Raw genomic sequence first — 57,671 nt, 5'->3', positions numbered from 1 at the left:
ATTGAATTGAAAATCAGCGAAGCTAAAATTGGCAGAACCAAATATTTCACATTACGAATAACAGTTCTGTGAAGGTATACCAACGAAGCACTAGTAAAAAAGTAACAATAAAAAACAGAAAAAAACTGTCACTTTTGTCACTTTTTAGTAACTGCTTAAATTTTATTCGTTCCAATTTTCAGAGATGTTTTAGAGATGCTTATTTACATACGCTTCGCTCCTGTGACCGTTGGTTGAGTTGAGAGAAAGGAAAAAGCAGCCGAAAACAGCCTAAAAATGAACGAAGAAAAAGGTATAATAAAATATTCGTATAAAATTTAAACAGTTACTTAGTAAAAATAAACCGAATGCGAAAAATAATCCACATAGATATGGATGCCTTTTATGCATCCATCGAGCAGCGCGACACCCCGGAATACAGGGGTAAGCCCCTTGCTGTGGGATATGCGGGGCCGCGTGGCGTGGTTGCGGCAGCCAGTTACGAGGCGCGGCGTTACGGTGTGCGTTCGGCTATGGCCTCCAAGACCGCCCTGCGCAAATGTCCCCACCTGATATTTGTTCCCGCGCGGTTCGATGTTTATAAGTCCGTATCGCGGCAGATAATGGATATATTCCACGAATACACCGATTTGGTGGAGCCGCTCTCCCTCGATGAGGCTTTCCTCGATGTGACCGAGAACCATAAGCAAATAGCTTCGGCTACCGAAATAGCGCGGGAGATAAAACAAAAAATATACGAAACCACCCACCTGACGGCTTCGGCGGGCGTGTCTTTCAACAAGTTTCTGGCAAAGATAGCTTCCGACCAGAACAAGCCCAACGGGCTGTTTGTAGTAAAGCCCAAAGTCGCCGAGCATTTTGTGGAAACGCTGGCTGTAGAACAGTTTTTCGGGGTGGGCAAGGTCACGGCAAAACTCATGCACCAGTTAGGGATAAAGACAGGCTGGGACTTGAAGCAACGCTCCGAAAATGAACTGGTCTCCGTCTTTGGCAAGGCGGGACATATATACTACCAGAACGCCCGTGCCATAGACGACCGCCCCGTAGAATCGAAGCGGATAAGGAAGTCCGTCAGTTCAGAAACCACCTTCGACAGGGATATTGACAATTTGGACGAACTGGCTTTCGAACTCGATATAGTTGCCCGTGAAGCCTTCGATTATATAGATAAGAAAAAATTCAGGGGCAGGACTGTCACTCTGAAGATCAAATATGCTGACTTTAAGATGATTACCCGCAGCAGAACCTTTGCGGAAGCCGTTTCCGACTACGAAACATTCTACAAGGCGGGGTTCGAACTCCTGCAGCTTGTCGACTTGTCTCCCAAAGTGCGGCTGATTGGCCTCGGACTGAAAAACAGTGACGATGAAACAGGGTGGTACGATGCCGTTCAGTTACGGATTAATTTTGACGAAGATGGAGGATAAAGCCCCTCCAACCTCCCAAAAGGGAAGGCTACTCCCCCCCTTCGGGGGATTTAGGCGACCGGTAGCCGATATTCTTATCAAAATACTTTCACATATTCAGATAAGTACTTACTTTTGCAATGATGAAACCGAAAAAGAAAGGAACGCACAGCAACCGTACCAAACATCTTCTCTTTTCGCTGAATGAAGAGGAGTATGCCCTTATAGCTTCGTATATAAAGAAGTATAAGATAGCTAACCGTTCCCGTTGGTGCCGCGAGACTATCATTGCCCATGTACTCAAAAGCCTAGACCAGGACTATCCTACCCTGTTTGGCGAAAACGAGATGCGCCGATGAACCCATCTATACTCAACGACGAATACTATATGCGTCAGGCTTTGAATGAAGCCCGTCAGGCATTCGACAAGGGCGAAGTCCCTATCGGGGCAGTCATCGTTTGCCAGGGGCGTATTATAGCACGGGCGCATAACCTTACCGAAACCCTTAACGATGTGACGGCACATGCCGAAATGCAGGCTATTACCGCAGCCGAAAATGTGCTTGGAGGGAAATACCTGACCGGCTGCACCCTGTATGTTACAGTAGAGCCATGCCCTATGTGTGCGGGAGGCTTATTGTGGTCGCAGGTAGCGCAGATAGTTTACGGAGCCGGAGACATTAAAAAAGGCTACTCCACATTTTCGCCCTCTATCCTGCATCCTAAAACCACCGTAGTATCAGGCGTTCTGGAAGAAGAATGCGCTACCCTTATGAAGGACTTTTTCAGGCAAAAAAGATAAGATTGAGTACCGCTTTTCCTGAAAAGAATCGTTTTTAACAATTATTTAGATTTTCTCGTGCAACGATAGGGTTAAAATGGTATCTACTAATTGTAAAAAGAAAGTAAACAATTAAATTCAAGTAAAAACTTTAGTCGTGAAAAAGTCGACGAAACTATTTTCAATGCAGATTCTCTGCTTTGTTCTGGCAATAGGATTTACTTCTTGCTCCGATGATGGTTACTCCCTTGACAAGTATTGGAGGTCGATGGTAACAGTAAACAAAGTAGGAGAGAATACATACGATTTTACTTTAGATAGCGGAGAGAAACTTTGGGTTGCAGCGCCGGTGGGCATAAATCTGAAGCCTAAATATGACAGAGCTATTATAAACTATACTATATTATCCGATAAATTTGATGGTTACGATCATGCTGTTAAGCTGAACGGGTTTACCGATGTGCTGACAAAGGAAATTGCTTATATAGCGCCCGATGATGAGGTACAACAAGATAGTATAGGATACGATCCGATCAAGGTATATTCGATATGGGCAAGTGGAGGGTATATGAATATCTATTTCAGCTTTAATACCGGCGAAACCAAGGCTCATTTGATAAATATGGTATCTGCCAGACCCGATCTCTCAACATTAGATGATGTCGTAAAACTGGAATTCAGGCACAACAGGAACGGAGACCCCGAACACTATGGTGTAAATGGTTATGTGTCGTTCGACCTTACTCCCTATCTGACATCAGGACGCGATAAAGTAACATTCGATATAGAATGGACAGACTTTAGCGGAGATACAAAGATAAAAACAATAGAGTATAAGTACGGCGAAGCCGGAACAGCGGGAAGTACTGCACTCAATGAAAAAGATAATTCGACTAACCTGAATATTTATTAATATTCTTTTTGATTTCCTTTCTGAAAAAGAGAGCTCGGGAGAGTTCTCTTTTTCTACTTTATGCAGGGTATGTCTTTGATAAATAAATTTTTGAACACTTTCCTTTTTTTTCCGGATTATACCACTGTTTATTCTTCAAAAAGATGTATTTTTGTTCAGATCAGATTTTTATAAATGGATAACATTAAACTTAAAGAGCAGGTCAAAAACGAATTCACTGATTATCTGAATTTGAATAAGCATCGTAAGACCCCTGAAAGATACGCAATACTAGAGCACATTTATTCTACCAAAGGGCATTTTGATATGGATTCCCTTTACAAAGCGATGAAGCAGTCTAGTTTCAGGGTAAGCCGCGCGACGCTATACAATACGATAGAACTATTGCTTGATTGCGGACTGGTGGTAAAGCATCAGTTTGGAGCTAATGTGTCCCAGTATGAACGCGCTTTCGGCAATGAAAATCACGATCATCTTATTTGCCTGAGTTGTGGCGAGGTCAAAGAGCATAAGAACGGAAACCTCTTTACTCCGGCGCAGCAGAAAAAGCTGCAACGATTCAAAATCAGCTATTACAGCATGTATATTTATGGTATCTGCAACAAGTGCATGCGGTCTAAAAATGCAGAGGAAAAGAAGAATAAAGCGAAAGTAACAGAAAATAAGAGTACCCGTATTAATAAGAAAAAATGAAATGTCGGTACTGCGAATGTCTGGTAATGTTATTGGCAGGGATATTTCATGCGACTTAAAAAATGACAAATAGATAAAACATGAAAGTAGATGTATTGCTCGGCTTACAGTGGGGCGACGAAGGAAAGGGAAAAATAGTAGATGTGTTGACACCTGATTATGAAATCGTAGCCCGTTTTCAGGGAGGCCCCAATGCTGGTCATACACTTGAGTTTGAAGGCAAGAAATATGTCCTTCGTTCCGTTCCCTCCGGTATATTCCAAGGTAATAAACTGAATGTGATAGGCAATGGCGTTGTCCTCGACCCCGCTTTGTTTAAAGGAGAGATAGAAGCGTTGGAACAATCGGGGCACGACCTGAAATCGAGATTGTATATATCAAAAAAAGCGCATCTCATCATGCCTACCCACCGCCTGCTCGACGCCTGCTATGAAGCAGCCAAAGGAGACTCTAAGATAGGTACCACCGGCAAAGGCATAGGCCCTACATATACTGATAAGATAAGCCGCAACGGGCTTAGGGTGGGGGATATACTCCACAACTTCGAAGAGAAGTACAATACGGCTAAAGCCAAACATCTGAGGATACTCAATCAATATAACTTTGATACGAGCGCGTTGGCAGGTATCGAAAAAGAGTGGTTCGACGGTATTGCCAAACTGAAAGAGTTTACATTTATCGATAGCGAACACTTCATCAACAACGCGGTGGGTACAGGCAAGAAAGTACTGGCGGAAGGAGCGCAGGGAACAATGCTGGATATAGACTTCGGTTCGTACCCGTTTGTGACCTCATCGAACACCATTACCGCCGGAGCATGTACAGGGCTTGGTATAGCGCCACGCAATGTAGGCGAAGTATACGGCATCTTCAAGGCATACTGCACACGAGTAGGCAGCGGCCCGTTCCCTACCGAACTGTTTGACGAAACGGGAGACCAGTTGCGCAAACTCGGATTCGAGTTCGGCTCCGTTACAGGACGTCCGCGCCGTTGTGGCTGGATAGATTTAGTCGCCTTGCGCTATGCCATTATGGTAGACGGCGTAAGCCAGCTCATCATGATGAAAAGCGATGTGCTCGATTCATTTGAAACAATAAAAGCCTGTGTGGCTTACGAGATAGAAGGGAAGACAGTATCTGAATTTCCTTTCGAGGTAGATGACCGCATCAAACCTGTGTATGTGGAAATGAAAGGCTGGCAGGCCGACATGACAAAGATGCTGAAAGAAGACCAGTTCCCGAAAGAATTTACGGATTATATCTCATTTCTGGAAAAAGAACTCGGAGTGCCTATCAGCATCGTTTCACTAGGGCCCGACAGGGCGCAAACGATTATAAGGAAATAACATATTGTGTAGGGGCGAATAAACTTTCGCCCACCAAACCCGGCAATACATCCCTGCGGTTAAACTGAAAAATAAGTCAAATTTAATTAAGAAATGTGAGTGAGGTCTCAGTATATTACATGACATAAACCCTATTGGCATATTTTTTGTTTATTTACTTATAAATTAGAATTTAAAATCATTAAAAAAGAATAGACTATGCCTATAGGTTGGATATTATTAATACTGATAGCGATAGCTAGTTTTGTTGTTCAGCAGATGTTGAAGAGCAGATTTAACAAGTATTCCAAAATTCCGTTATCCAGCGGGATGACTGGTCGTGATGTAGCCGAAAAGATGCTGCATGACAATGGTATATATGACGTAAAAGTAGTTTCTACGGGCGGTATGCTTACCGACCATTATAACCCTTCTAATAAGACAGTAAACCTGAGCGAAGGAGTATATGCCAGCAATAGTGTAGCGGCGGCGGCAGTAGCTGCCCACGAGTGCGGACATGCCGTACAGCATGCTTATGAATACGGGCCGTTGAAAATGCGTTCGGCGCTGGTGCCTGTGGTAAGCTTTGCTTCCAATATTGTTACATGGGTTATACTTGCAGGTATATTTATGATTAATGTTTTCCCGGCGTTGATATGGGTAGGTATAGCTTTATTTGCGATGACTACCGTATTCAGTTTTATTACCCTGCCGGTGGAGATAAATGCCAGTAGCCGCGCATTGGTTTGGCTGAATACGGCAGGTATAACAAATACCGGCAACCATGCTATGGCAAAGGACGCTCTCAAATGGGCTGCTTATACCTATGTGATAGCTGCTATCGGCTCTTTGGCAACATTGATTTACTATATAATGATTGCATTAGGACGACGCAATTGATGGAATATAAAGGAAATAGAAAAAAGAGTGGTCACACCGGCTACTCTTTTTTTGTAATAAACTGAAATGTTAATAATCAGGATTTTTTATCTTTGCACCTTTACAGGTGTATTCAAAGATTTAGGGTTTAAATGTTTAAAAACTTGGCACTTCCAATCTTTAAATGTTGAACTTTAAACCTTAAATATGACTGGCACAACAATAACACATAAATGAAACCAATGTTTTTTATAATAGTCTTTGTCGTTTATATTCTAGCTAATTATTATGTATTCAGGCATTTCTGGATTGCGATGCCACCCTCTGCCGCAGGCAAGGTAATACTCGTATCGTTTGCTGTCATAGCAGTCACTTCCTTTTTTATTTCTTTCCTTGTAGGCGATTCGCTCCCTATTGGCCTCACATCCTTCTTGTATAAAGTAGGTACGGCATGGCTTTTCATCATGTTGTATTTCTTTATTGTGATGGCGGCGAAAGATCTGTTCGGACTGACAAACAAACTGTTGCATTTTATGCCGAGCGACGCCATTACCCGCTACACCAAAGACAATTGGGCGGGATTGGGTTTGATGGTCGGCTTTATAGCTTTGCTGATGATTTGCGGTTATCTCAAATACCAGTGGAAAGTAAGGGTTGAATTGCCCATTCAGATTTATAAAACCTTTGGTGATACTATTGCACCCAGGTCGTTGCGCATTGTGGCTATAAGCGACCTGCATCTGGGGTATAGCATTGGCGAAAAGGAGTTTGAAAAATGGGTAGGCCTGATAAATGCCGAGAATCCCGACATTGTACTTATAGCAGGCGATATTATAGATAACAGCGTCCGTCCGTTAAACGAAGGCCGCTATGCGGAGGTATTCCACAAGATAAAAGCCCCGATGGGTATTTATGCCTGTATAGGAAACCATGAATATATAAGCGGATTCAAGGAAAGCGAGGCTTTTATGGAGAAAGCCGGCGTAAAGGTGCTGCGGGATTCGGTGGCGCTGGTCGACAGTTGTTTTTATGTTGTCGGACGCGACGACAGGTCGAATCCTTCACGTAAACCGTTGCAGGAGTTAGTTGCGGGACTGGATCAGGCAAAACCTGTTATCATGCTCGACCATCAGCCTTACCACCTTGAAGAGGCTGAGGCAAACGGTATAGATATACAAATTTCGGGACATACACATCAGGGACAGGTCTGGCCGATTTCTTTGATAACGAATAAAATATATGAACGCGATCATGGTTTTATAAAGAAAGGCAATGCCAATATCTATGTAAGTTCCGGTATCGGGATATGGGGCGGTAAGTTCCGTATAGGTACACAATCCGAATATGTTGTAATAGATGTAAATAAGTAGCCCCCTAAATCCCCCAAGGGGGACTTTAGCAAAGCCCCGAAAGTATATGAAAGAATGAACAAAATGAATATGAACCAATAATAATACCCTCTCTGCTCCCCCTCCCTTTTGGGGAGGGCCGGGGTGGGGTGCCTTTATATGAGAGTCTTCTTTAATGCCATAATCGTTCAGATATTCCTCAGTGCTTATATCTACTGGAGGGGCTGGCAGGCATTGCCTGACAAGAACCTTATTAAAGTTCCGTACACAGCTATTTACATAGCAGAACTGATAATCTATTTTATCGGATTCTTCACATCCAAGTACCTTCCTTTCGATGCGCTTCATACCTTTGCCTGGGTTGGAACCACATGGATGCTCTTTACCATCTATATGACGGTACTCCTCTTGTTATATGACTTAATAAAATATATAAACAAGAAGAAAAAAATATTTTCACTCGATTTTGCATCCAGAAAGCCCAGACTTATTTATTTTTGTGCATCTTTGCTTATCGTCATCGCTACGATGGGGTACGGTAGTTACAGGTTCTGGAATCCGGTAGTCACCGAGATGAACCTGACGGTAGAAAAACATTCTCCACATGTGAAAGACCTCCGTATAGTTGTAGCTACAGACATACACGCGGGCTACCTTATCGACAAGAAGATTATTTCCATGTATGTGGATAAGATAATGGAGCAGAAGCCCGATTTGATACTGCTGGTAGGCGATATAATAGACTATGACGCCAAATCCCTGTACGAGCAACAGATGGAAACCGAATTTCTGCGATTGAAAGCTCCTTATGGCGTATATGTTTCCACAGGCAATCATGAGTACATCGAACTGGGAGAGGCGGAAGACGAGAAGATACTATGGCTGAGCCAAAAGGCGGGAATGACAGTACTTAGGGATACAACGGTATTGATCGCGGACTCTTTCTATCTGGTAGGGCGCGAAGACGACAAGTGCAAAACGCGGAAAAAACTACCCGAAATAATGCAGGGTGTGAATAAGGACTATCCCGTTATCGTAATGAACCATGAACCGCATGTTTTGCAGGAAGAGGTAGACGCAGGTGCCGACATAGCCGTGTACGGACATACGCACAATGGGCAGTTTTTTCCGGTGAATACCATTATGGCGGTAAGCTCGATGATATATAACACGGGATTGGTACCCGAAAGCATGAAAGTCAGGTCTATGTACGAACTGCCTTTCGGATATAAGAAGAAAGAGAATACACATATATATGTGTCATCCGGCCTGGGGCTGGCAGGGCCTCAATACAGGATTGGCACAATATCGGAGATAGTCGTATTGAATGTAAAATTTAAGGCCTCCCCAACCCCTCCATAGGAGGGGCTATAACCTCCCCTTTGGGGAGGCAAGGAAGGACTGGTATAACTACTATATGCTAAAGTCACTATACATAAAGAATTACGCGCTAATAGACAGCCTCGAAATAGACTTCGAACAGGGCTTTTCTGTTATAACCGGCGAAACAGGAGCCGGTAAATCCATTATTCTGGGTGCATTATCGCTCATACTCGGGCAGCGTGCCGATATCAAGGCTATCAAGCAAGGAGAAAGCAAATGCGTGATAGAAGGAGCTTTTGACGTTTCGGCCTATGACCTTAAAGCCTTCTGTGAAGAGAAGGGCATAGAGTACGACCCCGGCAACTATATCCTCCGTCGCGAAATCCTGTCTTCGGGTAAGTCGAGGGCTTTTATCAATGATTCCCCCGTGTCGTTGACCGATCTGAAAGAACTGGGCAGCCAGTTGATCGACATACACTCACAGCATCAAAACCTGTTGTTGTCCGATACCCGTTTCCAGATGCAGGTAGTGGATGCTTTGGCGGGAAATAAAGAGTTGCTGAAAAAATATCAACAGGCATTCCATTTCTACAAGCAGGCTGAAAAGGCATTGGATGAATTGAAGGAGTCTGTGAAGAAAAGCAAGGAAGAAGAAGACTACCTGCGTTTCCAGATCGAATCACTGAGAGAGACGGCTTTGCAGGACGGGGAGCAGGAAGAACTGGAAGAAGAACAGGAAACCCTTACCCATGCCGAAGATATTAAATCCGCGTTATTCAGGATACATAGCCTACTGTCGGATGACGACAGCGGTATCGTGTCGGAGCTTAAAGAGAGCCTGAACACGGCGCAGCAACTGGCTAAGGTTTATTCAAAATCAGATGAGATTTCGGAGCGTTTACAGACGGCTTACATCGACATGAAAGACCTCGCTTCCGAAATGGACAAGCTGGCCAATGATGTGGAGTTCAACCCCGAACGCCTGGCTTTTATCGAGTCGCGTCTCGATATAATTTATACCTTACAGAAAAAGTACCATGTAGAGACTATTGCCGACCTGTTGGCTTTGTATGAGGAGTTTAAGCGAAAGATAGAAAGTATAGAGTCTTCTGACGAACAGGTTGTACTGCTAGAGAAGGAAGTGCGCGAAAAACACGAAAAAATGCTGGCTTTGGCTCAGCAGCTGAGTGATAAGCGGTTGGCTATAACCGGTAGTTTCGAGAAGGAACTGACCGACAGGGTTGCCTATCTGGGTATGCCCAATATCCGCTTCAAGTGTGATATTATAGCCGGAGAGCATCCGAATATATATGGCATGGACAGTGTGTTGTTCCAGTTCTCGGCAAATAAGAATGTGCCTTTACAACCCGTGGCTGATATTGCTTCCGGCGGCGAAATCTCGCGTCTGATGCTTTGTCTCAAGTCGATGATCGCGGGCGCTACGGCATTGCCTTCCATCATATTCGATGAAATAGATACGGGAGTTTCGGGCGAGATAGCCGATAAGATGGGCGAAGTGATGCGCGAGTTTGGCAAGAGTATGCAGGTAATAGCCATTACCCATTTGCCACAAATAGCGGCGAAGGGCAAAGTGCATTACAAGGTGTATAAGTCGGATGACGAAGCGGCTACTACTACTCATCTCATTCAGTTGTCGGATGCCCAACGGCTTGACGAAATAGCCCGGATGCTGAGCGGCTCTACTGTAACGGATGCCGCTGTGCAGAATGCGAGGGTAATGCTGGGACTATAGTAATGAGAATAAATATTTTTTATATAAGTATACTCGTTTTTTTGTTTCTTTCATGTTTGAAGTGTAATGCGCAGTATGAAAGAGAATTGTGGACGAATAGCGAGGGTGGCCCGATAATAGGGCGCATTAGTGCCGAAACATTCTATTTTGCCGGGAATGGGGAATTTTATTATGGCAATGAGAAAAATTCTAATACAAAGTCTGTTTATATTACAGAGAACGGGGAATTGCATGATGCTCCATATATTTATAGTTATTCAGGAAAAAAATACACATATAATTCTTCATCGAGAGAGATTCTCTTATATGTAGACCTGATAAATACTACAGATAGTATCTTTGTGAAAAAAATACCTATAGATGATATATACAAGGGGCAATGGAGTAGGCAGGTAAGTGATAATACGTTTGTAATGCTATCTAATCCGGTAATTTTTAGGCAGACCGTTATGTCTGTTGAGGCAGGGAGTACAGAATATGACCCTTTCGATGTGATAGATAAATCCAATATAGAGAAACCGGATCAGGAAAAAATATTGGAGGTTATAAGAGGTGCAAAGTATTTCGGAGCAATAGAACCGGATAAAGACAAATGGATATCTGAGGCTGATTTTACATTGAGGATAGCCGGAGAAGACGAAAGTGTTGCATGGCTCTATATCCAAAAAGAGAACCGGCAGATTTATGTAATAACCAGAGGATGGATAAGCGATTATTCACAATTTTATGAAATGAGTGAAGTCGATTTTGCAAGGCTTATAGAAATTGCAGAAAAATATAAAAACAGTGCTTTTGCAGGCTTCTGGTCTGTGCGTTGTGAAGCAAAGAAAGATAATTAAAAAAATGATACCTTTCCTTAACCTGAAACGCGAAAACGAGCGATATGCTTCCGAAACAAAGGAGGCGGTATCCCGTGTTGTCGATTCGGGCTGGTATATCAGAGGACGCGAGAATAATTACTTTGAAGCAGATTTTGCATCTTACTGTGGTGTAGGATATTGTGTCGGGGTGGGCAACGGGCTTGATGCTCTCCGCCTTATACTGATGGGGTATATGCAGTTAGGTAAAATAAAGGAAGGTGATGAAGTAATCCTTCCTGCCAATACATTTATTGCTACGGCTCTGGCCGTTACCCAGTCCGGACTGACACCTGTGCCGGCCGACTGTGACATAGGTTCATATAATATCGACCCTGTTTCAGTAAAGGAAAAGATAACAGGCAAAACCAGAGCCGTGATTGCCGTCCACCTCTACGGGCAAGTGGCCGCTATGGACGAACTCAGGGAGATAACGGACCAACACAGTCTTCTGTTGATTGAAGACGCTGCTCAGGCGCATGGCGCGATATACAACGGGCGGAGAGCCGGAAGTGTTGGCGATGCGGCGGCATTTAGCTTCTATCCTGTAAAGAATCTTGGTTCGCTGGGCGATGCCGGGGCAGTTACTACTAATGATGAGGAATTGGCAGGCATCATAAGGGCTTTGTCGAACTATGGATCGGACGAAAAATATATACACAAATATAAAGGATTGAATTCCCGTCTTGATGAACTACAGGCGGCCATACTTTCCGTCAAGCTGGGATATATTGATGAAGATAATGCCCTGCGCCGCGAGATAGCCCGGTTCTATATGGAAAACATAAAGAATGATTTTTTTATCCTGCCGGAAGTAAAGGGCTGGGATAGCCATGTGTTCCATCTGTTCGTTATCCGTTGCCAAGAGCGCGCCAGGGTTCAGCAATATCTTTCCGATAACGGTATACAAACGCAGATACATTATCCGCATGCTATACACCGGCAGCAGGCTTATGCCGAACTGAGCCACTTGAGCCTGCCTGTCGCCGAACAATTGCAGGATGAGGTGTTGAGCCTTCCGCTCTATCCGTCTTTGACGAAAGAAGAACTGAATAAGATTGTTGACACATTAAATAACTATGGGACTATTTAAATTTTTTCCGTAAAAAGAAAGGAACGGTTACTTAGAGTCTGTTTTTTATGTGTCGCAAACCGTTCATAAAGTATGAAAATAATTGGAATATAAAGGTAAATAATTCAGCGGTTTCTATTTTATCTTTTTCAGTGTGTGAAAAAGATAAAAAAACAGCCACTTTCTTTGTCTTATAAGCCGTTAGAAATAATATTTGTTATATATTTGTAGTTCGAAGTAAATAGTGATATCGAAAAAGAGAATTTCAAGAAAGGAATATTAAAAAACACAAAAGTACTTATAACATAAAAATGAGACTAACCTCCTTGACAGCCATCTCGCCAATAGATGGTCGTTATCGTAATAAAACAGAAAAACTAGCAGATTATTTTTCGGAGTATGCCCTTATTAAGTATCGCGTACAGGTTGAAATAGAATATTTTATTGCGCTTTGCGAATTGCCTCTGCCTCAGTTGAAAAATATAGATAAGTCTGTTTTTCCAAAACTGAAAAATATTGTTGATAATTTTTCGGAAGAAGATGCTTTACGCATAAAAGAAACGGAAAAAGTAACAAACCATGATGTGAAAGCCGTTGAATATTTTATAAAAGAAAAATTCGACGAGTTAGGAGGTTTGGAACAATATAAAGAGTTCATCCATTTTGGACTTACATCCCAGGATATAAACAATACATCTGTTCCTCTTTCTCTGAAAGACGCCCTGAATGATGTATATTACCCACTCCTCGATGAACTGATAGTGAAACTGAGAAATCAGGCGACAGCATGGACTGACGTGGCTATGCTGGCCAAAACGCATGGGCAACCCGCGTCTCCTACACGCTTAGGCAAGGAGATTATGGTTTTTGTGAGCCGCCTCGAAACCCAGTTGCAGTTGCTCAAATCCGTTCCGCTGTCTGCAAAATTTGGAGGAGCAACAGGAAACTATAATGCTCACACTGTAGCATACCCCGAATATGACTGGAAAGCTTTTGGAAACAAGTTCGTTTCCGAAAAGTTAGGCTTGGAAAGAGAAGAATGGACTACGCAAATTTCAAATTATGACAATTTGGCAGCCGTTTTTGACGCGTTGAAACGTATCGATACAATCATGATAGACCTTAATCGTGATTTTTGGCAATACATATCAATGGAATATTTCAAGCAGAAGATAAAAGAAGGGGAAATAGGATCATCGGCAATGCCGCACAAGGTAAACCCTATCGATTTCGAAAATGCGGAAGGAAACTTGGGAATAGCCAATGCCATCCTGGAACATCTGGCATCTAAACTGCCGGTGTCGCGTTTACAGAGGGATTTGACGGACTCTACAGTCCTGCGGAATGTGGGCGTACCTATAGGGCATATTGCGATAGCGATACAAAGTACATTGAAAGGACTAGATAAATTATTGTTGAATAATGACATGTTATTTAAGGATCTGGACAACTGTTGGGCTGTTGTGGCAGAAGGAATACAAACGATATTGCGTCGCGAGGGATACCCTAAACCATACGAGGCCCTGAAAGCACTTACCCGTACCAATAGCGTGATAACGGCAGATTCTATTGCCGGCTTTATCAACGGGCTGGATGTAAGTGAGGCCGTGAAAGACGAACTGAGAAAGATTACACCGCATACTTATACAGGGGTGTAATTTAAATTAACCGATAACCGTGAGGTTATCAAAAAAAATTAAATTATAATTAAACAAAAGGAAAACAATGGTGACAGAAAATGGAAATGATAGAGAAGGCCGGGATGGTTACTCATCATCAGAAAACAATTCAAATGGAGCAGAACCGGCAAAAAAGAAACGTGCGCGTGTAGGTGACCTACGTAAACAGGCGTATGATATCAATACAGATCGTGGAAAAGACAGGAATCCATATAAGACGGGTGGAGACAGGGACAGGCAAGGATCATCTTATCAATCGGAACGTCAGTCAAGACCTTCTTATGACAGGAGCAGCGATGAACGCCGTTCGTATGGAAACCAACGTCAGTCAGGTGGAGGTTACTCCGATAATCGTGGCGGTGGCTATTCCGACAATCGTGGCGGCTATTCAGGTAACCGTGGCGGCGGTAACAGCTATGGCAGTGGCAACCGTAGTGGCGGTAACAGTTATGGAGGTAACAGTTATGGAGGCGGTAACCGTAGCGGCGGCAACAGTTATGGAGGCGGCAACCGCGGTGGCAATAGCTATGGCAGCGGCGGCAACCGTGGCGGTAATAGCTATGGTGGCGGTGGACGCAACTTTGGCAATAATGACCGCAGGCCATCCATCAACCGTGGTGGAAGCAGAGGAGCCGAAGGTATCAAGCGACTGGTTAAGCCTGTAAAGTATAAAGAAAATATAGACCCGAACACTCCGTTGCGATTGAATAAGTATCTGGCTAATGCGGGAGTATGTTCCCGTCGTGAGGCAGACGCCTTTATCACAGCCGGTGTAGTGAAGGTAAACGGAGAGGTTGTCGATCAATTGGGGGCTAAGGTTACCCGTGGCGATTTAGTTACATTCCACGACCAACCCGTACGTCTCGAAAGTAAAGTCTATGTCCTTCTGAACAAGCCAAAGAATTGTGTGACGACATCCGACGACCCCCAAAACCGCCTTACGGTAATGGATCTGGTTAAGAATGCCTGCCCCGAGCGCATCTATCCGGTAGGCCGTCTCGACAGGAATACGACAGGGGTGTTGCTGCTGACAAACGATGGCGATTTGGCGTCGAAACTGATGCATCCTAAATTTAAGAAGAAAAAAATCTATCAGGTAACACTTGACCGTGATGTAGCCATCGAAGATATGCAGGCTATAGCTGATGGTATAGAACTGGATGACGGAGAGATACATGCCGACTCTATAGCGTATCAGTCAGAAGACACATTGAACGTTGTAGGTATCGAAATACACTCGGGACGTAACCGTATAGTACGCCGTATATTTGAAAAACTGGGCTATCAGGTAATAAAGCTCGACCGTGTATACTTTGCCGGACTTACTAAAAAGAATATACCAAGAAGTAAGTGGCGTTATCTGACAGAAAAAGAGGTAAACATGCTTCGTATGGGAGCCTTTGAATAAATAATATATAAGCGTGAGGATTACCTTACGCTTATTTTTTATAATTAAATATATTTCATGGCTAAAAATAAAAGTAACGGAATAAAGATTCGCTGAGAAGCGTTACTTTTATTACTTTTGTATGCTCTTATTATACACTTACAAAAATGGAAAGTATTCGTAGAACAAAAATTGTAGATTTGCTCCGGAAGAAGAAAGAATTTGGAGCGACTGTAGATGTTAAAGGATGGGTAAGGACTATCCGTGGTAATAAATATGTGAGCTTTATTCACCTTAATGATGGGTCTACAATTCATAATCTTCAGATTGTTGCCGATGTCGAAAAATTTGGAGAAGCATTCTTCAAGCCGGTTACAACCGGAGCTTGTATCCATGTTGTAGGCACATTGGTAGAATCGCAGGGAAAAGGTCAGACGATGGAAATACAAGCCGATACGATAGAAATATACGGAACGGCAGATCCTGAAACCTATCCGTTGCAGAAAAAAGGACACTCGTTGGAGTTTTTGAGGGAAATCGCCTATCTGCGCCCGCGGACAAATACCTTTGGCGCGATATTCCGTATACGTCATCACATGTCTTATGCTATTCATAAGTACTTCAACGATAACGGCTTTTTCTATTTCCATACACCTATCGTAACAGCCTCTGATGCAGAAGGTGCGGGTTCGATGTTTCAGGTAACCACTCTTGACTTTAATAATACGCCCCGTAACGATAAAGGGCAGGTTGACTACTCCGAAGACTTCTTCGGCCGTCAGACCAACCTGACTGTTTCGGGTCAGCTTGAAGGCGAACTGGGAGCAATGTCCCTTGGCGCTATTTATACCTTCGGGCCTACTTTCCGAGCCGAAAACTCAAATACGCCGCGCCACCTTGCCGAGTTTTGGATGATAGAGCCGGAAGTAGCCTTCTATGATATCAATGATAACATGGATCTGGCAGAAGATTTCCTGAAGTATCTGATAAAATATGCACTGGAACATTGCAAAGATGATATCGACTTCCTTAGCGAGCACTTTGATAAAGAATTGGTAGAACGCCTCAATTTCGTTATTGCAAACGATTTTGTACGCCTTACTTATACCGAGGGTGTAGAGATATTGGAAAAGAGCGGACAGAAATTTGAGTTCCCTGTCTACTGGGGAGCAGACCTTCAGTCAGAGCACGAACGTTATCTGGTAGAGAAACACTTCAAACGCCCTGTTATCCTGACCGATTATCCGAAGGAGATCAAATCCTTCTATATGAAGCAGAACGAAGACGGCAAAACCGTTCGTGGCATGGATGTCCTTTTCCCTAAGATTGGCGAAATAATAGGAGGTTCGGAGCGTGAAGCAGATTATGATAAGCTGGTTAACCGCACCAAGGAACTGGGAATGAACACCGACCCTATCTGGTGGTATATGGAAACCCGTAAATTCGGGACAGCCCCACATGCAGGGTTCGGATTAGGATTCGAACGCCTTATCCTCTTTATCACAGGTATGGCCAATATCCGAGATGTGATACCGTTCCCCCGCACACCGAATAACGCGGAGTTTTGATATTGGAATTAATATAATAAGAAAGAGCAGTAACAATCAATTTACTGCTCTTTTTACTTTAAGAGTTTCGCCGTATCATCCGGTATTTGTCAGCCTGAATTCTATACCATTACTGTCATCAATAACAGATTCTTTCTATTCTTTATAGTTCAATAGAGTTTATATTCAATAAGATTATATATGGTTTATTCTCTGTTATTTAATTGCCTCCTGCTTTAGCTGGAGGATAATAGTCTAATCAGATAATGGCTTTAGCCAAAATGTTTTGACTAAAGTCGTTTTCTATCTGTATTATTATGAGGGTGTGTCATAAGTAAAAACAGTCTATTAAATTGTTACTCTCTTTGTCATTCTGAATGCAATGAAGAATCCCGACCCTCCGGATACGGGATGTTTCACTCCGTTCAACATGACAAAATGAAAGTGAAAATTACTTATGACACACCCTCCAACTAAAACTCCTAAAAATATGCATCTTACTCTTTTATTGAATATATACTCTAATATTAGTAATTATTCTTCCAAAACTTTATCTTTGATATTGAAAAAGCCTGAATTATGAAGATAAAAGAAATCCTGCATGCAATAGAGCAAATTGCCCCTATCCCTTTACAGGAAGGGTTCGACAATAGTGGTATACAAATAGGGGACATCCATCAGGAAGCCAAAGGAGCGGTTGTCTGTATAGATGTTACAGAAGCCGTAATAGACGAAGCTATAGCCCTTGGCTGCAATCTGGTTATCTCGCATCACCCGCTTGCCTTCCGTAGCTTCAGGTCGCTGACCGGGAAAAACTATATAGAACGTTGTATGATAAAAGCATGCAAGCATGATATAGTCGTATACGCCGCACACACCAACTTGGATAACGCGGCCGAAGGCATCAACCGTTACCTTGCCGATATGCTCAACCTGCAACATGTACGCATATTAGATCCGCAAAAAGATAAACTCCTGAAACTAGTCACATTTGTGCCCCACTCACACGCCGAGCTTGTACGCAATACGTTGTTTAACGCCGGAGCAGGTTCTATAGGCAATTATGATTCCTGTAGCTATAATATAACAGGTACAGGTACATTCAGGGCGGGAGAAGAGGCAAAGCCATACTGTGGCGAAACAGGTGAACTCCATACCGAACCCGAAACCCGTATAGAAATGATACTTCCTGTTTACAGGCAGTCCGAAATACAGCGGGCGCTGATATCTGTGCACCCGTATGAAGAACCAGCCTATGATTTCTACACATTGCAGAATGTATGGGAAAAAGCCGGCAGTGGTATCGTAGGTACCTTGCCCGAAGAAATGGATGAAGAAGACTTCCTGTACCAGATAAAAGATACTTTCCACCTCAACACATTGCAGCACTCGCAGCTGAGGGGGAAGGCTGTGCGTGATGTGGCCATATGTAGTGGCAGCGGAGCGTTCCTTATACCCAAGGCAATATCGTACAGCGCGGATGTATTCATAACGGGGGAAGCAAAGTATAACGACTTCTATGATGTGGAAGACAAGATATTACTCGCAGTGGTAGGCCATTACGAATCTGAAATATTCACAAAGAATATATTCTTTGATATTATTTCAAAAAAATATCCTACCTTTGTAGTATATATGTCAGGGTTTGACGCGAATCCTGTCAAGTATTTGTAATCAGGCGGCGATATACTCCCGTTTATTACGGATGATGTAGTAAGAAGATAATAAACTGTCTGATTACTGCATTTTTTTATGATAATAATTCATTAATAAATACCCCTATGGCTAAAAAAATCGAAAAAGAAATTACGGTAGAGGATAAGCTGAAAACGCTTTACGCCCTGCAACAGAAGCTATCTGAAATAGATAATATCAAGATCCTTCGCGGAGAGCTACCTCTCGAAGTAGCAGACCTTGAAGACGAAATTATCGGCCTTGAAACACGTATCAAAAAATACGAAACTGAATTGAAGGAAGCTGATACAGCTGTTTCGCACCAGAAGCAAAAAGCAAAAGACAGCGAACTTAAAATCTCCAAATATAAAGAGCAACTTGATAATGTACGTAACAACCGCGAGTTTGACCACCTGAGTAAGGAAATCGAATTCGAGACTTTAGAAATAGAGCTTTCCGAGAAACGTACGCGTGAGTTTACTCAGGAATCTAAAAATCTTACCGAGCAAATAAGTAAAAGCAAAACTTTCCTTGGAGAGCGTTCTGCCGACCTCGCTCAGAAGAAAGAAGAGCTTGAGGGTATCGTCTCCGAAACCAAGCAGCAGGAAGAACAGCTTCGCGAAGAAGTAAAAGATATAGAGGCGGAAGTAGAGCCTCGTCTTTTAACCGCGTTCAAGAGAATCCGTAAAAGTGCGCGTAATGGTTTGGCAGTTGTGTGTATCGAGCGTGGCGCATGTGGAGGTTGCTTCAATAAGATACCGCCACAAAAGCAAATGGATATCAAAATAGGTAAGAAAATTATTGTATGCGAATATTGCGGGCGTATCATGATAGACCCTGAATTGATAGCCGCAGAAAAATAAGGAACAGTTACTTAGTAACTATTTAAATTTTATTCGTTCAAATTTTTAGAGATGTTTTAGAGATGCTTTTTTTCTTCCTCGAAACGATAATAGCGGGCTATTTACATACGCTTCGCTCCTGTGACCGTTGGTTGAGTTGAGAGAAAGGAAAAAACAGCCGAAAACAGCCTAAAAATGAACGAAGAAAAAGGTATAATAAAATGTTCGTATAAAATTTAAACAGTTACTTTAATTTAATTGTATAATAATCGGAAAGGTTAAAATAATCTTTCCGGTTATTTTTTTTGCTTATTTCATAAACTTTATCTATAATACTTTGTTTTAATTTTTTATCCATACAAAAATCAAATTGGAAAACTTTTTCTTAAACAGTAAAATTTAAAATCCTGTATATTAAATAATTACATTTTGAAATGGAAAACTTTTGTTTTTGTTAATAAATAAAACTTATAACGTTTGTTTCATCCTTATATTATGACTAATATTGCATCGGGAAAACAAAATGCTACTCACACAAGATAGAATTTTCTAAAAAAGATAAAATATAGATAGATGGCACAGAAGGCTTACACTTTTGATGAGGCATATAATGCAGCATTAGGTTATTTTGACGGCGATGAACTTGCCGCTAAAGTATGGGTAAACAAATACGCATTGAAAGATGCGACCGGCAATATTTACGAATTGTCGCCGGAAGACATGCATTGGCGTCTGGCTAATGAAATAGCCCGCATCGAAGCAAAGTATAAGAACGGACTTACGAACAAAGACCTGTATGGTCTGTTCGATCATTTCAAATATATTGTACCACAAGGTAGCCCGATGACCGGCATTGGCAACAATTACCAGATAGCCTCATTGTCAAACTGTTTTGTGATCGGGATGGATGGCCCGTCCGATTCATACGGGGCTATTATACGTGTCGACGAAGAGCAGGTGCAGCTAATGAAACGCCGAGGCGGTGTAGGGCACGACTTATCACACATCCGCCCGAAGGGGTCTCCTGTAAAAAATTCAGCCCTTACATCTACAGGATTGGTGCCGTTCATGGAAAGATATTCCAACTCTACACGGGAAGTCGCTCAGGACGGACGCCGTGGCGCATTGATGCTGAGTGTATCTATCAAACACCCTGATTCAGAGTCCTTTATCGATGCCAAAATGATAGAGGGAAAAGTAACGGGAGCCAATGTGTCGGTGCGGATTGACGATGCGTTTATGCAAGCTGTGGTAGACGGCACACAATATACACAACAGTACCCGATAGATTCTAAAAATCCGACAACCATAAGAGATACCGATGCCACTGGGTTATGGAAGAAAATCGTTCATAATGCATGGAAATCAGCCGAACCGGGCGTATTATTCTGGGATACCATCATCAGGGAATCTGTTCCGGACTGTTACGCAGACCTCGGCTTTAAAACGATTTCGACAAATCCTTGCGGCGAAATTCCGCTTTGTCCTTACGACAGTTGCCGCCTGCTGGCAATCAACCTGTATTCGTATGTCGTTAATCCGTTCAGAAAGGATGCTTACTTCGACTTCGAACTGTTCAAGAAACATGTAGGGCTTGCCCAACGCATCATGGACGATATTATCGACCTTGAAACAGAAAAGATTGATAAAATCCTGAAAAAAATAGAAGACGACCCCGAAACAGAAGAGGTAAAATGGCCGGAAAGGCATCTTTGGGAAAAAATACGTAAAAAAACATTGCAGGGACGCCGTACAGGAGTAGGCATAACAGCCGAAGGGGATATGATCGCCGCTATGGGCTTCCGTTACGGAACGGAGGAAGCTACGGCCTTCGCCGAAGAAGTACACCGCACACTGGCTATTGCCGCATACCGCTCGTCGGTTGAGCTGGCAAAAGAACGCGGCGCATTTGAAATATTCGATATTAATCGCGAGAAAAACAATCCGTTTATCAATCGTCTGGCAGAGGCTGACCCTCAGCTATATAAAGATATGGAAAAATACGGACGCCGTAATATCGCCTGTCTTACCGTAGCCCCTACAGGCACCACCAGCCTGATGACGCAGTCTACATCGGGTATAGAACCTGTATTCCTGCCTGTTTACAAACGCCGCCGCAAGGTTAATCCTAACGACAAGGATGTACGTGTGGATTTCATAGACGAAAATGGCGATTCGTGGGAAGAATATGTTGTATTCCACCACAAATTCGTAACATGGATGGAAAGCAAAGGATACCCTACAGCCAAAAGATATACTAACGAGGAAGTGGAAAAGATGGTGGCCGAATCACCATACTTCAAGGCTACATCGAATGATGTGGACTGGTTGCAAAAGGTGAAAATGCAGGGACGTATACAGAAATGGGTAGACCACTCCATCAGCGTTACCATCAACCTGCCTGCCGATGTATCCGAAGATCTGGTAAACCAGCTATATATAGAAGCATGGAAGAGCGGCTGCAAAGGATGCACCGTTTACCGTGACGGCTCGCGCGCGGGTGTACTCATTGCCAACGACAGCGACAAGAAGAAGGAGGAAGAAGACTGCGGGGACTGCTACGAACGTCCGCAAATAGTGATGGAACGTCCACGCGAATTGATGGCTGATGTTATCAAATTCCAGAACAACAAAGAAAAATGGATCGCCTTTATCGGCTTATTGGACGGGCGCCCGTACGAAATTTTCACAGGTTTGTCCGATGACGATGAGGGACTCGTCTTACCGAAGAATGTAAACCACGGAGTCATTATCAAGACGATGAATGATGAAGGGCAACGTTCATACGACTTCCAGTTCAAGAATAAAAGAGGGTATAAGACTACAATCGAAGGCCTGAATGGAAAATTCAATCCGGAGTTCTGGAATTACGCCAAGCTTATATCAGGAGTGCTTCGTTACGGTATGCCTATCGACCAGGTTGTAAAACTGGTACAGGGGCTGGAACTGAACAGCGAAACGATCAATACATGGAAAAACGGTGTTGAGCGTGCCCTCAAAAAGTACCTGCCTAACGAAACCGAAGCTAAAGGACAAAAATGCCCTGTATGCGGACTCGAAACACTGATATATCAGGAAGGCTGTATGAAGTGTACAAACTGTGGCGCTTCTAAGTGCGGATAAAAGTAATCTCATATAATTAAATCAAAAGCAGCAAGAATTATAACTTGCTGCTTTTATTTTTTATCGTAATTTTGCATTGATTAAATTACTTCATTGATGGATATTCAGTCGGATGCTTTTGAGAGAGGGATTTCTTTTATACGCAAAACGTATGATAAGTTTGATGCATTCCTCAATGCATCTGCAGGCTCAAAAGTGGGAAGGCCTATTTGCTGGACTATTGTGCTGCTTGTATGTTTTTCAGCTATATTCCTGCTGAATATATTTACCCCTGTTATTTCCGACGATTTTGCTTATCTGTATATTTACGGCGAAGAAGGGCGCATATCCTCCCTTGGCGACATCATACATTCGCAGGTCAACCACTACTATTTATGGGGAGGGCGAAGCGTGGTACATTTTATCGCGCAGGCATTGCTGATGCTGCCGTCCTGTATTGCCGACCTGCTGAATTCGCTGGCTTATCTTGGATATGTGTTCCTTATCTATTTGCATATAAAGGGCAAAAGGGAAAGCAGTATTTCATTGTTTATCCTGATAAATATGGCTATATGGTTCCTGCAGCCTGTTTTTGGAGATACTATCCTGTGGATAACCGGTTCGGCTAACTACCTGTGGGGCACATGCCTTATCTTACTCTTTTTGTTGCCATATCGCCTGTATGAAGCTAAACATACCAATACTCCGTTTCGGGTTGTGGCCTCAATATGCATTCTCTTTTTAGGCATATTGGCCGGATGGACAAATGAGAATACCGCGGCGGCAATGATCCTGGGCGGAATATTATATATCGTCTATTTTCGTTCCCGTAAATGGCAGGTGCCCGTTTGGGCAGTTTGCGGGCTAGTTGGCGCTATTGCCGGATTTGCCGTCATGATACTGGCTCCCGGCAATTATATGAGGGCAGGCGATTCGGTATCGCTTAATTTGTACACTTTGGGGTACCGCCTGTTTACATGGACGCTGACCCTTTTCTATTATAGCGGGCCTCTCCTGCTCGTCAGCCTTGTTATGCTCATTGTATATAACCGTTTTCCGAAAGGAGAAAAGGAAAGCCGCCTGAAACTTGTTTTCATATACGGGATTGCAGCAATGGCCGCAGTGTATGCGATGCTGTTATCACCATCGTTTCCGCGAAGGGCGCTATTCGGTGTCGTTACGTTCCTGATTATAGCGACAGGTATTTGTATCTATCATCTCGATTACAGGAATAGTTTTTTAAGACAGGTCAGATTTTCCGTTATCTCAGTAGCTTTAATCAGCTTCGTATTCACTTTTTATTTAAGCATAAAAGATCTCAGAAACTATGGGGATATAGTAGCCCAACGTGAAGCAATAATAGAGGAAGCAAAGTCGAAAGGTTTGGATTCCTGTGTGTTTGAGCAATACAACGGGAGCGCATATATACATGGCGAAGACCCGTATTCGGAAGTATTGATGTCTCGTTATTATGGAATAAAAATCAGGTTGAAGAACTGACCGGATCAGAAGAAGTCAATGCCCATCAGCGTTCCGGTAATAATACCCGCAACCCCAAGGCCAATCAGCAGCACACCAATTATCTTATTAAATATCTGAAGCCCTCTCGGATTGAAACGGGTGCGTAGTTTGTTCACAATGTACGTCACAAGCAACCACCACAATATGGCGCCTATACCTATAAATAAGATGGTAATAAGGTCGTACCCGAAAGGTTTGTCGGCGTCAATCACATTAAAACGGGCAAAAAGGGCTATATAGAGGAAGAGCGTAGCTATATTGGATATGGTAAGGATAAGGGAAGAAACGAATACTTTCCAGAATGACATTGAGTTTTCTTTCAGCTTTGTTATATTCTTCGAGGGGTTCTTGTTGTAAACAACGTATCCGAATACAATAAGGACGATACTGCCTACAACCTTTAGCGGACCTTCGTGCTGTTGAATAAATTCAGTACTAAAGCCCAATCCTAAGGCCGCGATAATAGCTAATAATGCTATCAGCATATCGCCTACTGCAGCCCCAAGTCCTGTAAACAGTCCGTGTCTTTTTCCTTCGTTCAGGGTTCGCTGTATGCACAACATACCCACCGGCCCCATAGGTGCGGAAGATAAAAAACCAATAAACAATCCATTTATAATGATAGATACCATTAACTCTTTTTTAGCGGGAACACCTGTTTTTCAACATGGTATAGCTATAGAAGTATAAACTTAGATAGACAGAAACATCCCTCATCTGCACAAAGATAGTATCAAAATCCCGAAACTGGGTATATTATTAGCTAAAACAAAGGGAACCATTAAATATTTTTAATCTAATTGCTCTTTTTTGTTAATTATATCAATTAGCATTCTCCGAGTTTGTTCTATTACTGGTTGGCATGAATTATTCGAAACAGAATTATAGATAAATATAATACGTTGATTGTTGATATAGAATAAATTTATACTACATAGTATTATGGTAAATGTCTGGTCTCCAATTCTTATACATAACTATAAATATAATAATAGAATGTATTTAACATACTTAATTATAAAAATTGTAACTTAGCATAGTTTTGAATTTAACTTTTCAGGCATTTGCTTGTTAATTATATAAAATCACAAACAATAATATATCATAATATGAAAATTGGATTTGTAGGATTAGGAAAGATGGGCGGCAAAATGGTTGAACGCCTTTTGAATCACGGACATGAAGTCGTAGTATATAACCTTACCCAGAAAGAGGTGGACGAGGCGGCAGCCAAAGGAGCTATCGCTGCATCAAGCTTGAGTGACTTAGTAAGTAAACTGGAAGGCCGCAAGCTGGTATGGCTGATGGTGCCTGCCGGCAAACCGGTGGAAGCAAACATCGCCGAACTGCTCACATTACTTAATCCGAACGATATAATTGTAGACGGAGGAAACAGCTACTGGCGCGAAACTGTAGAAAGAGGCAAGAAGGTAAAGGAAAAAGGAATCCATTATCTCGACTGCGGTACCAGCGGTGGCGTATGGGGACTTCAGAACGGTTACTGCCTGATGTATGGCGGCGACAAAGAAGCCTGTGACTTTGCTGAGCCAATCTTTAAAAGCCTTGCCCCTGAGAATGGATATATGCGTTGTGGCGAAAGCGGAGCCGGACATATGGTGAAAATGGTGCACAATGGTATCGAATATGGTATGATGCAGGCTTATGCCGAAGGTTTCGAGATAATGAAGAACTCGCCATATGGGGTAGACCTAGAGAAAGTATCGAAAGTATGGATGCAGGGTTCTGTAGTACGTTCATGGCTGCTCGAACTGATTGGCAACGCACTGGAAGGAAATGAAAACCTGGATGGAATAAAAGACTATGTAGCCGATAGCGGGGAAGGCCGCTGGACAGTGCAAACGGCTATGGACTTTGATGTGCCTGCCCATGTGATTACAGCTTCACTCTTTACACGCTTCGAATCGAGACAGGAGTCTTCTTATGCCATGAAACTGCTTGCTGCTATGCGTAACCAGTTTGGCGGACACGAGATCAAGAAAGACTGAGAAACTGTTTAAATTTTATTCGTTCAAATTTTTAGAGATGTTTTAGAGATGTTTTTTTACATACGCTTCGCTCCTGTGACCGTTGGTTGAGTTGAGAGAAAGGAAAAAACAGCCTAAAACAGCCTAAAAATGAACGAAGAAAAAGGTATAATAAAATTTTCGCTAAAATTTAAACAGGCTCATAATGAATGCTAATTTAAAACCTTCCCCTGGGGAGGATTGGAGGGGCAAATGAAATCAAAACCAACTCAAAACCAGGCTCTGATTATTTTCGGGGCCTCTGGTGATCTGACATACAGGAAACTGGTACCCGCTATCTTTGACCTGCATAAGCAAAATTCGCTACCAAAGAATTTTGCAGTGCTGGGAGTTGCGCGTACACAGTTTACAGATGATACCTTCCGTGATAAGATGAAGGACGGTATCAGGCAATTCGCCACAGCAAAAGATGCTTCGGATGAGGAACTAAATGCTTTTTCTCAGAAGCTGCATTATCTTGCAATAAATACGGATGATGGCGAAGAGTACTCCAAACTGAAAGACCGTTTGGAACAACTGGATAGAGAGGCAGGTACGGATGGTAATTATATTTTCTACCTGTCTACACCGCCCTCGCTTTATCCGCTCGTGCCTAAATTTCTGGCAGAACAGGGATTGAATAAGGAAGAGGGAAACTTCAGACGGATTATTATAGAAAAGCCTTTTGGTACCGACCTCAAGTCGGCGGTAGAATTAAATGCTTCACTGCAACAGGATTATGAAGAAGACCAGATATACCGTATCGACCACTATCTGGGTAAGGAAACGGTGCAGAATATGCTGGTAACCCGCTTTGCTAACGGTATTTACGAACCGCTCTGGAACAGGAATTATATCAGTCATGTGGAGATAACTGCTGCTGAAAATATAGGAGTGGAAAATCGTGGAGGCTACTATGACCACTCCGGTGCATTGCGCGATATGGTGCAGAACCATCTGTTGCAGGTAGTAGCTCTGGTGGCGATGGAGCCGCCGATGTCAATCGACTCGGTGTCTATCCGTAATGAGAAGCTGAAAGTATTCCAGGCATTGCGTCCTATGACAAACGATGATCTGTTTAAGAACGTTATTCGCGGACAATATATGGCTGCAAATATTAAAGGCAAGTATGCCAAAGGTTACCGTGAAGAAAAAGATGTAGACCCGGATTCCCGTACAGAAACTTATGTTGCTATGAAGCTCTTCATCGACAACTGGCGCTGGGGCGGCGTGCCGTTTTATGTGCGCACAGGAAAACGCCTGCCTACACGAGTATCAGAGGTGGTTATACATTTCAAGCCTGCTCCGCAGAAGCTATTCCCTGAGAGTGCAGACTTAAGTCAGGAGGAAAACCAGTTGGTTATACGCATACAACCTGATGAAGGCCTCCTGCTGAAAACGAAGATGAAAGTTCCGGGAAGCGGTTATCAGGTAAAAAATGTAAATATGGACTTCCATTATTCCCAGCTACAGGACACCTATCTGCCTGAGGCATACGAACGTTTGCTGCTCGATTGTATGATAGGCGATTCTACGCTATATATCCGAGGCGATGCACTGGAAGCTACATGGAAGTTTGTGCAGCCTTTGCTCGATTTCTGGGAAAAGAATCCTGATGCACCGCTACATGGCTATCCATCCGGATCGTGGGGGCCGAATTGCGCCGACGACCTTATCGAAGGCAAACACCTGACATGGCGGTACCCATGTAAAAACCTATCAGATGATGGCATATATTGTGAACTATGATAAAAGAAGAAATCAACATCTATCCGGATGCTACCGCCCTTAGTGAGGGCTTTACGGCATTCATTCAAAAGTTAATGGATGTATATCCGCGTGTTAACATCGCTTTGTCGGGTGGAACTACACCAAAGGTCGTGTTTGACTATTGGGCAGAAAACTGTAAAGATAAAATAGACTGGAACCGTTTATTCTTCTTCTGGGGCGACGAACGTTGCGTGCCACCCGAAAATGTGATGAATAACTATGGGATGACAAAAGACCATTTGTTCGACAAGGTTCCCGAAATTCCTAAGAATAACATCTACCGTATTCATGGAGAGAATGAACCGGAGGAAGAAGCCGACTGGTATAGCAAGATACTGGAAACTCGTGTCCTGCAACGCCGCAACCTTCCTTGCTTCGAAGTGATTATGCTGGGACTGGGCGATGATGGCCATACCGTTTCTATTTTTCCCGACCAGTTGTCTCTGTGGGATAGTAAAGAAATCTGCGTGATAGGCGAGCACCCCGAAAGTAAGATGAAACGTGTAAGCCTTAGCGGGCAGGTAGTCAACAATGCGCAATACACCGTGTTCCTTGCTACAGGAAAAGGTAAAGCCGAAAAGGTGAGAGACATTATCAAGAACAGAAATCAGTTTCAGGATAAGTATCCTGCCGCAAAGGTAGATCCGAAGAAAGGGTATCTGTATTGGTTCCTGGATGCGGATGCGGCAAGTTTGCTGTGAGTAAGGAAAGAGTATAATAAAAAAGGATGGCTGATGGTCATCCTTTTTTGCTTTTTAACCTCCAATATTTGGTCTGCAATATTTTTTCAGTACTTTCCAAGGCCTGGCAAAAAGAAACACGCTAATGATATAGAGATATGGATGCTTATAAAAATGTCTATTGAACCTTTTATCCATTTTGTACAATATCTCACGTTTTCTTTTCCCTGAATGAATCATTCCTTTTTTCAAAATCTTAGCAAGTATTGAAAAGAATAAGAAAACATCAGTTTGCATGGTTGGAATAAGCCATGAATGCATTATAGGAGCTTCATGCTCTATTTCCCCAATCGATCGTACATATAAGTTACGCCTTAAAGATACCTCAAAGCGGGTTTGCAAAGCCTCCCTTGTTCGAATAGTAGTAAGACTTCCATTTCTAGCTGTAACAATATATAAAATAGTATCTGAACATATTATTTTTTGAGCAAAAACTGCTACTTTTGTACTCCATAATATATCATTACTAAAAAGAACTTCTTCAAACTTTATATTTTCTTTCAGCAGAAAATCTCTTGACACCATTTTACTCCATGGTACAGGATATAGAGATGCGACATCCCTTTCTGTTATATCTCCAGAAAAATATGCATCTAGATAAATATTATAACCGAGTATTCTTTTTTTAGTGACAGGCTCTTTAGAACCAGGTCTAAAGATACAAATATCCATATCTTCATCCTTGTAACTATCTAAAATATCGAGCATGTTAGCAACAAAATAATCGTCCGCGTCGGCAAAAAGTACCCATTTGCCAATAGCTTTTTCCATTCCAATATTTCTGGCATATCCTGCTCCTTTATCTACCTCTTTTGAAAAGACCAATTCTACTGATGCATCATTTAATCCCGGGAACTTCTCAAAATCAACGATTGCTGGGTCGCTATTATCATCCACTACTATAATTTGGACATCCTTGCGACGAGGAATTGAATCTAAACAACGCTGAAGTAGCTGTGGTATATTTAGGTGGGGTATTATGATGCTATAGTTTATCATTATAATGTTTTATGATGTTTTATGATGTTTTATGATGTTTATGTACTGTAATGCGGTTCTTTTTATATATATCCGCTCTGTGTTATTCATACCTATAAATAATGCGCAAAATGTTATGCTGAACACTGCACTTATTACAACTAATATTGTATTTATAAAGGAATCGTCAGGTAGCAAATACTGTATGATTATAGGAGGCCAGATAGATATGAAACCTACAAGTAAAGATGGTCTTATAACTTGAACCAGATATTCCATAATAGAAAAACCTAGATCTCTTTTCATAATGAGCAACCGGGGGATAAATGCTATTATGTAAACGATAATCAATACATAAAAACAAGTTTCAGGAGAATAACCCATGCTAAATAATATATAACAAATAGGCAGCGAAAGTAAGGTAATAATAGCAACCCAACTCTGATAGTTGCGTATCTGTCCCATCGCCATTATCATTTTTGTAATAGGAGGTTCAAAAATTAATAAGACTAGAAAGAGTAAGGTGAGCCGGGTAAAACTGTTCCAGAGAGGAGAAGTTGTTCCTAACCACAATTTAATTAAAGATGGAGTTTCTAAAATAAGGGGCAATGACATAACCCACATCAAAAAAAAAGAAAATTTAGAACTTTTATATGCTAGCAATTTCATTTGTTCTTTTTCATTTGATGCATAAAGTTTTGTTATCTGAGGTGTGATAGCTGCGTAATAGTTTGCAATAAATGATTGGATTACTGAATTTATACGGTCTGAGATTGCTTTGGCCGCATTTGCTATCGGGCCGAAGAAAATATTAAGTAGAATATTTATACCTTGGGTGCGAAGCATTGCTGTTAAGCTGCCCAGAAAGTTCCAACCCGTAAAGGAAAACAACTCTTTAACTGTTGTTTTGTCCCAATAAAAAATAAACCGGCAGCCTTCCAATTTATGTATACAATATATACGAAACATAAAGAATATAAGCAGCTCCTGAAAAAATATAATTAGACCATATATTGAAAGTTTATCGAAAGGAATATACCAAAGCACAACTATAGCAAACAGGCGAAGTATTGATTCAAAAATACTCATCCATGCATAAACTCCCATTCGCTCATGAGAGTTGATAGCACAAATATATGGTATGGTAAAGATTCGTATTGCAAAAGTACAGATTGAATAGAAAAACACCCAGTTTGCAGCATCTAATCTGTTTGCGGGAATAGTCAATTGATAATTAAGCAACCACCATCCAACAGGTATTGCTATAACTGTAACACCTAATACTGCAATTGCATATACAATAAATGTTAAACTAAATAATTGATTGAACCTAATATGATCACCTTTTCCCAAAGCATAAGCCAGATAACGATTTGTGGCTGCATTCATCGAACTTGTAACAAATGAGAATAATGTAATCAGTCCGGCAACAAGGTTGAATATACCATAATCTTCTGTACCTAGCGCCTGTAGAAGCAAGCGAACAGTAAATAGGCCTACAACTATAGTTACTAACAGACGTATATATAACATCCCTGTATTACGGACAATACGTTGACGATCAATTTTCACAATTTCATGAATTAGCTTACATTAAGGTAATAAGTTGATTATCAATACACGTAATTTGGACTCAATAATATAATTTAGATTTCCTCCTTAATCGTTGCAAATATAACAATAAAGCCTTAACATATGAACTTATTGATGATTTTTTCAGAACTAATCACCACTCTCTATTCAAGGGGGAAGCAATTCTTATAAAAATGTGGGTTAATAATATTTAGATGTATCCTTTTACATTGTAGGCCCGGAAGGACTCGAACCTCCACATATCTTCCTAGAATCGATACCACTCTCTCCAATTTTCTGGTAGGAGAAAGCCGCTATGCCATTTGCGTACGGGCCTGTGGGCTAGATGTAAAAGGGCAACAAAATCTCCTATGTTGCCCCTTTGGGTTTAAGAATTATTTAGATAAACTTATGCTGAAGCTAGTCGATATTATGCATAAACCATTTCTGCCATTCCCCCAGAATTTCTATTTAAAGATTTAAAGTTTCATCATTTAAAAATTAATCTAGAAATCTTTAAATTCCAAATCTTTAAATCATTTTTGAGGGGGAAGGAGGAATCGAACCTCCATCTAATATTGGGTTGATTTACCTAAATTCTTAACATCAGGCTAAACTTTAGCTTATTGACTTCGACACTAATGCTTACTATCTAGGATTGGATAAACTTAATGCTGAGCCTCATGCTAAAGTCAAGTATTTTATTTTCCTGTATGCAGGTATTCAAAAAAGCCTTTCGCACTGAATTTCGATTCCACTATCTCTACGTTATTAGCTTCTTTCAGGGCAATAACAACTGCAGTCAGCAATTCGCTGCGGCGGCGCAGTATTTCGGCACGTTCGCGTTGCGATGTTTCTCCCGAGAAGTTCTGTATAGTGTAGTCTCCCAGCTCGATTGGTATTGTTTTCACAGCTACCTGCGGCTTATATGCATCTGCACTTTTCAGGTTGCTCAGGTTCGGGTCTTCGAGTATATAACTCACTTTTTCGGTCGATTTCTTTATACCGCTCTGCAAAGGAGTTTCATATATTTCGCGGTTTATGTACATTTCATTTTCCGATTTCGTCCAGATCTCGCTGTCGGAACGTACTGGCAGATTCGCATACATCTTCTCAAAATCGGCCGATTCCAAAAAACCTTTAAGGCGCAACAGTTCCAGTGAAGAAAGCTCCCCGAAGGATTTGTCACCTACTTTCAGTTCAGCTTTGGCTGTACCTGTGGCATTGGTAGCTTCTATGTTTAATATATCCTGAAGGTATTCTGTGTTATTTTCTACAAACCAGTCCAGTTTTTCCTTTACGGTGGTAACCACTATCTTGTTCTGGCGTTCCGAAGGTTCGTCTATCGTGTCGGGACGTGGAGCATAGGTTTTCTTTATGCCTTTGAAGCTGCCCTGCGAGTCTTTAAAGAATTTCAGGTAATCCTGTATTGCCGCCCTGAACCGGGTGGAGGTAGTATCTACTTTTGCCAGTAGTGTAGGCAACAGATTCTTTTTATCTTTCTTTTCCATATGTAATAGTTTTGAGTGGTTAAATACTCTGTTTTGTTTGTGAATCTAAACGGTTTCTAAAGCCGTAAGCTGCAAAGTTAGCTTTTTTGACGTGAGAAAAGTATCCTTTGGGATTATTTCTGTCCGGCAAAAGCTTTTAGCCTGTCCACATAATCCCTGTTATTAGACAGCCGCGGCACCTTATTCTGTCCACCCAACTTCCCGATTGATTTCAACCATTCGTTGAAAGTGCCTTTCGCCAGGCTTCTTACAATGGGCAGATTTAGCGAAAGGTTGTATGACCGTTTTGCCTCATAGTCCGAGTTTACCTTCTTCAATGCTTCATCCAGTGTCTGAACAAACTTTTCGAGGCTGTGGGGTTCTACGGCAAATTCTATCAGCCATTCGTGAGCGCCATTATTATTATCGCCGAAGTAGACCGGGGCAGCCGTATACTCCGTTATTTGCGCACTTGTAGCCTTACAAGCTTCCGACAAGGCTCTTTCGGCGTTGTCTATGATGATTTCCTCGCCAAAGGCATTGATGAAGTTCTTGGTACGTCCTGTGATATGGAACAGGTAGGGATTTGTGGAGGTGAACTCTATGGTATCGCCTATCATATACCGCCACAGGCCTCCGTTGGTAGAGATTATGATGGCGTAGTTTTGTCCGGTTTCCACTTCATCCAGCGTCAGAGTCTTAGGACTCTCTTTATCCCATTCGCTCATGGGCACAAATTCGTAGTAGATGCAGCTATCCAGCATCAGCAGCATTTCTTTTGAGCCTTCTTCAAACTGTACGCCAAAGAAACCTTCCGATGCGTTATAGGTTTCCCAATACCACATATCCGGCTTTTGTATCAGCTTCTTATACTGTTCCTCGAAAGGGGTGAAGCTGACCCCGCCGTGGAAGAATACTTCCAGGTTAGGCCATATATCGGTCAGCTCGCGTCCGGTATCAGCTTTTATCTTCTTCAGCAGGACAAGCAGCCATGATGGTACACCCATAAATGCGCGGACATCATTCCTGATGGCATAATCAGTCAGTGCCTGCAACTTTGTTTCCCAGTCGGGCAGGAGAGATATACTTTCGGGTGTACGGCTGAACTTTGCCCAGAAATACAGGTTCTTGATAAGGATGGCGGAGATATCTCCCGTGAAGATACCATCGCCTATATTATTTATCTGCTTGCTGCCGCCAAGAACCAGTGTCTTACCAAAGAAGAATCGGGCATCCTTGTTTGCCCTGCCATAAATGGCAAGCATCTGTTCTCCGCATTTGTAATGTCCTTTGGTGAGCGATTCCTGAGTGACCGGTATATACTTACTCTTGTCTTCGGTAGTACCCGACGACATGGCAAACCATTTCACAGGCTTGTTCCAGAGTACGTTTTGTTGCTTGTCTACCAGTATTTTATCCAGATAAGGGCGCAAATCCTCATAATGAAAAATGGGAACTTGTTTCCTGAAATCGTCTTTGTTCCTTATGCCTGAAAAGTTGAATTGTTGTCCGAAAAGTGTTTGCTCACCATTCCTGAGCAGATAGTCGAGTATCTTCTCTTGTGTTTTTATGGGGTGGTTTATAAACCTGTCCACCTCTCTGTACTGGTAGTCCAGATACTTATGAGCGATTCGGGTAATCATCCGATTTTACTTATTTTCCGGAGCTTTTCTTCATCTATGATTTTTATTTTTCGCCCGTCCAGTGTGATAATGTGCTCATCAACAAAGGTTGATAGCGTACGGATGGCGTTCGAGGTCGTCATATTTGACAGGTTCGCAAGATCTTCGCGCGAGAGGTAGATACTGATGGTAGCCCCATCTTCTTCCAGCCCGTAGTTCTCGATAAGGAAGATCAATGATTCGGCCAGTCGTCCGCGGATATGTTTTTGGGTCAGGTTTACAACTCTTTCGTCGGCAATACCCAAATCTGTAGACAGTTCGCGTATGAAGAATAATCCGAGTCCGGAATTGGAGGAAACGATTTCGTTGATAAGATTCATTGGGATGAAACAAATGGTAGAAGGCTCAAAGGCTGATGCCGCCGTCACATAAGGTTGGTTTGCAAAAAAAGCACGGTAACCGAAGTATTGTGTCGGCCGTATCATGCGTATAATCTGACTTCGCCCCCCTACACCGTCTTTATATATTTTTACCTTACCTTTACACAGGCACATCAATTCCATCGGAATTTCCCCTTCCCTGTATATTACTTCATTTTTTTTGAAGTCCATAATCCTTGCATTTGTTGCAATCAGGGATTGTTCTTTGTCTGTTAACAGATTCCATATTTCAGGAATACTTTCCGACAAACTAATAACATTACTACTCTCTGCCACCATACAAACTGATAATGTAAAATATCTATTAGCAAAGTTAAAAAAAAATTATTATAAAACATGTTGCAAAACATATTTTTAACGCATTCCTTCCTTTTTACGAAGAAAAAGTTTCGGATGCTTTCTTATTTTGGGTCAGCCTGCCGAAAAAAGCTTTGTTTTCTTGAGTAACTGTTTAAATTTTATTCGTTCCAATTTTTAGAGATGTTTTAGAGATGCTTATTTACATACGCTTCGCTCCTGTGACCGTTGGTTCTTCCTCGAAACGATAATAACGGGCAAGTAATCCGTATCAGGCACAATGTTGCGCGCCGGTTTAGGCAAGCAGCCTCATTTACGACAAGGGTTACCAATTTTGTACACTACATGGATGGGGTACTGTTCGGATAATCATCTTTTTTCATTACTTTTGCAACTCAATGTAGAGTGATTATAAACTATCATCGAAGAATAACGTTTATAACAGATACAAAAAACAGATTTATGAGTAATTTATTAGAATTGGAGGGTAAAATAGTAAACATGCTGAAAACGGTTTACGACCCTGAAATACCTGTCAATATATACGATCTGGGCCTTATTTACGAAGTGGAGATCGATGATGATAAAAATGCGACAATCACAATGACCCTGACCGCGCCTAATTGTCCGGCAGCCGACTTTATACTCGAAGATGTGAGGTATAAAATCGAGTCGGTACCGGGGGTAAACAATGTGATTGTAAACCTTACATTCGAGCCTCAGTGGAACAAGGATATGCTAAGCGAGGAAGCGAAGCTTGAATTAGGATTCTTATAAAAGGCAGAGGGTGGGGAAGAAGGTTTATTTTTTATCCGATGTACATTTAGGCTCTGCTTACCATAAGAAAACGATGGTAAAGCAGCAGATGATGACATTGCCGTCAGTAAAGATTAAAGACAGTTATTTCCCGCAGCATGAAGTGGAAAGGAAGCTGTGCCGCTGGCTCGACATGGTAAAAGAAGACGCGCAGACTATCTTCCTGTTGGGAGATATCTTCGACTATTGGTTCGAATACAGGAATGTCGTTCCGCGTGGTTTTGTACGTTTTCTGGGGAAAGTAGCCGAGCTGACGGATATGGGTATCGAAGTGCATTTCTTCATCGGGAACCATGATATATGGGTAACGGATTACCTGCAAAAGGAATGTGGTATGATCGTACATACACAGCCGTTGGTCAGGGAGATTTATGGCAAGAAATTCTTTTTGGCACATGGCGATGGGCTGGGTGACGATTCTTTGTCGTTCAAGGTGCTGCGCGCTGTCTTTCATAACAAGATATGCCGGGTGGCCTATGCCGCTATCCATCCCCGCTGGACGGTAGGCTTCGCGCAATGGTGGTCGAACCATAACCGCGAGAATGACGAGATGCCGGACTACTTTGGAGAAGACAAGGAGCATCTGGTACTATATGCTAAAAAACACTTGGGGCTGGCTCCTAACATCAATTTCTTTGTTTTCGGGCATCGTCATATAATGCTCGACCTGATGCTGTCGGCATCGAGCCGTATTGTTATTCTGGGAGATTGGATAAAGTTCTTTTCTTATGGAGTATATGATGGCGACAATTTTTCATTGGAAGTCTTCGAAGATTGAGAAACTGTTTAAATTTTATAGCAAAATTTAAACAGACTCTAAATCAAAAACTGATATCCAGAATACTGCTTTCAGTACCTAATAATATGACTCCGGTCTCATATCTTATGGAACTGCTCGATCTGAGCCGGGAGTCGGCTTATCGCCGGATTAGAGGCTCAAATCTCTGAAAAATATTCGGCTCTGATTACTCAATCGAACGAGATGCTTCAGGTTTCATTCTTCAATGCGCAGCATGAGTATATCAAGAATATGGATAAAGTAATGTATTGACCAATGCATCTTTACTTTATATCAGCCATTTAAAAAATCGATAACCATTTGTGGCATAAATTTTGTTATATATACAAGTAAAGTTACTTAATAATCTGTATTTTTACAGCCCTTTTCATTAAGGGATTATAATTCAATAAAAACAAGGTATTTAAATATGTTTAATAAAAAGAAAGATTTACTCGGACTCGAAGATAATAGCGAACCTGTTATTTCAATCATATCCAATGACTTCGATGACGGGGATTGCTATATAAACGAAAAAGACCTTAAGGAGGAATTAGCCATTCTGCCGCTTCGCAATACGGTAATTTTTCCGGGAACGAGTATGCCTATATCTATCGCCCGGAGAAAATCACTGAAGCTGGTAAAGAGTGTAAGCCGCCTGAGGGGTAAATATGTCGGGCTCGTCTGCCAAAAAGACGCAGAAAATGAAGACCCTGAATTAAGCGACCTGTATTCGATGGGTGTCATTGGCGAGATTATACGGGTTATTGAGTTGCCCGACGACGAAAATATAACTGTCATCTTTCAGGGAAAGAAACGTTTCCGCCTGACAGAATTGACACAAACCGAGCCATTCCTGAAAGGGCGTTACGAAATAAAGGAAGGTGTTCCTGTCCTTAAAAACGATACGGAATACAAGGCCTTGCTGGATTCGATCCGCGACATGATGATTCAGATGTTGCGTATGTATGGCGAACCACCGAAAGAGTTTATACAACGTTTGAAGTCAGATGTCGTATCTTCGGTGCTGGTTAACTATTGCTGTGCAAACCTGCCTGTTTCGGGCTCTGAAAAACAGGCGCTTCTCGAAGTGGACGACGACAAGGAGCGTGCTTATCGCTTACTTGTTATCCTGAACCGCGAAACGCAGATGATGGAGATGAAGCTCAATATACAGATGAAAACCCGTGAAGAGCTGAACCAGCAACAAAAAGAATACTTCCTTCAGCAGCAGATAAAAACCATTCAGGACGAACTTGGCGGAAACCCGCAACAAGCCGACCTGGAGGATTTCAAGCTAAAGGCAGCCAGGAAGAAATGGAGTAAGGATGTGGCGGCTATCTTCGAAAAGGAGATGAGCAAGCTGGAACGCCTGCACCCCCAGTCTCCCGACTACTCTACGCAGTACACCTATATCGAAACAATGCTCGACTTGCCTTGGGGCGAATACACCAAAGATAATTTCAACCTGAAAAATGCGCAAAAAGTATTGGATCAGGATCACTTCGGGCTGGAAAAGGTAAAAGAGCGTATTATCGAGCATCTGGCCGTATTGAAACTCAAAGGCGATCTCAAATCGCCCATTATCTGCCTGTATGGCCCTCCGGGAGTAGGTAAAACATCTTTGGGGAAATCCGTAGCGAAGGCTCTGAACAGGAAATATGTACGTGTTTCTCTGGGTGGATTGCACGACGAATCGGAGATACGCGGACACCGCCGTACCTATATTGGCGCCATGCCCGGACGTATTGTTCAGAATATATTGAAAGCAGGTTCGTCAAATCCCGTATTCGTACTGGATGAGATAGATAAGATAGGGAACGACTTCAAAGGAGATCCTTCTTCCGCCTTGCTGGAAGTATTAGATCCTGAACAAAATTCGACTTTCCACGACAATTACCTGAATATCGATTACGACTTGTCGAAAGTGATGTTCCTTGCTACGGCAAACAACCTCTCTACAATCTCCCAGCCATTGCTGGATCGTATGGAGCTGATAGATGTGAGCGGATACATCATCGAAGAAAAGATAGAGATAGCCCGCCGCCACCTGATACCAAAACAACTGGAGAATCATGGACTGGCGAAGAATGCCATCGAGATACCTAAAAAGACGATAGAGAAAATAGTAGAAAGCTATACCCGTGAATCCGGCGTGCGCGAACTGGATAAGAAGATAGCCAAAATAATGCGTAAAGTAGCACGTAAGGTAGCTTCCGAAGAAGAATACAAAAAAGTAATAGATCCGGAAGACTTGCACGAATACCTCGGCGCTGTGGAATATACCAAAGACCAGTACCAGGGCAATGATTACGCGGGTGTGGTTACGGGACTGGCATGGACTTCGGTTGGCGGCGAAATCCTATTCATCGAAACATCCCTGAGCAAAGGAAAGGGAAGCAAGCTGACCCTGACCGGAAATCTGGGAGAAGTGATGAAAGAGTCGGCCGTACTTGCATTAGAGTACCTTCACTCGCATGGGCAGCAGCTGCTTGGCATAGACGAAAAAATCTTTGAAAACTGGAATGTGCATGTACACGTACCGGAGGGAGCCATACCGAAAGACGGGCCGTCTGCCGGTATAACCATGGTGACCTCGCTGGCCTCGGCATTTACCCAGCGCAAAGTAAGGTCAAACCTGGCTATGACCGGAGAAATAACCCTGCGTGGCAAAGTGTTGCCTGTGGGAGGTATCCGTGAGAAGATACTTGCTGCCAAGCGTGCCGGAATAAAGGAGTTGATTTTATGTAAAGAGAATAAGAAAGATATAGAAGAAATAAAGCCCCTTTACCTGAAAGGCCTTACTTTCCACTATGTGGACGATATCAAACAGGTATTGGACATAGCCCTGCTGAAAGAAAAAGTAAAAGACCCTTTAGACCTCAGTGTTAAAGAAGAAAAAGAGAAAGCGAACTAAGTAACTGCTTTTGCCCTGCGGAATAAATTTTAAACAGGCTCTAATTCAATTCATAGATAACCAAGTGCAAATCATGGCGATTTGCACTTTTTTATTTTAATTTGTATTTTTGCAGCAAAACAAACTCTACTAAATAATGCCAATATGAAACCGATAAGAAGCCTTATTTTATTACTGGTCACAATTCTTGCCTGTAGCATCACATCTGCTCAAACAGTAGAAACCGTTAAAGCTAAAATACTGGAAAATACAGCATTTGACGGAGAGTCTCCCGATTATAATAAATATGTACAGTTGATAGACAATCTGAACGAAGGGAATAAGAACCTTGAAAGCCTGAATAAGGAAGAGATAAGGCTAATGAAAAAGTACGACCCTTATTATCCCGAGGGATATAACGACATGGAAGCAGCCTGGAGCGTAATAGGCCCCGGATGCAGTTGGTACTGCGGCGCGCACTACGACACGAAGGTATCTTCCTCTTTAGCCTCACAGGGCGGCAATGTCTACACCGCGGAGTCGATAGGCGACGATGATGTGCGCACGGCATGGGTAGAAGGTGTAAAGGGATATGGCATAGGCGAATATGTAGAATTCACATTCGACTATAATGCGCCCCGCGCGACAAGTGTTACCATATCGAACGGGTATAATAAAAACGCGGCTACATGGAAAAACAATTCGCGGGTAAAAACGCTGAATGTGTATGAAAACGATAAGCTGCTGATGGTAGTCAGCCTGGCCGATACCCGCGACCTACAACAGTTTGATTTACCCCACCCTATACCAAACCGCAAAGGAGCGGGCGGCGTATCCCAATACGATGACAATATGCCTCCTGTACGCCTCAAGATGATGATAAGCGAGGTGTATAAAGGCGATAAGTATGACGATACGGCTATCAGTGAAATCACATTCGATGGCATGGATGTACATTGCCTGGCGGAAGGTACGAAGATAATGATGGACGACATGAAGGAGCTGGCCATAGAGAAGATAAAGGTAGGCCAGAAAGTACTGGTGTGGAATCCTGTGAAAAAAAGAGATGAATTGCAGAGGGTTGTAAAGATCCATTCGGCACAACATTCGGCATCGGAGATGATCACGATACACTACGAACTGAATAAGAAGCTTACACTGACCCTGACAGCCGACCATCCGGTCTACAGCATTACCGGGTGGGTTTCGGCCAATCCGTCTGCAACAGCAAACTACAAGAGATATGCCGGAGTAAAAATAGACGAGCTGGATACCAGCACTATATTATACAGGTTTTCGAAAGTAGATAGGAAACTACGGAAGAAAAAGATAGATTCGATAGAATATTTCGACAGCACGGACAATCGTACTTTTAACACCTACACTCTGGAACTGGATGGTAACGGCATATTCTTTGCCAACGGATTTGCTGTAGGACAGGAGTGAGGACACCCCCTCCCAGCCTTACCCTCCCTTTTGGGGAGGGTAAGGCTGGGGTGTTTTATTCATAACTCTTAATCCATAATTCTTTACTTTTTCTTACATTTGCATCACTTATGGCAAATAATCAAAGTCTTGGTGAGAATTTCTCTGTGATCAACAGGTATGCAATGCATTACGGCCTGTTGCTGGGTGCATTCTGGGTAGTAAGGTATCTCTTCCTTATTGTGGCAGGTATCGGTATTTCAGACAGGTTTGCGTTTTTATTCTATCTGCTCAATATCGTTACGTTGCTGATTGTCTATATGTTCTACTACAAGTTTAAGACGTCAGACCCTGATAATCCCAAAGGGGCGTGGGAATGCATTATATTTACCGTTATGACATGCTTTTATGCGTCATTCCTGGAGGGTGCCATGATGTTCGCCCATTATCAGTTTATCGATCCCGCGTATTTCAACCGTATGATAGAGCCACTGATGAAAAGTATAGAAGTCATGCCCAGAATAGGCACTGAGACTAACTTTGAACAGGCAAAAGAGATCGTTACTGTTCTGTATTCTAATAAACTCTTTTATATTGCGATCGAATTTGTAAAAAATATACTCTTAGGATTTTTCCTCAGTTTTGTTTTAAACTTTGTAGTGAAAATAAATAAGGGTAAGTTATAATATTGGTAATGTTTTTTTAATTCTATCCGTTACTTGATGTACCTATGAATATATCTGTTGTAATACCTTTGTATAATGAGGAAGAATCGCTTGGCGAGCTATATGCCTGGATAAAGAGGGTGATGGACGAAAACGGTTTTTCTTACGAAATCATCTTTGTAGATGATGGCAGTAAAGACCATTCATGGGATATAATCTGTGAGCTGAAAAAATCCGATGAAAACGTAAAAGCGATCCGTTTCCGCCGCAATTACGGCAAATCTCCTGCGTTACACTGCGCATTTAAAAGGGCTATAGGCGATGTCGTTATCACTATGGATGCCGACTTGCAGGATAGTCCGGACGAAATACCCGAACTGTACAGGATGATAAAGGAAGACGGCTACGACCTGGTATCGGGATGGAAGAAAAAGCGTTACGACCCCATATCGAAAACCATACCTACCAAGCTGTTCAACGCTACTGCACGGAAAGTATCGGGCGTAAAGCTGCACGACTTCAACTGCGGGCTGAAATCGTACCGCAAAGATGTAGTAAAGAGCATTGAGATATACAACGATATGCACCGTTATATCCCTTATCTGGCAAAGATTGCAGGATTTACAAAAATAACGGAGAAAGAAGTACATCATCAGGCACGCAAGTATGGCAAAAGCAAATTTGCGGGGCTAAGCCGTTTTGTGAATGGCTATCTTGACCTGCTCACTCTCTGGTTCTTATCCGTATTCGGACGCAAGCCGATGCACTTCTTCGGCCTGTGGGGTACGGTCATGTTCTTTTTCGGGTTTATAGCTGCCATTATAGTGGGAGCCAGTAAGTTATACGCGATGAGCAACGGTATAGCCCATCCGCTTGTTACCAGCTCTCCATACTTCTATATTGCCCTGACGATGATGATACTGGGCACACAGCTTTTTCTTGCGGGATTCCTCGGAGAAATTGTTTCCCGCAGTTCGAGCGACAGGAATAACTATAAGATAGAAGAGGAACTGTAAAAACGGCACCCCCTCCCGACCTCCCCCCGAAAAGGGAGGAGTGCAGAGAGGGTATTTTATGAAGGATTAATAGACGGCCTTGCCCTTTCCTTCCCTTTTGGGTAAGGCAGGGGTGGCGTGGAAAATATAGAGAATGCAACTAAAAGGACTTATCGAAGGCCGTTACTCTGTAAGGGCGTATTCGGCACAACCTGTTGAGCCGGAAAAAATAAACTACATTCTGGATTGCGCGCGTCTGGCTCCATCGGCCTGTAACTTCCAGCCGTGGAAGTTCTATGTGGTGACAAGCGAAGATATAAAAGCTAAAGTACAGCAATCCTACGACAGGGAATGGTTTAAGACCGCACCTGTACACATCGTTGTCTGCAAAGATTCTTCTACCTCGTGGAAAAGGAAAAATACGGACAATAAAGATTTTGGGGATGTGGATGCAGCCATCGCGGCAGAACACATTTGCCTTGCCGCGGCAGAAATCGGTCTGGGAACATGCTGGGTATGCAATTTCAATCCTGATATACTCAGGGAAGCACTGGATATTCCCGCTCATCAGGAAGCCATCGCCATATTTCCTCTGGGATACATTGATAATGAAAAGAGTATAAGACCGGAGAAAAACAGAAAGCCGCTTGCTGATATTACCGAATGGAAATAGTACAGATTATCATACTCGCAATAGGCCTGTCTATGGATAGCCTGGTTATAGCATTAACCAGCGGGGCTATCATAAAGAATCACGAAACCGTCAATGTGCTGAAAATAGCGGGAATGCTGGCTTTCATGCAAATGAGCCTGACTGTCTTCGGGTGGTACATAGGTTCTACCTTTGTGCAGTACATCGACAAATACGATCACTGGCTCGCTTTCGGCATACTATTCTTTCTGGGGGCAAAGGTCGTTTATACCAGCCTGAAAGGCGAAGAAGAAAGTGCGCCGTTCAATCCGTTAAACTTTAAAGTAATGCTCAGCCTTGGTATCGCTACCAGCATAGACGCCACCGCGGTTGGGCTGTCCATGTCTTTTATCGAGATGGATATCTTCGCTCCGGCTATCATTATAGGCATCGTGACTCTCGTCGTATCTTCCCTGGGGGTTGTGTTCGGCAGCAAAGTAGGGCAACGCTACAACCTCCGCCTGAATATTCTGGGAGGTATCATCCTGATCTTCATCGGATGCAGTATTCTGGCACAACATACTATCCTGCAGGACGAAGGCTGGGCAATGCTCTGATATTGTTTACAATGCTAAAGTCTTGTTAAATAAACGAAACGACCAAACCTTATATTTCCGGAGTATGTTATTTTTATCAGATAAGCTGGTATATTTGTTTAGAATCTGTTTAAACAGTTTCTTATAGTATAACTCATAAAATTCAGAACAAATGACATTTATATTATTCGTCATATGTGCCATTGTTATATTTGGAGTGATGTTTGTTTTCTCTCTGATCAGAGGAGTATCGTCATTTATATTTGGTAAGCCGTCTTCACATTCCGCATATCAGGCTAATAGTGAGTCTCATAGGGAGAACAGCAGAAGCCAGCATAATAGTTCGGCAAAAAAACACCGGAAAATATTCTCCAAGGATGAGGGGGAATATGTGAAATTTGAGGAAGTGAAAGAATAAGGATAAAAATATTGTTTAAAATGAAGCAGTTAGTAGGGGGCTAACTGCTTTTTTTATGAAGTCATTTATGCGTTTGATTCGCTCCGTACTATTTATCATTCAACAGCATCACAGTATAGTCGTATTATTTATATTCAGCTTAAAGCTCAATCCTAGGAAAACGGCCGCTTTCCGGGATAATATCATGCGTTCGGTAAAGATTTCGAAATAATCCATCACGGCACTTATTTCCGTATCTATAGTCAGGTAGAGGGTTAGCGTCTTACTCTCCTTATCCAGTTTCAATTCAGCCTTTTCCACCGCGTAATTTACCCTGTCGTGAATATCGGAATAGATCGTTTCCTTGTCGCGTACACGGCTGCGGCGCACGTCTGTTTTGTCCGCAATGATAAGGGCAGCCGCTACGGCATTGACCGGAAAAGCCGTTTTCTCATCATGGTTGCCTATAGCCGTGATTACCGTGGCTACATCCTCGGCGGGCATTCCCATTTTATCCAATATACGGAAGGCCATTACAGCGCCGCTCTGTGCATGGTCGGCACGGTTTATCACGTTCCCTATATCGTGCATATACGCGGCTATTTTAGCCAGTTCTGCATCGTGGGCGGCATATCCGAGGTCGCAAAGCAGGGCTCCGGCTACTTCTGCACATCTGGTAACATGGGCAAAACTGTGTTCGGTAAATCCCATGGCAGCCAGCGAAGTGTCAGCCTGCTTTATATATGTCCTTATTTCGGGAGAATTTTTTACGTCTGCAAATGTTATTTTATTCATGCGAATCAGTATTTCGTTTTGTTTAAATTATGGGTTCAATTTCATTAGTCGTTTTACATACGCTTCGCTCCTGTGAACGTTGTTTGTCGAGACTCGGCATAACATGAATTTTCAATTCAGTTCTGCTCTCGCTACTTAAAACGTTCTTTTATTTTTTACATAAAGGCTATCCTAGGCTAAATACTTTAGTCGTAGCTCCCTGCTGCCGCGCCCTCCCGGGCTTGCCCTTCCTTTTGGCATTGCCCAAAAGGAAGCAAAAGGCTAGTGCTTTGTCCCTCGGCGACCCACCAACGGCTTGCCGGCTAAACGGGACGAAACTCGCCTGCGGCTCGGACAACATCCCGTTTTACGCCGCCTGCACCGGGTGGGTACCCCGCCTGCGGAACAGATGCACGGAGTCGCAACGCAACGTCAAGACAGAGGATAGCCCCTGCAAATCAGGCGTCAGCCAGCGCCGTTAGCCAGCGTACGGGGTACCCACCCGGTGCAGGCGGCGTAGAATGAAGTGCGGGCGCTCTTAAGCATCATCTGCCAATCATCGCAATGATGAATCTTTCATCACTTCATTCAGCCGGCAAGCCGATGGTGGGNTCTGCCAATTATTGCAATGATGAATCTTTCATCACTTCATTCAGCCGGCAAGCCGATGGTGGGTCGTACGGCGAAGCGGGGCGCAATGCTTTTTTGCTTACTTTTGGAGCTTTGGCCAAAAGTAAGGTAAGCAATCTGCGATTGCGCGCAGAATAAAAAATGAAAGAACGTTTAACTTATCAACTATTGATTGACATTATTCATTATATTAATATTTTATCCGGCGAAGTTGCAAATATAAACATTTATGAACAATGCATCTTTCAGAAAAACAGTGATATCTTATTTGATGCATAAAATTTAAACAGGCTTTTATAATTATTTGCAAAAAAGATTACCTTTGGATACAACAATAATTAAACTAAAAAGAGCATTGACCATGTTAGAATTTGTTCAGCAATTTTCCGAATGGAGATACGTCTTGAGCGCTTTCATCGGTATCGGACTGGCGGCAGCTACGGGCTTCCGTGTATTTCTTCCAATGTTTTTCGTCAGTCTGGCTTCTTATATGGGCTGGATTGATGTGATACACAACAACTCACTTTCGTGGATGGCTGAATTACCGACCCTTATCACCACAGGTGTTGCTACCGTAGTGGAGATTCTTGCATATTACATTCCATATATAGATCATCTGCTGGATACACTGTCGGTGCCATTAGCTACTATTGCGGGCTCGGTTCTTTTTGCAAGTCAATTTGCAGGTCTGGAATCCTTTCCTCAATGGGCTTTAGTGTTGATAGCGGGCGGAGGCACGGCTGCGGCCGTAAGTTCTGCTTTCGCGGGAACACGCGTAGCATCTACTGCCACTACGGGAGGAATCGGGAACCCTGTTGTCAGTACTACTGAAACAGCGGGCGCGGCCGTAATGACTGGTGTGTCGCTCATTGCTCCTGTTATTGCTTTCATCCTTGTTATTGTATTATTATACTTTGTATTCAGAATAGGCCGTAAAATTTGGAGAAAGACGCGTTCGGGGTAAAACTTAAACTCTGCTATATTAATAAAAAAAAGCTGAATTCTGATTTATTTACCTATAATCAAGAATTCAGCAATATATTAATTTTTCAGCGTTAGTCGAACATTCTTCTGAAGTGAGAGAATATCTTTTCTTTCACAGACTTGCTTGGCTGGAAATTCGGAGAGTTTTCCAAGCCTGTAAGCGTTTCTTTTTCGCCATCGCTCAGGTTTTCAGGGATATAAACACTGATGTTGACGAGCAAGTCGCCCGTTCCATAGCGGTTGATACTCGGCAAACCTTTGTTTTTCAGGCGGAGCACTTTACCCGGCTGTGTTCCCGGTTCTATATTTACTTTTACCTTTCCGTCTATTGTAGGCACTACCACACTGCCCCCGAGGGCGGCAGTGGAAACTGTCAGCAACAGATTGTAAACGACATCGTTGTCGTCCCTGAATAGCTCCGGATGCGCTTCTTCCTCTACTACGATGAGCAAGTCCCCGTTGATGCCACCATGACGGGCAGCATTCCCTTTTCCACTCATCGACAGCTGCATTCCTTCCGCCACTCCGGCAGGTATATTGATGGCGATAACTTCTTCTTCGCGAACGATTCCCTCTCCCGAGCAGTGAGAACATTTCTTTGTGATGGTCTTGCCTTCCCCGTTGCATGTAGGGCATGGCGACTGGGTCTGCATCTGTCCGAGAATCGTATTCATCACACGGGTCACTACTCCCGAGCCTTTACAGGTGGAGCATGTCTCGTATGCAGTGCCGTTGTCGGCTCCGGTTCCCTTACAGTATGTACAGGCAACGAACTTGTTGACTTTTATTTTTTTCTCTACGCCTGAGGCTATATCTTTTAATGACAATTTGACTTTAACCCGCAGGTCTGAACCTCTGTTTGCCCGGGGGCCGCGTTGTCCGCCGAAACTACCGAATCCTCCTCCGAAATGTCCGCCAAAGATATCTCCAAACTGAGAGAATATATCATCCATAGAGAATCCGCCTCCACCTCCAAATCCGCCGGGAGCTTCATGTCCGTATCTGTCATACTTGGCGCGCTTCTGTTCATCGCTTAATATTTCGTAAGCTTCGGCTGCTTCCTTGAATTTTTCTTCGGCTTCTTTATCCCCCGGATTTTTGTCAGGGTGATATTGGATAGCTTTTTTACGATATGCTTTTTTTATTTCTTCAAAAGTCGCGCTTTTGGTTACTTCCAGCACTTCGTAGTAGTCTCTTTTAGTTGTGGTTGCCATCTGAATTTCCTCTTGTTTTATTTTGCAACTATTACTTTCGGATAGCGGATAACTTTATCATCCAGTGTGTATCCTTTTTGTATACAGTCTATGATTTTATCCTTATCTTCCTCTGTCTGAGCCGGTATGGAGGTTACAGCTTCGTGCTTGTCGGTGTCGAATGTGTGGCCGATAGTTTCAATCTCTTTTACACCGTGCTTGGTCAGGAAGTTTGAGAATTTGCTGTATATCAGGTCTACGCCTTCTTTTACAGCATCTATATCTTCCGTCTTGGAAATATTATCCAGTGCACGTTCGAAATCGTCTACTACAGTAATAATGTCCAGTAAAACCCTTTCGCTGCCTGATTTTAGTAATTCAGCTTTTTCTTTGAGCGTACGTTTGCGATAGTTGTCAAATTCGGCATTCAGGCGAAGGTACGAATCGCTCAATTCGTTAAATTTTACTTCCCAGTCGGTCACATTGTCATTGACGTCATTTTCTGGTGCTTCTTCAGCCTGATTATTTGTCAGGTTTTCGGGATCTACGATTTCCTCTTTGTCAAAACCCATTTCAGAATTTTCTTCTTTCATATCTTGTATTTATTTTATTATCAGTTGATAACAGGAAAACAGAGAATAAATCCTGTACAATGATTTATTCAACTTATTTTGGTGTTTGTTAGTATATAACAAAAGGCTTGCCAAAGATTGAAATAAAATGTTTTATAGGACAAACCCTCCAAAATTTATTCGTCCTGTTTTCAGGCCTTTGTAGGGGCAGTGGCTTGTCCCTGTCTGTTTGTTTTGCTTTTGGGCAACTGCAAGGGATTGCCTTAGCGGTTCTTTTTGTATATTTCTTTTTTTATTTTTCAAGCCATCGGATGAATTTTCCCAAACCCTGGAAGGGTGGGAAAAGAAAACCCCTGTTTTTAAACAGGCATTAACGCAAAAGGATTTATCCTTTTACCTTTCAACCTACGGAACTTGTTCCGTAGTATTTGAGTTTATCTGTATATAGGGTTCTTTTCTGAGGTAAAAGTAACAGGAAAAAGAAGTGAAAAAGGTGTCACTTTTGTCACTTTTTGAAGGATGGGTATTTTGTAAGTTTATTATAATTAAATAGTTATGAATATTTAGAGCTTGTAAGGGATGTTAGAGTGTCTGTTATTCTTTTGAAGGAACAGTCCTCAATGAAAGTGAAAAATTATAAACAATTCTTATCTTTTTAACGTTGTTAATAATATCTATTCGCATAGTGATTCAGTATTTTTTATCTTTGTAATTCTTGCTAAAAGGTAAAGGAAATTATAAACAATATACACAACATGGAGTTTTCATCATTATTATCCCCTGTAAATATTACATTAGCTATTCTCCTAGTCGCCTCATTCTTCTTTATGCGGGGAAAGGTACGTTCCGACCTGGTTGCGGTGTGCGCGTTGCTGGCTTTGGCTTTAACCGGAATATTGACACCTTCGGAGGCACTTGCGGGTTTCTCCAATTCGGTAGTGATAATGATGGTCGGGCTGTTTGTCGTGGGGGCAGGTATTTTCCGTACGGGACTGGCTAAGATGATAAGCAGTAAGATTCTGCAAACGGCGGGTAATAATGAGAATAAGCTGTTTGTTCTGGTCATGCTGGTTACAGCTTCCATCGGGGCTTTTGTAAGTAATACGGGGACGGTTGCCGTAATGATGCCGATAATTGTGAGTATGGCTGCCAGTGCGAATATAAGTTCGCGCCGTTACCTTATGCCTCTGGCCTTTGCCAGTAGTATGGGGATGTTTACGCTGATCAGTACGCCTCCCAACCTTGTGATCCAGAATGCATTGATAGATGCCGGATATGAGGCTCTGTCATTCTTCTCTTTTGCTCCGATCGGTTTCATCGCGTTGAGTGTGGGTGTTGTAATCCTCTTCTTCCTGAGCCGCTTACTGGTGTCGAAGAACGAATCTTCGTCGAATAAGAAGAAACAAGGCAAGACGTTGGCTGAACTGGCGCAGGAGTATCAGTTGCAACAGCAGTCGTACAGGATTGAGGTAAGGTATGATTCTCCGTTATTGGATAAAACATTGGCGGAATTGCGGATTGCTACAAAATATGATATAAGTATCAGTAAAATTGTGCGCAGGACGGGTAATTCCCGCTTTCGTAAGAATATGGTGGAAGAGGTTGCCGGTCCCAAATCGATAATCCAGAAAGAGGATATATTGTATTGCCACGGGGATATAGAAAATATAGAAAGGTTTGTATCGGAGAATAACCTCTTTTTTGAAAGGGTAAATGACGCTGAGGCATTCTCTGATTTTCAGGAGTCGGGTATTGCAGAAGTATTTATTATGCCTAATTCGCGCCTTATAAACCGCACGATTTCCGAAATCGGGTTCAGGGAAGAATATAATGTAAATGTATTGGGTATCCAGCGCCAGAGCGAATACAGGATGCAGGATATTAAAGACACTAAGCTACATTCGGGGGATGCGTTGCTGATACAAGGTACTTGGAAAGACCTTGCTAATCTGGATGACAGGCAGGATGATCTGGTGCTTGTAGGGCAACCATTGAAAGAGGCTGCTAAGGTAACCCTTGACCAAAAGGCTCCTGTTGCCGCGGGTATAATGATTTTGATGGTTATAGCAATGGTATTCGAGATAGTACCTTCTGTAATCGCTATTATGGTTGCCGCTGTATTGATGGTAATAACCGGATGCCTGCGCAATGTGGAGGAAGCTTATAATAGTATCAACTGGGAAAGTGTGGTATTGATAGGGGCTATGTTGCCGATGGCTACGGCATTCCAGAATACGGGTGTGGATACGATGATATCGGGAGGACTGGTTAGCAAACTCGGGGTTGATACATTCGGAGAGACTTTAGCGCCTTATGCTCTGTTAGCCGGTATCTATTTCTGTACTTCCTTGCTTACTATGTTCATCAGCAATACGGCGACCGCTGTACTGTTTACACCGATTGCATTGAAGGCGGCTGTAGGTATGGGCGTCAGTCCTTATCCGTTCTTGTTTGCGGTGGCAGTGGCTGCTAGTATGTGCTTTGCTTCGCCATTCTCTACGCCTCCTAACGCACTGGTAATGACAGCCGGACGGTATACTTTCATGGATTATATTAAAGTAGGTTTGCCGTTGCAGCTAATAATGGGTATTGTAATGATACTGGCTCTGCCTTTGTTGTTCCCGTTTTAATATAACGATTAAAGTTCACAATTCCAGCAGTTTCACTATCTGCTGGAGGTAATGTGCGTCTGTTTCATCAAAATGATTGAGGTGTTTGCTATCGATGTCTAATACGGCAATCACTTCATCATGATCGAACAAGGGTATTACAATCTCAGATTGCGAAGCGGCATCGCAGGCTATATGCCCAGGAAACTGATTGACATCTTCTACTATAACCGTTCTCTTTTCTTTCCACGCGGTTCCGCATACGCCTTTGCCGTATTTGATACGTGTACAGGCTATAGTGCCCTGAAAAGGACCTAATACGAGTTCTTCTCTTTTTACGATATAGAATCCTACCCAGAAGAAGCCGAAAGTCATCTTCAATGCTGCCGATACATTGGCAAAGTTGGCGATGGTATCGGTCTCTCCTTCCAGTAACCCTTTGAGTTGTGGTAGGAGGGAGATGTAGATTTCTTCTTTGGAAGAGGTGTGGGGGATGTGGATGGTGTGGGACATGGAAATAACGAAATTGCAATTTAAAGATATTATTAAATAGACAAAGATTTGCAATCTAATAAGTTGCAAATCTTGTAGGTTTAGAGTATGAACCACAAACTATATTGGTACTATCAATAACTAGTGATCCGGATACAATCGGATAATGGTATTGCACATTATCCGGTTTATTTCAGTGATATGTATTCTTTCCCGGTTAGGTCAAATCTATATTTTCTTGCTTACTCCTCATTCTTTTATTTCGTCAGCGAGTTTATTAATAGAGCAACCACGGATGCCATAGATGTAACACTAGATCCTAAACTTATAATTTGAGCTAGAGACATCTTCTCTTTATTCTCTTTTGCCGGAATGATAATGTTACAGCCTGGCTGTATCGCATCTCGGCTGGAACCTTTTGCCTTTGTTACCGTCCCATTCATATATACGATATAAGCCCTCTTCTTTTCTGCCAGGTCGCTATATCCTCCAGCCTGGTCGATATAATACGAAACTTTCTCTCCCTTCTTATATAATACTGTGTTTGGATACATAACAGAACCGTTAATGGTGACTGTATTGTCATATTCAGGGATGATGATATGATCTCCTTCCCGTAAAACCAGATCATATTCCGATCTAGGGTTGCTAATAGCCTTATCTAATTCGATACCTACTGAATAGAACTGTTCGATATCAAGTAGGTCTGTTGAAATAGAGTCCTTTAGTCCAGCGGAAAGTGCCATCATCGATTTCCGTTGTTCAGCCATTTCCAATTTGGTTTTCATTCTTATCAGTCTGGCACCTTGAGAGAACGCATGTGGAGTCAAGTTTCCAGTCCGTTTTATTATGTCCGAAAGCCTTTCGGTCTTCTCTTTTAGGGCATATGTCCCCGGATATAAAACTTCTCCGTCAACCTTGATGTTACGCTGTACTATATAGCCAGGACTGCGGCGTATATAAATCTGATCGTATGGTTTAAGGATAAAATCAGATTTTCCATCTACTATTAGTCCGTCTTTTATTTGAAATGAATGGATGTCTGCAATAGTACTTGGGCTTTCATTACTTAGTGGATTAATGATTCTTCTTGCAACATCGACTTTTGCCATAGATGCCGAATTAAGAAGCCCTCCGGCCTTTATTATCATATCTTCAATACTTGTCCCTTCTGAATATTTGTATTGGCCAGGGTTAGTCACATCTCCATATATTGTAATATTCCCATATTCAACAAGCACACTGTCAGAGGCAATAAATAACATGTCATTCTTTTTCAGAGCGATGTCATTCGCATTGTTTTTAAGAAGGCTCCTCAAATTTATAGGTAAGGTTTCAAACGTTAAATCGTCCCTTTCTCTGGTAAGGATAGCCCTGTCCAAAAAGGCATTTCCCTTTAATCCTCCTGATTTATCTATCAGGTCCTTTACTGTCTTTATCTGTTCTCCTACCTCATAGTAGCCAGGCCTGTAAACAGCTCCTGCTATTTCAACCCGATTGTCGAACAGGTTTAGCCCAGTGCTTATTTTAATATTATCTCCATCTTCAAGAATGAAGTTGTCGTAATCTTTAGAATTGACGGTGTATGCTTTATTATATTCTCCTGTTTTCCGGGAGAGATTTATTTTGTCTTTATATGCATCTCCGGTAAATCCCCCTGCATATCTTATCAAATCAGCAAGGGTTTCTGTTACTGTCATTTCATAAAACATCGGACGTTTTATTTTGCCGGATATTTCCACTAACGAAATATAAGGTGGAACCATTATTATGTCTCCATCCGACAGGCGTGTGTCACCACTGGAGTTTCCATTAAGTAGAAACTGGTATATATCTATCGTTTTCACAAGTTTCCCTTTGCGATATAGTTGAATTGACCTCAAAGAACCGATGTCATTGATACCCCCGGCATTGTATAAAGCATGCATAACGGATGATAAAGAAGACAAGGAATAAGTTCCGGGAACACTGACCTCTCCTAATACATTGATTTGGATGGTGCGTATCTGTCCTAGTGTCAGTTTTATTTGGGAAGAGCCTCCATCGCTGCCAATGCCGGAATAGAGGGAACCAAATTTTTGTTGAACAAAAGAATTGGCTTCCCTTATGGTCATGCCATTAAGAAATACGGGGCCTAGTCTGTCAACAACAATACTCCCTTCCGAAGAGATTGTTTGTCGTAAAGAAGCCTGAGATGCTCCCCAAATATCAATTACAACTTCATCACCTGGTCCTAATCTATAATCTTCGGGAGTAGGTATGTTGACATTTGGAGTAAAAGTGAGGTTTTTCTGATTAAATATATTTTTGCCGAAGATGTTAGACTTTTTTCCGGTAAAGGTATTGTCATATAGTGATTGATCAGCAAAGGTTTCTCCTATAGAATCTAATCGTAATGCTTGTGTTGTAGTTGTTCTGTTCGAAGCGCTTGAGGTTGTGGTAGTTTGATTCTGTTGAGACATTTGGTTTTTTATTCTCAATAGCTGATCCTGAGTGGCTCCACGTTTCAACAACTCAGTGGCTATAGCTTGTTGGGATGTGCCTTTGCTTGCTTCTGTTTTTATGTAATCAATGACCTGTGAGTCTGACATCTGTGCGAGCAATACATTCACTGAAAATAGCGAAATTAGAAAATAAAGAATAACTCTTTTCATACAGTTAAATTAGTTGAGAATAAATTAAAATTGCGTTTTCTCAATTTAGTGTTAAATATATACTTAATCTGATATCTTCATAATATATGAAGATATTATAACCTGTTCACTATATTTCCTTTTTTATTATATCCCAATATTCAAGCTTTAAATAGTTGATATTTAGGGAGCCGATCGATGTATAAAGATATAATACTTGCCGTTTTTGGCGCTACAAATGTAGCTATTTTTTTAGCTTAAAGCAACCTTATCCATATATTTTATAGACACTACAATGTTATACATATCATGTCTGATATAATTATCATTCCCGAAGTAACTGTTAGGAAATTTCACGAATTGGTTTTCGTCTGAAAAAGATCTAGAGTTCTTCGTTAATTTTTAGCTTGTTTTCGGTTAATTTTCTCTTTCTCTCAGCTCAAGTAGCCCGCTACTATCGCTTGGCGGAAGTAAAAATTATCTCAAAAACATTTCTAAAAATCAGAACGAGAAGTTACCTAACAGTTACTCAGATAACTTCAAATCTCCAAATAATTCCTCTTCTACAATACAGCAGATGATGTGTGCAATAAGTATATGGGATTCCTGTATCCTTGGAGTTTCCTTCGATGGAACTTTTATACAAATGTCGCAAATATCAGCTGTTTTCCCCCCGTTTCCCCCTGTCAAGATGATTGATTGTATGCCTTTCTCTTTGCAAGCATGCAGGGCTTTAATTATATTTTCGGAATTGCCGGATGTCGTTAAGCCGATGAATACATCTCCCCTTTTCCCCTGTGCCTGCACCTGTCTTTCGAAAAGACGGTCGAAACCATAATCATTCCCGATGGCAGTGATGATAGAAGTGTCTGTGGATAAGGCTATCGATGGTATTCCCGGACGGTCGAAGTAGAACCTGCTTACAAATTCGCCGGCAATATGCTGAGCATCAGCTGCACTGCCTCCGTTCCCGGCCAGAAGCGTCTTGGCATCGTTCCGGTAAGCTTCTGTAACCATTGTTGCCGCGTCTTTTATATCTTTCAGTATTTCGGTATTTGATAAAATAGCTTGCTTTACGGATATCGACTTTTGGATTTGTTCGGTAATAATTTTTTCAATATTCATATTGTATCTAATAATTTGATTTCAAATGTATAATTTTTCTCGGAGATTCTTCCGAATCCTTGCTGTTAACTTTTTCTCAAAAAAAAGAACGATGCTTCATTCTTATTTCAGCAACATATCACTATCTTTGCTGTATGGAAAACAAAGTATTCACATATTTAGAATTCGCTCTGCCCATCCATAATTGCGTAATAATACCCGAATTAGGCGGTTTTATTATAAACAGGGAAGAGACATCGTCAACGTTTGGAACCCGAATTCAAGTTCCCGGCTTTGATGTGGTCTTCAATCCAGATATAAGGCACGATGATGGTATTATAACCTCATACTATAAAAAAGACGAGAATTTACCCTATAACGTTGCTTTACAGAGGATAAAAGATTTTGTAAAAATGCTGAAGCAGGAGTTGTCGGCACATAAAACTGTAGAGATAGGTAAATTAGGCAAATTGTCCGTTAATGAGGATGGAAAGATCGGTTTTGAAGCTAAACAGTCTTTTATACTACCCGATTTTTATGGGCTTACTTCAGTTGAATTAAACTCTTTGGCTGGTATTATACAGAGTAATGAGGTGCAAAGGAAGAGTTTTCCGGTCAGATATATTGCAGGTAGTGTAGCTGCTGCGGTAGCCGCCCTATTGTTGTTCGTTGTGCCTTCCACAACTGTAAATGATAATATCGGCGTTAAAAACGTGCAACAATCTGGCTTTGTATATTCTTTGACGAATAAACCGATAGTTGAGCCAACACAAGAAGTGGTGCCGGATGTTGAAAATACAGAGACAGAAGAAGCGCCTCTGCGTACATATCACATTATAGTTGGAGGAGAAGACAATAAAATGCATGCTCAACGGCTTTTGAAAAAGATGAAGTCAGGAGGATGGAATAATGTTGACATCGTGGAGTCGGGTGGACGTTACCGGATTTCAGTAGCATCTTTTTCCGATAAAACTGAGGCCGAATCTTATCTGGAGACTTTCCGCAAGGAAAATCCAAAATACGAGACCGCTTGGTTATACTCGCAACGGAACTAAATTGATATTATATAACTGAAAAGAGACAGGTATTCCCTGTCTCTTTTTTATGTTCGGATAATAAGTAACTGTTTAAATTTTATTCGTTCAAATTTTTAGAGCTGTTTTAGAGATGCTTTTTGCTTCCTCGAAACGATAATAGCGGGCTATTTGAGTTGAGAGAAAGGAAAAAACAGCCAAAAACAGCCTAAAAATGAACGAAGAAAAAGGTATAATAAAATATTCGTATAAAATTTAAACTGTTACTAAATATTATTCCTTTTCGCCGTAGGCTAAATCTCCCGCATCGCCTAATCCCGGGACGATATAAGCAAATTCATTGAGCCCAGGGTCTATTGCCGCCGCCCATATTGTCGTCTTCTCCTGTGGAAAATTCTGTGCGCAATATTCTATCGCCTGCTGGCTTGCTATAATCGTCGCTATATGCACATGGCTAGGCTCGCCCTTTGTCAGTAGCGCCTGATAGGACAGATCCATACTGCCGCCGGTAGCCAGCATCGGGTCAGTCAGTATCAGTACCTTATTGTCTATCTGCGGAGAGGCTATATACTCGATGTGGATATGAAAGCTCTGATGATTTTCCCTGTACTTTCTGTAAGCCGAAACGAATGCATTCTCCGCTTTGTCGAAACATTCTAAAAAGCCGTGATGGAAGACCAGCCCAGCTCTCAATATTGTACCTATTACGATAGAATCTACGGGGACATTGGTTACGGAAGTGCCTAGCGGAGTCTGGGTTTCTATCGGGAAATAATTGAGAGTCTTGCTTATCTCATAAGCCATAATTTCCCCTATGCGTTCAACATTCCTTCTAAAGCGCATGCTGTCCCTTTGAATGTCGACATCGCGCAGTTCGCTGACAAAACGATTAAGAATAGTGTTTTGATCTGAAAGATTTATTATTTTCATGATGGTGTTTTGACTTTAAAGGTATATGTTTTCTTTCAAATTTGTAGTAATAGACCAATTCTTTTTTTTATTTTACTATCTATAGTTTATTGCTAATGCAAGTTAGATGTTGAAAATATGTTTAATAGAACGGTTGGATTATCCTGCGCGCAATCACAGATTGCTTGCCTTACTTTTGGCCGAAGCTCCAAAAGTAAGCAAAAAAGCATTGCGCCCCGCTTCGCCGTACGACCCACCATCGGTTTGCCGGCTGAATGAAGTGATGATAATCTCATCATTGCGATAATTGGCAGATGATGCTTAAAAGCGCCCGCACTTCATTCTACGCCGACTGCACCGGGTGGGTACCCCGTACGCTGGCTAACGGCGCTGGCTGACGCCCGATTTGCAGGGTCTATCCTCTGTCTTGACATTGCGTCGCGACTCCGTGCATCTGTTCCGCAGGCGGGGCACCCACCCGGTGCAGGCGGCGTGAAACGGG

Annotated in this window: 48 protein-coding genes and 1 tRNA gene; 35 read left to right on the top strand and 14 right to left on the bottom strand. The window is 42.3% G+C overall.

Features of this window, described 5'->3' with window-relative positions:
* Positions 1 to 347 precede the first annotated feature (347 nt).
* From dinB to D0T84_RS05775, 19 genes are all read left to right on the top strand, one after another.
* On the top strand, positions 348 to 1,427 hold the full coding sequence (gene dinB / locus D0T84_RS05865; protein WP_163306941.1) for a DNA polymerase IV: 1,080 nt from the start codon (positions 348 to 350) through the stop codon (positions 1,425 to 1,427).
* A 119-nt stretch (positions 1,428 to 1,546) separates the two neighbouring features.
* A complete protein-coding gene (locus D0T84_RS05860) occupies positions 1,547 to 1,765 on the top strand; it encodes a hypothetical protein (RefSeq protein ID WP_370525441.1) in 219 nt (72 codons plus the stop codon).
* Entirely contained in the window at positions 1,762 to 2,208 is a 447-nt protein-coding gene (locus D0T84_RS05855) for a nucleoside deaminase (protein ID WP_163306939.1), read from the top strand. Before D0T84_RS05860 ends, D0T84_RS05855 begins: the two co-directional genes overlap by 4 nt.
* A gap of 136 nt (positions 2,209 to 2,344) precedes the next feature.
* On the top strand, positions 2,345 to 3,100 hold the full coding sequence (locus D0T84_RS05850) for a NigD-like protein (RefSeq protein WP_163306937.1): 756 nt from the start codon (positions 2,345 to 2,347) through the stop codon (positions 3,098 to 3,100).
* A 174-nt stretch (positions 3,101 to 3,274) separates the two neighbouring features.
* Positions 3,275 to 3,793, top strand: coding sequence for a Fur family transcriptional regulator (locus D0T84_RS05845; protein WP_163306935.1), 519 nt, complete (start codon positions 3,275 to 3,277; stop codon positions 3,791 to 3,793).
* 80 nt (positions 3,794 to 3,873) lie between these two features.
* Positions 3,874 to 5,139 carry an adenylosuccinate synthase gene (locus tag D0T84_RS05840; protein WP_163306933.1) on the top strand — a complete coding sequence of 422 codons (1,266 nt, stop codon included), beginning with the start codon at positions 3,874 to 3,876 and terminating at the stop codon, positions 5,137 to 5,139.
* A gap of 198 nt (positions 5,140 to 5,337) precedes the next feature.
* Positions 5,338 to 6,018 carry a zinc metallopeptidase gene (locus D0T84_RS05835; RefSeq protein WP_163306931.1) on the top strand — a complete coding sequence of 227 codons (681 nt, stop codon included), beginning with the start codon at positions 5,338 to 5,340 and terminating at the stop codon, positions 6,016 to 6,018.
* A 221-nt stretch (positions 6,019 to 6,239) separates the two neighbouring features.
* Positions 6,240 to 7,367: a metallophosphoesterase gene (locus tag D0T84_RS05830; RefSeq protein ID WP_255495226.1), complete on the top strand. Its 1,128-nt coding sequence runs from the start codon at positions 6,240 to 6,242 to the stop codon at positions 7,365 to 7,367.
* 138 nt (positions 7,368 to 7,505) lie between these two features.
* Positions 7,506 to 8,708 (top strand): metallophosphoesterase, encoded by a 1,203-nt coding sequence (locus tag D0T84_RS05825; protein WP_163306927.1) that lies wholly within the window; start codon positions 7,506 to 7,508, stop codon positions 8,706 to 8,708.
* Between the two features lie 55 nt (positions 8,709 to 8,763).
* The gene (gene recN / locus D0T84_RS05820) at positions 8,764 to 10,422 is read left to right on the top strand and encodes a DNA repair protein RecN (protein ID WP_163306925.1); all 1,659 of its coding nucleotides are present in this window, start codon (positions 8,764 to 8,766) and stop codon (positions 10,420 to 10,422) included.
* Positions 10,423 to 10,478: 56 nt separating this feature from the next.
* On the top strand, positions 10,479 to 11,261 hold the full coding sequence (locus tag D0T84_RS05815) for a hypothetical protein (RefSeq protein ID WP_163306923.1): 783 nt from the start codon (positions 10,479 to 10,481) through the stop codon (positions 11,259 to 11,261).
* A gap of 4 nt (positions 11,262 to 11,265) precedes the next feature.
* On the top strand, positions 11,266 to 12,372 hold the full coding sequence (locus D0T84_RS05810) for a DegT/DnrJ/EryC1/StrS aminotransferase family protein (protein WP_163306921.1): 1,107 nt from the start codon (positions 11,266 to 11,268) through the stop codon (positions 12,370 to 12,372).
* A gap of 290 nt (positions 12,373 to 12,662) precedes the next feature.
* Positions 12,663 to 14,009 carry an adenylosuccinate lyase gene (gene purB / locus D0T84_RS05805; protein ID WP_163306919.1) on the top strand — a complete coding sequence of 449 codons (1,347 nt, stop codon included), beginning with the start codon at positions 12,663 to 12,665 and terminating at the stop codon, positions 14,007 to 14,009.
* 67 nt (positions 14,010 to 14,076) lie between these two features.
* On the top strand, positions 14,077 to 15,438 hold the full coding sequence (locus D0T84_RS05800) for a pseudouridine synthase (RefSeq protein WP_163306917.1): 1,362 nt from the start codon (positions 14,077 to 14,079) through the stop codon (positions 15,436 to 15,438).
* 146 nt (positions 15,439 to 15,584) lie between these two features.
* The gene (gene asnS, locus D0T84_RS05795) at positions 15,585 to 16,985 is read left to right on the top strand and encodes an asparagine--tRNA ligase (protein ID WP_163306915.1); all 1,401 of its coding nucleotides are present in this window, start codon (positions 15,585 to 15,587) and stop codon (positions 16,983 to 16,985) included.
* Positions 16,986 to 17,543: 558 nt separating this feature from the next.
* Positions 17,544 to 18,638, top strand: a complete 1,095-nt coding sequence (locus D0T84_RS05790; protein ID WP_185155696.1) for a Nif3-like dinuclear metal center hexameric protein — start codon at positions 17,544 to 17,546, stop codon at positions 18,636 to 18,638.
* A gap of 107 nt (positions 18,639 to 18,745) precedes the next feature.
* Positions 18,746 to 19,501, top strand: coding sequence for a zinc ribbon domain-containing protein (locus D0T84_RS05785; RefSeq protein WP_163306913.1), 756 nt, complete (start codon positions 18,746 to 18,748; stop codon positions 19,499 to 19,501).
* A gap of 552 nt (positions 19,502 to 20,053) precedes the next feature.
* On the top strand, positions 20,054 to 22,603 hold the full coding sequence (locus D0T84_RS05780; protein WP_163306911.1) for an adenosylcobalamin-dependent ribonucleoside-diphosphate reductase: 2,550 nt from the start codon (positions 20,054 to 20,056) through the stop codon (positions 22,601 to 22,603).
* Between the two features lie 96 nt (positions 22,604 to 22,699).
* Positions 22,700 to 24,082, top strand: a complete 1,383-nt coding sequence (locus D0T84_RS05775; protein ID WP_163306909.1) for a DUF6056 family protein — start codon at positions 22,700 to 22,702, stop codon at positions 24,080 to 24,082.
* A 5-nt stretch (positions 24,083 to 24,087) separates the two neighbouring features.
* Here the strand turns inward: D0T84_RS05775 and D0T84_RS05770 are convergent, their stop codons facing one another.
* Positions 24,088 to 24,735 (bottom strand): LysE family translocator, encoded by a 648-nt coding sequence (locus tag D0T84_RS05770; protein ID WP_163306907.1) that lies wholly within the window; start codon positions 24,733 to 24,735, stop codon positions 24,088 to 24,090.
* 477 nt (positions 24,736 to 25,212) lie between these two features.
* Between D0T84_RS05770 and gnd the strand changes: the two genes are divergently transcribed.
* The 3 genes from gnd to pgl all read left to right on the top strand — a co-directional run bounded on the left by gnd (position 25,213) and on the right by pgl (position 28,598).
* Positions 25,213 to 26,109 (top strand): phosphogluconate dehydrogenase (NAD(+)-dependent, decarboxylating), encoded by an 897-nt coding sequence (gene gnd / locus D0T84_RS05765; protein WP_163306905.1) that lies wholly within the window; start codon positions 25,213 to 25,215, stop codon positions 26,107 to 26,109.
* A gap of 231 nt (positions 26,110 to 26,340) precedes the next feature.
* Complete coding sequence (gene zwf / locus D0T84_RS05760; protein ID WP_185155695.1) at positions 26,341 to 27,876, top strand: glucose-6-phosphate dehydrogenase; 1,536 nt, start codon at positions 26,341 to 26,343, stop codon at positions 27,874 to 27,876.
* Entirely contained in the window at positions 27,873 to 28,598 is a 726-nt protein-coding gene (gene pgl / locus D0T84_RS05755; protein ID WP_163306901.1) for a 6-phosphogluconolactonase, read from the top strand. The genes zwf and pgl overlap by 4 nt, the downstream gene beginning before the upstream one ends.
* Before the next feature lie 54 nt (positions 28,599 to 28,652).
* Here pgl and D0T84_RS05750 read toward each other — a convergent pair whose 3' ends face one another.
* The 6 genes from D0T84_RS05750 to D0T84_RS05725 form a co-directional block, all read right to left on the bottom strand.
* Positions 28,653 to 29,636, bottom strand: a complete 984-nt coding sequence (locus D0T84_RS05750; protein WP_163306899.1) for a glycosyltransferase family 2 protein — start codon at positions 29,634 to 29,636, stop codon at positions 28,653 to 28,655.
* A gap of 9 nt (positions 29,637 to 29,645) precedes the next feature.
* Positions 29,646 to 31,187 (bottom strand): hypothetical protein, encoded by a 1,542-nt coding sequence (locus D0T84_RS05745; protein ID WP_163306897.1) that lies wholly within the window; start codon positions 31,185 to 31,187, stop codon positions 29,646 to 29,648.
* Between the two features lie 233 nt (positions 31,188 to 31,420).
* A tRNA-OTHER gene (locus tag D0T84_RS05740) sits at positions 31,421 to 31,524 on the bottom strand.
* A gap of 364 nt (positions 31,525 to 31,888) precedes the next feature.
* Entirely contained in the window at positions 31,889 to 32,698 is an 810-nt protein-coding gene (locus D0T84_RS05735; protein ID WP_163306895.1) for a hypothetical protein, read from the bottom strand.
* A gap of 113 nt (positions 32,699 to 32,811) precedes the next feature.
* Positions 32,812 to 34,320: a GH3 auxin-responsive promoter family protein gene (locus D0T84_RS05730; protein WP_163306893.1), complete on the bottom strand. Its 1,509-nt coding sequence runs from the start codon at positions 34,318 to 34,320 to the stop codon at positions 32,812 to 32,814.
* Positions 34,317 to 35,018, bottom strand: a complete 702-nt coding sequence (locus tag D0T84_RS05725) for a Crp/Fnr family transcriptional regulator (RefSeq protein WP_163306891.1) — start codon at positions 35,016 to 35,018, stop codon at positions 34,317 to 34,319. Before D0T84_RS05725 ends, D0T84_RS05730 begins: the two co-directional genes overlap by 4 nt.
* Positions 35,019 to 35,498: 480 nt before the next feature.
* On the opposite strand from D0T84_RS05725, the gene D0T84_RS05720 reads away from it, so the two are divergent.
* The 9 genes from D0T84_RS05720 to D0T84_RS05680 all read left to right on the top strand — a co-directional run bounded on the left by D0T84_RS05720 (position 35,499) and on the right by D0T84_RS05680 (position 44,256).
* Entirely contained in the window at positions 35,499 to 35,813 is a 315-nt protein-coding gene (locus D0T84_RS05720) for a metal-sulfur cluster assembly factor (RefSeq protein WP_163306889.1), read from the top strand.
* Positions 35,814 to 35,886: 73 nt separating this feature from the next.
* Positions 35,887 to 36,630, top strand: a complete 744-nt coding sequence (locus D0T84_RS05715) for a UDP-2,3-diacylglucosamine diphosphatase (RefSeq protein ID WP_370525445.1) — start codon at positions 35,887 to 35,889, stop codon at positions 36,628 to 36,630.
* A 430-nt stretch (positions 36,631 to 37,060) separates the two neighbouring features.
* Positions 37,061 to 39,547 carry an endopeptidase La gene (lon, locus tag D0T84_RS05710; RefSeq protein WP_163306885.1) on the top strand — a complete coding sequence of 829 codons (2,487 nt, stop codon included), beginning with the start codon at positions 37,061 to 37,063 and terminating at the stop codon, positions 39,545 to 39,547.
* 144 nt (positions 39,548 to 39,691) lie between these two features.
* Positions 39,692 to 40,972: a hypothetical protein gene (locus D0T84_RS05705; protein ID WP_163306884.1), complete on the top strand. Its 1,281-nt coding sequence runs from the start codon at positions 39,692 to 39,694 to the stop codon at positions 40,970 to 40,972.
* Positions 40,973 to 41,082: 110 nt separating this feature from the next.
* On the top strand, positions 41,083 to 41,637 hold the full coding sequence (locus tag D0T84_RS05700; RefSeq protein WP_163306883.1) for a DUF4199 domain-containing protein: 555 nt from the start codon (positions 41,083 to 41,085) through the stop codon (positions 41,635 to 41,637).
* 44 nt (positions 41,638 to 41,681) lie between these two features.
* A complete protein-coding gene (locus tag D0T84_RS05695; RefSeq protein WP_163306882.1) occupies positions 41,682 to 42,632 on the top strand; it encodes a glycosyltransferase family 2 protein in 951 nt (316 codons plus the stop codon).
* 133 nt (positions 42,633 to 42,765) lie between these two features.
* Entirely contained in the window at positions 42,766 to 43,284 is a 519-nt protein-coding gene (locus tag D0T84_RS05690; protein ID WP_163306881.1) for a nitroreductase family protein, read from the top strand.
* The gene (locus tag D0T84_RS05685; protein ID WP_185155694.1) at positions 43,275 to 43,859 is read left to right on the top strand and encodes a manganese efflux pump MntP family protein; all 585 of its coding nucleotides are present in this window, start codon (positions 43,275 to 43,277) and stop codon (positions 43,857 to 43,859) included. Before D0T84_RS05690 ends, D0T84_RS05685 begins: the two co-directional genes overlap by 10 nt.
* A 151-nt stretch (positions 43,860 to 44,010) precedes the next feature.
* Positions 44,011 to 44,256, top strand: coding sequence for a DUF4834 family protein (locus D0T84_RS05680; RefSeq protein WP_163306880.1), 246 nt, complete (start codon positions 44,011 to 44,013; stop codon positions 44,254 to 44,256).
* A gap of 108 nt (positions 44,257 to 44,364) precedes the next feature.
* Here the strand turns inward: D0T84_RS05680 and D0T84_RS05675 are convergent, their stop codons facing one another.
* Complete coding sequence (locus tag D0T84_RS05675) at positions 44,365 to 45,030, bottom strand: HD domain-containing protein (RefSeq protein WP_163306879.1); 666 nt, start codon at positions 45,028 to 45,030, stop codon at positions 44,365 to 44,367.
* 931 nt (positions 45,031 to 45,961) lie between these two features.
* Here D0T84_RS05675 and D0T84_RS05670 point away from each other — a divergent pair.
* Positions 45,962 to 46,603: a DUF4126 domain-containing protein gene (locus D0T84_RS05670; RefSeq protein WP_221413118.1), complete on the top strand. Its 642-nt coding sequence runs from the start codon at positions 45,962 to 45,964 to the stop codon at positions 46,601 to 46,603.
* 91 nt (positions 46,604 to 46,694) lie between these two features.
* Here D0T84_RS05670 and dnaJ read toward each other — a convergent pair whose 3' ends face one another.
* Together dnaJ and D0T84_RS05660 are read right to left on the bottom strand one after the other, a co-directional pair.
* Entirely contained in the window at positions 46,695 to 47,837 is a 1,143-nt protein-coding gene (gene dnaJ, locus D0T84_RS05665) for a molecular chaperone DnaJ (RefSeq protein ID WP_163306877.1), read from the bottom strand.
* 17 nt (positions 47,838 to 47,854) lie between these two features.
* Positions 47,855 to 48,409 carry a nucleotide exchange factor GrpE gene (locus D0T84_RS05660; RefSeq protein WP_163306875.1) on the bottom strand — a complete coding sequence of 185 codons (555 nt, stop codon included), beginning with the start codon at positions 48,407 to 48,409 and terminating at the stop codon, positions 47,855 to 47,857.
* Positions 48,410 to 49,143: 734 nt separating this feature from the next.
* Here D0T84_RS05660 and D0T84_RS05655 point away from each other — a divergent pair.
* On the top strand, positions 49,144 to 51,018 hold the full coding sequence (locus D0T84_RS05655) for an SLC13 family permease (RefSeq protein ID WP_163306873.1): 1,875 nt from the start codon (positions 49,144 to 49,146) through the stop codon (positions 51,016 to 51,018).
* A gap of 15 nt (positions 51,019 to 51,033) precedes the next feature.
* On the opposite strand, the gene D0T84_RS05650 is transcribed toward D0T84_RS05655, so the two are convergent.
* The 3 genes from D0T84_RS05650 to D0T84_RS05640 form a co-directional block, all read right to left on the bottom strand.
* Positions 51,034 to 51,510: a GAF domain-containing protein gene (locus D0T84_RS05650; protein ID WP_163306871.1), complete on the bottom strand. Its 477-nt coding sequence runs from the start codon at positions 51,508 to 51,510 to the stop codon at positions 51,034 to 51,036.
* A 236-nt stretch (positions 51,511 to 51,746) separates the two neighbouring features.
* Positions 51,747 to 54,143, bottom strand: a complete 2,397-nt coding sequence (locus tag D0T84_RS05645) for an SLBB domain-containing protein (RefSeq protein ID WP_163306869.1) — start codon at positions 54,141 to 54,143, stop codon at positions 51,747 to 51,749.
* 504 nt (positions 54,144 to 54,647) lie between these two features.
* Positions 54,648 to 55,247, bottom strand: coding sequence for an SIS domain-containing protein (locus D0T84_RS05640; protein ID WP_163306867.1), 600 nt, complete (start codon positions 55,245 to 55,247; stop codon positions 54,648 to 54,650).
* A gap of 134 nt (positions 55,248 to 55,381) precedes the next feature.
* Here D0T84_RS05640 and D0T84_RS05635 point away from each other — a divergent pair, with 134 nt between their 5' ends.
* A complete protein-coding gene (locus D0T84_RS05635; protein WP_163306865.1) occupies positions 55,382 to 56,281 on the top strand; it encodes an SPOR domain-containing protein in 900 nt (299 codons plus the stop codon).
* A 252-nt stretch (positions 56,282 to 56,533) separates the two neighbouring features.
* Here the strand turns inward: D0T84_RS05635 and upp are convergent, their stop codons facing one another.
* Positions 56,534 to 57,190 (bottom strand): uracil phosphoribosyltransferase, encoded by a 657-nt coding sequence (gene upp / locus D0T84_RS05630; protein ID WP_163306863.1) that lies wholly within the window; start codon positions 57,188 to 57,190, stop codon positions 56,534 to 56,536.
* Between the two features lie 106 nt (positions 57,191 to 57,296).
* Here upp and D0T84_RS05625 point away from each other — a divergent pair, with 106 nt between their 5' ends.
* Positions 57,297 to 57,476, top strand: a complete 180-nt coding sequence (locus D0T84_RS05625) for a hypothetical protein (protein ID WP_163306861.1) — start codon at positions 57,297 to 57,299, stop codon at positions 57,474 to 57,476.
* Positions 57,477 to 57,671: the final 195 nt, after the last annotated feature.

This window comes from Dysgonomonas sp. 521 (assembly GCF_010501055.1).
In the GTDB taxonomy this organism is placed as follows: Bacteria; Bacteroidota; Bacteroidia; order Bacteroidales; family Dysgonomonadaceae; genus Dysgonomonas.
Note: the sequence above shows the minus strand (reverse complement) of the source record. Positions and strands in the feature narration are given on the sequence as shown.

Bases quoted from the DNA above. Each gene is read 5' to 3' on its own strand.
- dinB (WP_163306941.1), top strand. From the start codon at position 348: ATGCGAAAAATAATCCACATAGATATGGATGCCTTTTATGCATCCATC.
- D0T84_RS05860 (WP_370525441.1), top strand. From the start codon at position 1,547: ATGATGAAACCGAAAAAGAAAGGAACGCACAGCAACCGTACCAAACAT.
- D0T84_RS05855 (WP_163306939.1), top strand. From the start codon at position 1,762: ATGAACCCATCTATACTCAACGACGAATACTATATGCGTCAGGCTTTG.
- D0T84_RS05845 (WP_163306935.1), top strand. From the start codon at position 3,275: ATGGATAACATTAAACTTAAAGAGCAGGTCAAAAACGAATTCACTGAT.
- D0T84_RS05840 (WP_163306933.1), top strand. From the start codon at position 3,874: ATGAAAGTAGATGTATTGCTCGGCTTACAGTGGGGCGACGAAGGAAAG.
- D0T84_RS05835 (WP_163306931.1), top strand. From the start codon at position 5,338: ATGCCTATAGGTTGGATATTATTAATACTGATAGCGATAGCTAGTTTT.
- D0T84_RS05830 (WP_255495226.1), top strand. From the start codon at position 6,240: ATGTTTTTTATAATAGTCTTTGTCGTTTATATTCTAGCTAATTATTAT.
- D0T84_RS05825 (WP_163306927.1), top strand. From the start codon at position 7,506: ATGAGAGTCTTCTTTAATGCCATAATCGTTCAGATATTCCTCAGTGCT.
- recN (WP_163306925.1), top strand. From the start codon at position 8,764: ATGCTAAAGTCACTATACATAAAGAATTACGCGCTAATAGACAGCCTC.
- D0T84_RS05810 (WP_163306921.1), top strand. From the start codon at position 11,266: ATGATACCTTTCCTTAACCTGAAACGCGAAAACGAGCGATATGCTTCC.
- purB (WP_163306919.1), top strand. From the start codon at position 12,663: ATGAGACTAACCTCCTTGACAGCCATCTCGCCAATAGATGGTCGTTAT.
- D0T84_RS05800 (WP_163306917.1), top strand. From the start codon at position 14,077: ATGGTGACAGAAAATGGAAATGATAGAGAAGGCCGGGATGGTTACTCA.
- asnS (WP_163306915.1), top strand. From the start codon at position 15,585: ATGGAAAGTATTCGTAGAACAAAAATTGTAGATTTGCTCCGGAAGAAG.
- D0T84_RS05790 (WP_185155696.1), top strand. From the start codon at position 17,544: ATGAAGATAAAAGAAATCCTGCATGCAATAGAGCAAATTGCCCCTATC.
- D0T84_RS05785 (WP_163306913.1), top strand. From the start codon at position 18,746: ATGGCTAAAAAAATCGAAAAAGAAATTACGGTAGAGGATAAGCTGAAA.
- D0T84_RS05780 (WP_163306911.1), top strand. From the start codon at position 20,054: ATGGCACAGAAGGCTTACACTTTTGATGAGGCATATAATGCAGCATTA.
- D0T84_RS05775 (WP_163306909.1), top strand. From the start codon at position 22,700: ATGGATATTCAGTCGGATGCTTTTGAGAGAGGGATTTCTTTTATACGC.
- D0T84_RS05770 (WP_163306907.1), bottom strand. From the start codon at position 24,735: ATGGTATCTATCATTATAAATGGATTGTTTATTGGTTTTTTATCTTCC.
- gnd (WP_163306905.1), top strand. From the start codon at position 25,213: ATGAAAATTGGATTTGTAGGATTAGGAAAGATGGGCGGCAAAATGGTT.
- zwf (WP_185155695.1), top strand. From the start codon at position 26,341: ATGAAATCAAAACCAACTCAAAACCAGGCTCTGATTATTTTCGGGGCC.
- pgl (WP_163306901.1), top strand. From the start codon at position 27,873: ATGATAAAAGAAGAAATCAACATCTATCCGGATGCTACCGCCCTTAGT.
- D0T84_RS05750 (WP_163306899.1), bottom strand. From the start codon at position 29,636: ATGATAAACTATAGCATCATAATACCCCACCTAAATATACCACAGCTA.
- D0T84_RS05735 (WP_163306895.1), bottom strand. From the start codon at position 32,698: ATGGAAAAGAAAGATAAAAAGAATCTGTTGCCTACACTACTGGCAAAA.
- D0T84_RS05730 (WP_163306893.1), bottom strand. From the start codon at position 34,320: ATGATTACCCGAATCGCTCATAAGTATCTGGACTACCAGTACAGAGAG.
- D0T84_RS05725 (WP_163306891.1), bottom strand. From the start codon at position 35,018: ATGGTGGCAGAGAGTAGTAATGTTATTAGTTTGTCGGAAAGTATTCCT.
- D0T84_RS05720 (WP_163306889.1), top strand. From the start codon at position 35,499: ATGAGTAATTTATTAGAATTGGAGGGTAAAATAGTAAACATGCTGAAA.
- D0T84_RS05715 (WP_370525445.1), top strand. From the start codon at position 35,887: ATGGTAAAGCAGCAGATGATGACATTGCCGTCAGTAAAGATTAAAGAC.
- lon (WP_163306885.1), top strand. From the start codon at position 37,061: ATGTTTAATAAAAAGAAAGATTTACTCGGACTCGAAGATAATAGCGAA.
- D0T84_RS05705 (WP_163306884.1), top strand. From the start codon at position 39,692: ATGAAACCGATAAGAAGCCTTATTTTATTACTGGTCACAATTCTTGCC.
- D0T84_RS05700 (WP_163306883.1), top strand. From the start codon at position 41,083: ATGGCAAATAATCAAAGTCTTGGTGAGAATTTCTCTGTGATCAACAGG.
- D0T84_RS05695 (WP_163306882.1), top strand. From the start codon at position 41,682: ATGAATATATCTGTTGTAATACCTTTGTATAATGAGGAAGAATCGCTT.
- D0T84_RS05690 (WP_163306881.1), top strand. From the start codon at position 42,766: ATGCAACTAAAAGGACTTATCGAAGGCCGTTACTCTGTAAGGGCGTAT.
- D0T84_RS05685 (WP_185155694.1), top strand. From the start codon at position 43,275: ATGGAAATAGTACAGATTATCATACTCGCAATAGGCCTGTCTATGGAT.
- D0T84_RS05680 (WP_163306880.1), top strand. From the start codon at position 44,011: ATGACATTTATATTATTCGTCATATGTGCCATTGTTATATTTGGAGTG.
- D0T84_RS05675 (WP_163306879.1), bottom strand. From the start codon at position 45,030: ATGAATAAAATAACATTTGCAGACGTAAAAAATTCTCCCGAAATAAGG.
- dnaJ (WP_163306877.1), bottom strand. From the start codon at position 47,837: ATGGCAACCACAACTAAAAGAGACTACTACGAAGTGCTGGAAGTAACC.
- D0T84_RS05660 (WP_163306875.1), bottom strand. From the start codon at position 48,409: ATGAAAGAAGAAAATTCTGAAATGGGTTTTGACAAAGAGGAAATCGTA.
- D0T84_RS05655 (WP_163306873.1), top strand. From the start codon at position 49,144: ATGGAGTTTTCATCATTATTATCCCCTGTAAATATTACATTAGCTATT.
- D0T84_RS05650 (WP_163306871.1), bottom strand. From the start codon at position 51,510: ATGTCCCACACCATCCACATCCCCCACACCTCTTCCAAAGAAGAAATC.
- D0T84_RS05645 (WP_163306869.1), bottom strand. From the start codon at position 54,143: ATGAAAAGAGTTATTCTTTATTTTCTAATTTCGCTATTTTCAGTGAAT.
- D0T84_RS05640 (WP_163306867.1), bottom strand. From the start codon at position 55,247: ATGAATATTGAAAAAATTATTACCGAACAAATCCAAAAGTCGATATCC.
- D0T84_RS05635 (WP_163306865.1), top strand. From the start codon at position 55,382: ATGGAAAACAAAGTATTCACATATTTAGAATTCGCTCTGCCCATCCAT.
- upp (WP_163306863.1), bottom strand. From the start codon at position 57,190: ATGAAAATAATAAATCTTTCAGATCAAAACACTATTCTTAATCGTTTT.
- D0T84_RS05625 (WP_163306861.1), top strand. From the start codon at position 57,297: ATGTTGAAAATATGTTTAATAGAACGGTTGGATTATCCTGCGCGCAAT.